This window comes from Agromyces sp. H66 (assembly GCF_004959775.1).
In the GTDB taxonomy this organism is placed as follows: Bacteria; Actinomycetota; Actinomycetes; order Actinomycetales; family Microbacteriaceae; genus Agromyces.
Genome location: NZ_SJZG01000015.1, coordinates 1 through 56,425 on the forward strand (window position 1 = coordinate 1; position 56,425 = coordinate 56,425).

Below are 56,425 nucleotides of genomic sequence, written 5' to 3' on the forward strand. Positions count from 1 at the left end.
TCAGGCTGCGAACGCCATCCTCACAGTCAGCCGAGGAGCCTGCGCAGGGTCCGGAGGTTGCGGTTGGTCGTCGTGGGCTTGTACTCGGCCCTGCCGAGGCGCTTCGCGAAGGGCGTGTCGACCGTGGTGCCCTTCACGGGGTTCCAGTAGACGACGCCGTCGCCGCGGGCGAGCGGATCGACGTCGGGGTCGAACCGCCCGACGTCGTCGAGGAGGTCGTCGAGCACGGCGGCGTCCGACGTGAAGACGACGTACGGCTGCCGGCCCGCGTCACCGGCGTCGAACGGGAACCGCTCGATGGCCCGCTCGAGTTCGTCGTGCGTGATGAGCACGATCCACGCCTGGTATCCGAATCGCGCGGAGAGGGCGCGTTCGATGCGGGACTTGATCGCCGCGGCATCCGGTCCCTCGCCCGTGAACACGACGTTGCCGCTCGCGAGCACGGTGCGCACGTCGCCGAATCCGAGCTCGTCGAACAGCGCGCGGAGGTCCGCCGAGCGGATCGTGATGCCGCCGACGTTCACCCCGCGGAGGAGCGCGACGTACCGGGTCATCCGTTCCGGCTCCGGCTCAGGCTCCGGCTCCGCACCCGGTCGAGGAAGTACTCGTGGAAGCGGTACTCGCCGGTGATCTCGGGGTGGAAGCTCGTGCCGAGCAGGTTGCCCTGCTCGACGGCGACCACGCGTCCGTCGGCGAGGGTCGCGAGCGGCGTGGCACGGGGACCGACCGACTCGACGACCGGGCCGCGGATGAACACCGCGTGCACCGGCTCGGCGCCGAGTGCGGGGATGTCGAGATCGGTCTCGAACGACTGGTTCTGGGAGCCGAACGCGTTGCGGCGAACCACGACGTCGAGGCCGCCGAGCGTCTGCTGGCCGGCGATCGCGTCGAGGATGGTGTCGGCGAGCATGATGAGCCCGGCGCACGTGCCGTACACGGGCATGCCGGCGGCGATGGCGGCCCGCAGCGGCTCGGCGAGGCCGTACGCGCGCGCGAGCTTGTCCATGACGGTCGACTCGCCACCCGGGATGACGAGACCGTCGACCGCCGCGAGCTCCTCGGGCCTGCGCACGAGCGAGACGTGCGCGCCGAGCCTGGCGAGCACGTGGGCGTGCTCGCGGAAGTCGCCCTGGAGCGCCAGGACGCCGACGCGGGGGCCGGCCGAAGCCGCCTCCCCCGCGCCGATCGACTCGCTGCGGAGCGTCGTCACCAGCCGCGCTCGGCGAGCCGGTGCGGAGCGGCGAGGTCGCCGACGTTGATGCCGACCATGGCCTCGCCGAGGCCGCGCGAGACATCCGCGATGACCGACGGGTCGTCGTAGAAGGTGGTCGCCTTGACGATGGCCGCGGCGCGCTGCTCGGGGTTGCCCGACTTGAAGATGCCCGAGCCCACGAAGACGCCGTCGGCGCCGAGCTGCATCATCATCGCGGCATCCGCCGGCGTCGCGACGCCACCGGCCGTGAACAGCACGACCGGGAGCTTGCCGGTCTCGGCGACCTCGAGCACGAGCTCGTACGGCGCCTGCAGCTCCTTGGCGGCCACGTAGATCTCGTCGCGGGTCATCGACTTCAGCTGGTTGATCTCGCCCGTGATCTTGCGGATGTGCTTGGTGGCCTCGGAGACGTCGCCCGTGCCGGCCTCGCCCTTCGAGCGGATCATGGCCGCACCCTCGTTGATGCGGCGCAGCGCCTCGCCGAGGTTGGTGGCGCCGCACACGAAGGGCGTGTTGAACTGCCACTTGTCGATGTGGTTCACGTAGTCGGCGGGCGAGAGCACCTCGGACTCGTCGATGTAGTCGACGTCGAGGGCCTGCAGCACCTGTGCCTCGACGAAGTGGCCGATGCGGGCCTTCGCCATCACGGGGATCGAGACTTCGGCGATGATCGCCTCGATGAGGTCGGGGTCGCTCATCCGGGCGACGCCGCCTTGGGCGCGGATGTCGGCCGGCACGCGCTCGAGCGCCATGACCGCGACGGCGCCGGCGTCCTCGGCGATGCGCGCCTGCTCGGGGGTGACGACGTCCATGATGACGCCGCCCTTCAGCATCTCGGCGAGGCCGCGCTTCACGCGGCTGGAGCCGGTCTGGGCAGTGCTCATCAGGGATTCCCTTCAATGGATGACGCGAACTCGCACAGCTCGTCGCACAACGCGTCGGCTTGGCCTAGGCCAAAACGATAGCATGGACCAGACGCTCCACCGAGAGCAGCCAGGAAGCGTGACATGACCCTCGAGATCACCGGCCGATCGGCCGCCGACATCGCCGCGAGCGTGCGCGCGCTCATCGAACGCGGCGCGCTGCGGCCCGGCGACCCGCTCCCGCCCGTGCGCAACCTCGCCGACGACCTCGGCGTCAACCGCAACACGGCCGTCGCGGCCTATCGGCAGCTCACCGCGGCGGGCATGGTCGTCACCCGCGGACGCGGTGGCACGCACGTGGCCGGCCGGTCCGCCGTCGCGCAGGAGGGGTTCGCCGCCGACAGCGTGCTCCGCGACGTCGCGACCGGGAACCCCGACCCCGACCTCATCCCCGACCCGTCCCGCGCGCTCGCGGGCATGGCCGGCCGGCCGGTGCTGTACGGCGAGCCGGTCATCGATCCCGGCCTCGAGCGTTGGGCCGACGCGTGGATGCGCGCCGATCTCGCGCCGTCGGACCTCCGGCTCACGATCACGAGCGGCGCGGCCGACGCGGTGGAGCGACTCCTCGCGCAGGCGCTCGTCCGCGACGACGCGGTGGCGCTCGAGGATCCGTGCTTCCTGACGAGCATCCACACGGTCCACGTCGGCGGGTACCGGGCCGTTCCGGTCCCGGTCGACGACGAGGGCATGACGGTGGAAGGGCTGCGTTCCGCGCTCGACCAGGGCGTGCGCGCGGTCGTCTGCACGCCGAGGGCGCAGAATCCGACCGGCGCGAGCCTGTCGGAGCGGCGGGCGGAGCAACTGCGCGAGGTGCTGCGAGCGCATCCGTACGTCCTCGTCATCGAGGACGACCACTTCTCGATGCTCTCGCGTCGCCCGTTCCGCTCGCTCATCGGCGCCGACCACCGGCGGTGGGCGCTCGTGCGCTCGGTGTCGAAGTTCCTCGGCCCCGACATGTGCCTCGCGGTCACCGCATCCGATCCCGAGACCGCGGAGCGGCTCGCGATGCGGCTCACGCCCGGCACCACCTGGGTGAGCCACCTCCTGCAGCGCCTCGTGCTCACGCTGGCGACCGACCCCGAGGTCGCCGCGCAGATCGCGGAGGCCGGTGCGCAGTACGCCGCCCGCAACGACGCGTTCGCCGCCCGTCTCTCCGCGCTCGGCGTTCCCGCCGCGGCCGGCGACGGGCTCAACCTCTGGGTCGCGCTGCCGGTGCCGGCGCGCGACGTGTCGGAGCAGTTGATGCGACGCGGCTGGCTCGTCCGCGCGGGCGACGAGTTCGCCCTCGCCGACGCGTCCGACGCGAGCCGCAGGCTGCGACTCACCGTGCACGACCTCGGCGATGCCGACGCCGATCGGCTCGCCGCCGACATCGCCGCCGCCGTGCGGGCCGCCGGCGGGCGCCTCGTCGCTCCCGAGGTGGAATGATCGAGGGGTGAAGGTCCTCTCCATCCAGTCCGCCGTCGCCTACGGCCACGTCGGCAACTCCGCGGCCGTCTTCCCGCTCCAGCGCATCGGCGTCGAGGTCATGCCGGTCTACACCGTCAACTTCTCGAACCACACCGGCTACGGGGCATGGCGCGGCCCCCTGATCAGCCCCGACGACGTGCGCGAGGTGATCGCCGGCGTCGAGGACCGCGGCGTGTTCCCGCAGATCGACGTCGTCCTCTCGGGCTACCAGGGCTCGGAGGGCATCGCCGACGTCATCCTCGACACGGTCGCCCGCGTCAAGGCCGCCAACCCGGCCGCCATCTACTCGTGCGACCCGGTGATGGGCAACGCGAAGAGCGGATGCTTCGTCGCGCCGGCGATCCCCGTGCTGCTGCGCGACCGCGTGGTGCCCGCCGCCGATCTCATCACGCCGAACCAGTTCGAGCTCGGCTACCTCACCGGAACGGAGCCGGGCTCGCTCGAGTCGACGCTCGAGTCGGTCGACCTGGCACGGGCCTCGGGCCCGCGCACCGTGCTCGTCACGAGCGTCGAGCGGCCCGATCGCGAGGACGGCACGATCGAGATGCTCGCCGTCGACGACCGCGGTGCGTGGATCGTGCAGACCCCGCTCCTGCCGCTGAAGGCGAACGGCTCGGGGGATGTCACGGCGGCGCTCTTCACCGCCCACTACCGCCACACGGGCGACGCGGCCGACGCCCTCGCGCGCAGCGCGTCGAGCGTGTTCGACCTGCTCGAGAACACCTTCGAGTCGGGCGAACGCGAGCTGCAGCTCGTCGAGTCGCAGGAGGCGTACGCGCACCCGCGGATGCAGTTCGAGGTGCGTCAGGTCCGCTGAGACGGCGGATGCCCCGACTGCGCGTGCAGCCGGGGCATCCGGAACCCGAGCGTGTCACGGCGCCGCCGCTCAGGCCGGCCAGGCCTCGGCGATCTCGTGCCGCACCTCGCCGAGCAGGCGCGGCAGCGCCTTCGTGCCGGCGATGATCGGGAAGAAGTTCGAGTCGAGCGCCCACCGCGGCACGATGTGCTGGTGCAGGTGCTCGGCGATGCCCGCGCCGGCGATGCGACCCTGGTTCATGCCGATGTTGAAGCCGTCGCACCGCGACACCCGCTTGACGACGCGCATCGCGACCTGCGTGAGCTCGCCGATCTCAGCGACCTCCTCCTCGGACGCCTCGTCGTAGGTCGCGACGTGCCGGTACGGGCACACGAGCAGGTGACCGCTGTTGTATGGATACAGGTTGAGCAGCACGAACGCGTGCGTGCCGCGTGCGACGATCAGCGACTCCTCGTCGGTCAGCTCGGGCGCGCGACAGAACGGGCAGGCGTGCTCGTCGGGCTGCTGGCCGTGCTGGATGTAGACGAGCCGATGCGGCGTCCACAGCCGCTGGAACGCGTCGGGGACCCCGGCGATGGCGGCGGAGGCATCCGTCGGCACGCCCTCGAACTCATCCGGCTGGTAGGCGCTCACGTCAGAGTTCGTCCTTCGTCGTCACCTGGCGTCGGTCGTCGATGGCGGCCCGGATACGCCGGACGGCGTCCGCGATCGGCACGCCGTTCTCCTGGCTGCCGTCGCGGAACCGGAAGCTGACGGTCTCGCCCGCCCGGTCGTTCTCGCCCGCGATGAGCTGGAACGGCACCTTCTGCTGGGTGTGCGTGCGGATCTTCTTCTGCATGCGATCGTCGCTCGTGTCGAGCTCGGCGCGCACCCCGGCCCGGCGGAGCTCCTCGATGATCCCGCCGAGGTACTCGGCGTACTCGTCGGCGACGGGGATGCCGACCACCTGCACCGGCGCGAGCCACACCGGGAAGGCACCGGCGTAGTGCTCGGTGAGCACGCCGAAGAACCGCTCGATCGAGCCGAACTTCGCCGAGTGGATCATGACCGGCTGCTGGTGCGTGCCGTCGGCTGCGGTGTACTCGAGGCCGAAGCCCTCGGGCTGGTTGAAGTCGTACTGGATGGTCGACATCTGCCAGGTCCGGCCGATGGCGTCGCGCGCCTGCACCGAGATCTTGGGCCCATAGAAGGCGGCGCCGCCCGGGTCGGGCACGAGCTCGAGCCCGGAGGCCTCCGCGACCTCGCGAAGGACGTTCGTGGCGACCTCCCACTGCTCGTCGGAGCCCTTGAACTTGTCGGAGTTCTCGTCGCGAGTGGACAGCTCGAGATAGAAGTCCTCGAGTCCGAAGTCTCGCAGCAGGCCGAGCACGAAATCGAGCAGGTGCTTGATCTCCCCCGGCGCCTGTTCGGGCGTGACGTAGCTGTGCGAGTCGTCCTGGGTGAGGCCGCGCACGCGGGTGAGGCCCTGCACGACGCCTGACTTCTCGTAGCGGTAGACCGTTCCGAACTCGAAGAACCGCAGCGGCAACTCGCGATAGGAACGGCCCCGCGACCGGAAGATGAGGTTCTGCATCGGGCAGTTCATCGCCTTGAGGTAGTACTCGCTGTTCTCGAGCTCCATCGGCGGGAACATGGTGTCCTTGTAGTACGGCAGGTGACCCGACAGCTCGAAGACGTGCGCCTTCGTGATGTGCGGGGTCGAGACGTACTGGAACCCCTCCTCGATGTGGCGGCGGCGAACGTAGTCCTCCATCTCGCGCCTGATGACCCCGCCCTTGGGGTGGAACACCGGCAGGCCCGAGCCGATCTCCTCCGGGAACGAGAACAGGTCGAGCTCGGTGCCGAGCTTGCGGTGATCGCGACGCGCCGCCTCCTCGAGGCGGTGCTGGTACGCGCGCAGCTCGTCCTTCGTCGGCCAGGCGGTGCCGTAGATGCGCTGCAACTGCTGGTTCTTCTCCGACCCGCGCCAGTACGCCGCCGCCACGCGCATGAGCGCCCAGCCGTTGCCGATCATGCGCGTGTTCGGGAGGTGCGGACCCCGGCAGAGATCCTTCCATGCGACCTCGCCGGTCTTCGGGTCGACGTTGTCGTAGATCGTGAGCTCGGCCCCGCCGACCTCCACCGACTCGCTCTCCTCGAACTGCTCGGTGCCGCTCGCGTGGCCCTTGAGCCCGATGAGCTCGAGCTTGTAGGGCTCGCTCGCGAGCTCCGCGCGGGCCTCGTCGTCGCTCACGGCGCGTCGTACGAAGCGCTGGCCGGCGCGGATGATGCGGGCCATCTCCTTGTCGAGGGCCTTGAGGTCGTCGGGTGTGAACGGCTCGGCCACGTCGAAGTCGTAGTAGAAGCCGTCGGTGACGGGCGGGCCGATGCCGAGCTTCGCCTCGGGATTGACGTTCTGCACGGCCTGGGCGAGCACGTGCGCGGTGGAGTGGCGCAGGATGCTCAGGCCGTCGGGCGAGTCGATCGTCACCGGCTCGACGACGTCGGCGTCGGTCACCGTCGTGGCGAGGTCCTTGAGCTCGCCGTTGACGCGCATCGCGACAACGGATCGATCGGTGAAGAGCTCGAAGCCATCGGCCACTGTGATCCACTCCTGTCAGTCGAATCGAACCCTTCAACTGTAGTGCGACCGGATCACCTCGCCCGCCGCATCAGGCCACGGGCCCCGCCCTCACGGGCGAACGGACCGGCATCGATGCGCGCAGCGACTCGACCGACACGGTCGGTTCGGTCTCGAGCGGGAAATGGCACGCGACCCGATGGCCCCCGCCGACGTCCACGGGCCGCGGCTCCTCGACGGCGCAGGTGTCCTGCGCCCTGGGGCAGCGCGTGCGGAACCGGCATCCCGACGGCGGGTGCAGGGGCGACGGCGGCTCGCCGCGAAGGGTCACGGGGCGTCGCGCGATGCCGGTCTCGGGATCCAGTCCCGGGATCGAATCGAGGAGCGCCCGGGTGTACGGATGCCGCGGCGATCCGTAGACCCGTTCGGCGGTCCCCACCTCGGCGAGCTGACCGAGATGCATCACGGCGACCACGTCGCTCAGCTGCTTGACCGTGGCGAGATCGTGGGCGATGAACACGTAGGACAGCCCCAGCTCGGCCCGGAGCTTCTCGAACAGGTTCATGATCTGCGCCTGGATGAGGACGTCCAGCGAGGAGATGGCCTCGTCGCAGATGATGAGCGCGGGATTCGTGGCGATCGCTCGCGCGATGGCGACGCGCTGGGCCTGCCCGCCCGAGAGTTCGAGGGGACGCCGCCGCAGGTAGACGTCGGGGTTGAGCCCGACGAGGTCCAGGAGCTCGGTCACCCGAGCGCGCCGCTGCGCCTTGCCCAAGTCGGTGTGCCCGATCAACGGCTCGGCCACGACGTCCTCCACCCGCCACCTCGGGTTCAACGATCCGAAGGGGTCCTGGTAGACCATCTGGATGTCGCGGCGGGCATGCCGCAGCTCCCGCTTGGACAGCTCCACGAGGTTGCGGCCCTTGAACCACACCTCGCCCGACTTCGGCCGTTCCACCTGGATCGTCGCTCGCGCGAGGGTGGACTTCCCGGATCCGGTCTCGCCGACGATGCCCAGCGTCTCGCCGACGCCCAGGTCGAATGAGACATCCGAAACTGCGTGCACGATGCCCGCCTTCACGCCGCCGGGCCCGCGGCTCACGTACTCCTGCACGATGTGCCGCACCGACAGCAGCGGCAGGTCCGCGCCGCCCGCCGTCGCCGAGGTCGCGTCATCCCGCTCGTTCACGACTGACCCTCTCCTTCGGTCACGGCGCCTTCGGGCGGTGTCGCCCGATCGGCGTCGAGGTGAGGGTGCCAGCAGGCGTACCGATGACGCGGCTCGTGCTCGGTCAACTCCGGACGCACCGTGCACTGCTCGTCGGCGCGCGGGCACCTGGGCTCGAACGCGCAGCCGGGCGGCAGTGCCGAGAGGTCGGGGGGCTGGCCGCCGATGACGGCGAGCAGCGAGTGGGAGGGCGTCGACAGCTGCGGGATCGCTCCGAGCAGCGCCTTCGTGTACGGCATCCGCACGTTCCGGAACAGGGCTGCGGTCTCGGCCTGTTCGACGATCCGTCCGGCGTACATCACGAGCACCTCGTCCGCGTAGCTGGCCGCCAGGCCGAGATCGTGACTGATGATGACCACGGCCGTGCCCAGCCGCTGCTGCAGATCCACCAGCAGCTCCATGATCTGCGCCTGGGTGGTGACATCCAGCGCCGTGGTCGCCTCATCGGCGATCAGCACCTTCGGATTCGATGCGAGCGCGATGGCGATCATCACCCGCTGCCGCATGCCCCCGGACAGCTGGTGCGGATACTCGTGGAATCGGCGTTCCGCGGCGGGAAGGCGCACGAGCTTGAGCAGCTCGACCGCTCGATCGGCCGCCGCGGCCTTTCGCACCTCCCTGCGATGGGTGCGGATCGCTTCGACGATCTGCGCGCCGACGCTCATGGTGGGGTTGAGTGATCGCGCCGGATCCTGGAACACCATGGCGATGTCCCGGCCGCGGATCTGCCGCATCGACCGCTCGTCGAGCCCGACCAGCTCGGTCCCGACGAGCCTGGCCGAACCGGTGATGCGGGCGCTGGGCGGGAGCAGGCCCATGAGGGCGCGCACGCTGACCGATTTGCCGGAGCCGGACTCGCCGATGATCGCGAGCATCTGCCCGGCCCTGAGCTGATAGGAGATACCGTTCACCGCGTGGACGGGAGGGCCGCTCCGCGCGAAGGTCACTCGCAGGTCCTCGACGAGCAGCACGGCGTCGGGGTGGATCTCGGCCGTGACGGGCACGGCGGTGTCCTCGAGAGTCTTCATCGACCGCTCATTTCATCTCGTACGTTCTCTCCGAGCATGTTGAAGGAGAGCACGGTGACCAGCAGTGCGAGGCTCGGCCAGAGCACGAGGAGCGGGGTCGCCGACAGCGACTGCTGCCCCTCGAAGATCATGTTCCCCCAGCTCGGAGCGGGAGCCGGGATGCCCATGCCGAGGAAGCTCAGCGCACCCTCGGTGACGATCACGATGCCCATGCCCAGCAGCGCGAAGTTCAGCATCTGCGGGGTGATGTTCGGCACGACGTGCCGCGTGAGGGTGCGCCACGTCGTGCTGCCGCTCAGCTCCGCCGCCTGGATGAACGGCATGTTCGCGATCTTCAGCGTCGCGGAGCGTGCGATGCGCGCGACCGCCGGAACGCTGAACGCCGAGAGCGCCAAGATCGTGTTCGGCACGCTCGGGCCCAGGATCTGGGCGATCGCGATGGTCAGGACGAGGGACGGGAAGGCGATCAGCACGTCCAGGGCGCGCATGATCACGGTGTCCGCCTTGCCGCCCAGGAAGCCCGAGACGGCGCCGATGCCCCCGCCGACGACGAGTCCGATGACGTTCGTCGCGATGGCGATCGTGAGCGAGGCCCTGCCCCCGTAGATGAGTCGCGAGAGCACGTCGTTGCCGTTGACGTCGGTGCCGAGCGGATGTCCCGCGGTGCCCGGCGGAAGGCCGCTGTCCAGCACGCTCCCGCCGATCGGCGAGGGCAGCGGGAGGACGAACGGTCCCACGAAGCAGAGGAGCAGCAGGAACGTCACGGAGCCGGCCGGCACCCACACCACGAGCCGGCGGCGAATCCTCGCCCAGCGTTCGTTGCGGGATACCGCGTCGCTCGGGACGAGAGCGGCACCGATGGAGGCGTCAGCGATGGCCATAGCGAATCCTCGGATCGAGCACGGCGTACATCACGTCGACGACCAGGTTCGCGAGGACCGCGACGGCCGCGAAGATGAAGACGCAGATCTGGACGACGGCGGTGTCGCGGCTCATCACGCCCTGCAGCATCAGCACGCCCAGGCCGGGCATGGAGAAGATCTGCTCGACGATGACGGTGCCGCCGACGAGCCCGCCGATGTTGAGGCCGACCAGCGTGAGCAGGCCGAAGGACGAGTTGCGGAAGGCGTGGCCCCAGAGCACCTTCCACGGCGTGACGCCCTTCGCGCGGGCCGTCTCGACGTAGTCCGCGGAGTTCATCTGCTCGACGAGGTCGCCGCGCAGGAACCTCGCGTAGAAGCACGCGAGGGGGATCGCGAGGGCGAGCACGGGAAGGGTGACCGATCGGAGGTTGGCCAGCAGTCCGTCGTCGAGGGACACGTAGCCGATCGCGGGGAGCGACCGCAGCGTCACGGCGAACACGAGCACGAGCAGCAGTGCCATCACGTAGTTCGGCACGGCCAGCAGCGTCATCGAGATGACCATCACCACGCGATCGAACACCCCGCCGGGCTTGCGAGCCGCCAGCAGCGCGACCGGGATCGCGATCGCCAGGGAGACGAGGAACGCGAGCGCGACGAGTTCGATCGTGACCGGCATCCGTTCGGCCAGGAGCGACGTGACCGGCTGCTCGCTCACCGAGGACCTTCCGAGGTTTCCGGTGACGAACCCGCCGAGCCACGTGAGGTATCGCTCGACGGCGGGGCGATCCAGTCCCATCTGCTTGCGGACCGCCTCGACCTGCTCCTCGGTCGCATCCATGCCCGCCTGGTTGCGAGCAGGGTCGCCGGGGATGGCCTCGAGCATCGCGAACACGAGGATGCTGATGGCGAGCAACAGCGGAGTCGCGATGAGGATGCGCCGCGCGATCAGCCTGGCCAGAGGGGAGCCGAGCACCCGGCCGAGGAGGCTCGCGCGCTCCTCGGTCCGGATGCTCGTCGTGGCCACCGTCGTGGTCACTGGCCGCTCGCCACCCAGACCCGGTCGTACAGGACGCCCTGATTGACCGACAGCGCGGGAATCGGGTCGTCGAGACCCGGTCCGTGCACGCCCTTGCGGATGACCTGCGCCGGCGAGAACGCCATGCCGAACGGGGCATACGCCTGGTCGGAGATGTACGTGGCGATCTCCAGGTACTTGGCCTTCCGCTCGTCCTCGTCGTTGGTCGCCACGGCCTCATTGAGGAGGACGTCCAGCTCCGTCTGCAATCCGTTCTGCAACGCCTCCTGGGCGGAGGCGGCGCCCTCCGGAAGCGGGGTGCCGCTGAACGGCGACGTGGAGCCGAATCGCACGCCGACGCCGATGCCGACGGACGGATCCCATGCGCCCGCGGTCTGCAGGAGCGACTGCCAGTCGCCGTTGATGAACCGGGTGATCACGTCGCCGAGCGGCTCGGCGTTGATGGTCACGTCGATGCCGGCCTCCGCCCACTGCGTCTGCAGCGCGGTGATCACCGATCGTGCGGTGACGATGTCGGTCGTGCCGAGGGTCACCGTCAGGCCTCCGAGCTCCTCGACGAGCGCCTTCGCCTTGTCGAGATCGTAGGTGCGGTAGCCGTCGACCTCCGGCTCGTAGAACAGCCCGCCGGAGGCGGTGAACGTCTGGCTCATCTCGCCTTCGCCCTTGAACAGGCCTTCGTTGATCGCCTCGAAGTCGGTGGCGTAGTAGATCGCCTCGCGCGCCCGGATGTCGTCGAACGGCGCGACCCGCGTGTTCAGCTGCACGACGTACGGCGAGGTCGGTGCGCCGAGGTGCACCTCCACGTCGGGGTTGTTCGTGGCCTCGGTGATCAGCGGAACCGAGCTGAGACCCTCGATCACGTCGCCCTGTCCGGCCAGCAGCGTCTGGTAGGCCACCTGGTCACCGGCCACCGACTGGAAGTTGATCGCGTCGAGGTACGGCAGCCCCGGCTTGAAGTAGTCGGGGTTCTTCGTGAGTTCGAGGCGCTCGCTCATCTTGTTCGACTCGACGACGAAGGGGCCGGCACCCACGGGGTTGAGGCTGAACTCCTCGGGCGTGGTCGCCGCGTATGCGGTCGGCGACGCGATCAGGTTGAAGCTCGAGGTCGGGAAGCCGTTGATGAGGGCTCCGTTGACGGCCGTCAGAGTCATGGTGACGGTGAGTTCGTCGGTGGCCTGGATGGCGCCGAGATGCCGTTCGACGGCCTCCCGGTCGACGTCGGCCGGGAGCGCCTCCCACAGGCTCGTCATGAACTCGTCGCCGAGGTCGGGAGCGGGGATGGTCTCGTCCAGCTGCAGCCGCGGCGTCCCCGTGCTGCCGGAGTTCAGCGCTCGGATCCAGTTCCACACGACGGCCTCGGCGTTCAGCGGCGTCCCGTCGGTGAACGTGATGCCGTCCCGGAGGGTGATCGTCAGCGTCAGGCCGTCGTCCGACCAGCTGTACGCCTCGGCCTGGTTCGGCACGATCTCGCCGCCGCCGTCGCCGTCGGGCTCGAGCGTGAACAGGCCGCCGAAGATGGCGGAATTCTGCGCGAGGTTCGCGCCCGTGGTGTTGCTCGTCGCTGGGTCCAGGCCCGTGGCCCATCCTCCGGCGAACCCGGAGTCCAGCAGCACCGTCAGTTCGCCGCCGGGCGTCGGGTCGCCGGCCGCACCGGAACTGCCGCCGTCGCCACCTCCGCTCACGCATCCGGTGGCCGCCATGGCCAGTCCGCTTACGACGGCGAGCGTGCCGATCAGCCGCTTCGCTGATCGCCCGCCCTTCGCACTTCTCGTCATGTGATCTTCCCTTGGTATGGGGCAGCGACACCAGTCGCGTCCGCGGTCGTCATTGAGCCGGAACCGATTCCACCGGAAGTCTCGTCCAGGCCGGGAGAGCGATCTATGGCACTTCCATCCGACGGCAGAGACCGCACGTCGCGGCCGAGCCAGCGCAGGGCGTTCCGCCAGCTGATGTCCTGCCAGGCGTCGTCGGGAAGCTCCATCGACCTGAGCGTCCGGGCCACCGGATCCTCGCGGAGCATCGCCGGGAAGTCCGAACCGACCAGGAGGCGATCCGCGCCCAGCAGGTCGACCAGGTACCGGATGGCACGGTGGTCGAAGACCATCGAGTCGTAGTAGAAGCGACGGGCGATCTCGAGGGGCGACGGCCCGTCGTCGGGCATGACGGCCCGGTCGAGGTTCCTGGGCTCCTCGTTCCACGCACCGCCCCAGAAGTAGTTGGCGCGCGGCAGCATCATCGCCAGCCCGCCGGCGGCATGGCTGAACGAGATCCGAAGGTCGGGACAGGCATGGGCCGTCCCGCCGAGGATCATGGATGCCGCGGCGAACGTCCCCTCGATGCCCACCACGTACGTCCCCATCGCCGACATCGGGAGCCGGTCCATCGGCGACGGCATCGCATGGACGAACACGGAGATGCCCAGCTTCTCGGCCTCCTGGAAGAACGGCAGGAACTTCTCGTCGCCGATCGAGCTCCCGAGGATGTTCGAGGCGATCTCGACGCCGGCCAGTCCCAGCTCCGCGATGGCGGCGAGTTCGGCGGTCGCGGCATCCGGATCCTGCATCGGCACCATGCCGAGGCCGATCAGCCGGTCAGGCGCGTGGGAACCGAGCTCGGCCGTGAACTCGTTGACGTGGCGGGCGAGGGCGAGTCCGTCGCGCGCGGGCAGGTCGTACCGCAGCAGGGGCGGCATGGGGCTGAGGACCTCTGCGTCGACCCCCGAGGCATCCTGGGCTTCGAGGCGTCGCTCGGCCTCGAAGAACACCTCCTTCGCCGGGAAGCGCATCGGCCCGAACACCAGGAGGCGATCGGTGCTCCCCTCTATCGGCTCCATGTGCGGGAAGCACTCCGGGGCGTCGTCGGGATAGTCCTTCGGGAGCAGGTGGGCGTGGGCGTCGATGATCACGGTGACCCCTCGTCGCGTCAGGCGAAGCTCGGGTGCACCGAGACGTGGATGGCGGACGTGTCGTCGGTCTCCCCCGCGAGGGTCTCGATCGCCAGCCCGACGTCGTCCAGGCCGAAGGTGTGCGTGTGCAGCTTCTCGAGGGGGAACCGCCCCGACTCGAGCAGCGCGATCGCTCGCCGGTTCGCGCTCGCGTCGACACCGAAGGCGCCCTTCACGGTGAGCCCCCGATTGATGATCACGTCGGTGGCGATGGGGAGCTCGCGATTGCCCTTCAGCCCGGCGAGCACCACCCGCCCGCCGTGGCGTACCGAGCGGAAGGCATCCATGACGGGCCCGCCGGCCATCGGCGTCAGGTCCAGTGCGACGTCGGCCATGCGGCCTCCGGTGATCTCCGTGACCGCCTCGACGACGTCTCGTCCGTCGTCGCCGTCCACGACGAGGACGTGATCCGCGCCGAGCTCCGTGGCGACGGCGAGCTTGTGGGCGTCGGCGGCGAGACCCGTGACGATGACGGTGCCCGCACCCACGGACTTGGCGGCGATGACGGCGGCGAGACCGCGCTGGCCGGCGCCGAGCACGACCAGCGTGTCGCCGAGTCCCACCTCGCCGAGGTCGACGGCCCACCGCACGCCCGCCCCGAGCGGGTTGTACATCGCCGCGATCTCCGCGGGCAGTGTCTTGTCGATCTTGTGCAGCACCGAGTTCGGCGAGATGTAGAGGTACTCGGCGAATCCGCCCCACAGGCTCGGCGACACCTCGATCCCCGTGACGCCGTGCCCGTACTTGCGGAACCGGCAGGCCTGATAGCGCCCGAGGAGACAGTCCTCGCAGGCCCGGCACGGCACGATCACCTCGAGCGCGACGCGGTCGCCCACCTGCACGCCCCAGCGCTCGGCCGCGCGGTCGCCGAGCTCTTCGATGATGCCCATCGGCTCGTGTCCGGGGATGAACGGGTTCGGGTTCATCCCCATGTGGCCGCGGTAGATCTCGACATCGCTGCCGCAGATCCCGTTGGCCTCGACCCGCAGCAGTCCGTCGTCGGGTCCGATCACCGGACGCGGGAACTCGCGCATCTCGATCTGGCGGGGTCCGGTCTGGACGGCGGCACGCACCATGTCTGTCATCTGGGTCTCACATCTCTCGTGGCGATCGGGTCAGGGTCGGGAACTCGCGGCCGCGCCGTCGGCACGGACGTGATCGGGGGTCAGGTTGGCACGTACGCGGGCGGGCCGCCGTCGACCGCGAGGATCCGGCCGGTGATCCAGCGCGCGGTCACTCATGCGACGCCTCCCGTCGGATCGCGACCGGCGTTCCCGACCAGTCGGCGAAGTAGCGCACGACCATCGAGATCCCCGCATTGCGCGCGCCCGCCACCGCGATCAGCATCGTGGGCTCTGCCCCCGGAGCGACGGTGCGCTGGAACCCGTCCGGCTCCGCGTCCGTCCCGGGAAAGCGCACGCCCGCCTCGGTGGAGTGGTCCTTGCCCGCCCGTGCCAGTTCTCGCGTGGTGCGGCCGGCATGCTCGGCGAGCCACGCCGCGACATCCGCACGGCCGAACCCGGCGCCGGCGAGGAGCTGCGCATGCTCGGGACTGAACACGACGCCCGCCATGGCATGCCGGAAGATCCACGCGCCCGAGCGTCCGATCGTGTCGGCGAAGTCCGCGAGCAACTGCTCGGGATCGGTGGTGTGGCGGTTGTCGACATACTCGCACGTGCGCAGCAGCGTTGCCGAGACGGCGTCGCCGGTCACGCCGCGTTCCTCGGCGAGCGGCGCCCACGGGCTCTCCTCCTCGTTCTCGGCGATGCAGAGCGACCAGCGGCCCGGCAGGCCCTGGGTCGCCTGTTCGAGCTCGTGGGGACGGACGCCGAAGACGTTGCGCACGATGAGTCCGATCGCGCGCGCCACCGTCGCATTCGCCCGGAAGCCGGGACCGAAGACGCCACCGGCACCGTTGAACCCGAGTTCCCCGCGGATCGGGCCGTTCACGATGATCAGGGGTGCGGGGCCGCTCGTCGACTGCCATCCGCCGCCCTTCGTCGCGCGCTCGTTCATGAGCGCCTCCCATGCCGCGAGCACGACCGGGAAGTACTCGGGCTTGCAGCCCGCCATCGCCGCGTTGATCGCGGCGAGTTCGACCGTGACCGTGCGATCGAGCTGCGGCATGTGGCCGATCACGTCGTCCGCGCTCCGGCCGCCGGCGGCGAGGAACCGGTCGACGAGCGGCTGTGTCGCGGGAACGAGCGGGAGACCGTCGGACCATCCCTGTTCATAGCAGTGCTCGACGGCGAGCTGTGCGGCATCGGCGTCGAGGGCGACGTCGCTCACGAGGCCACCCGCGCAAGGGTGTCGACGATCTGCGTCATGAGCCCTGCCGCGCGTTCCCGCACCTCGTCGGGGCTCAGCGATGCCATCGGATGCTCCGTGGTGATCCACTCGAAGTCGGGTGCGCCGTGCACCTCTGCCATCGTCCGGCCCGTCACGGTGAACGCGTCGGTCAGCACCACCGCGGCCGGGATCCCGGCGCGCTCGAAGTTGATGCCGTCGGCGACCGCGGCCGCGCTGCACGAGCCGCAGTCGCCCACGCCGGTGATCACGACGTCGCATGCCTGCCGGAACCGGGACACGATCGTCTCGTCGATGGGTACCGAGAAGTTCGCCTTGGTCTCGACGATGCTCACCGACGCCGCGCCATGCCGGGAGACGAGGAGTTCGCCCACCTCCTCGAGGAACAGCAGCGCGTTGTGCTTCGTGTTGTCCAGCAGCCCGACCCGGAGCCCCGCGAGGTCGCCATGGCGCTCGGCGCGTCCCCCGCGGGGTGAAGTGACGCTCCCGGCGCCCCGCCCCGTGGGATCCAGAATGGCATTGGGCATGACGGTGTTCCTCCCTCTTCGCGAGCGATCTCGGATCGCGTCAGCCGTCGTGGACGATGACGCCGCGGATGTTCTTGCCGTCGTTCAGGTCTCGGTACGCCTCGTTGACCTCGTCCAGCGCGTAGGTGCGCGTGACGAGCTCGTCGAGCTTGAGGTCACCGGCCCGGTAGAGGCCCAGCAGCTTCGGGATGTCGTACAGGGGGTTGCAGTCGCCGAAGAGCGCACCGCGGATCTGGCGCTGGTAGCCGATCAACATCCCGGCGTGCACGTGGACGGCCTTCTCCGCCAGATGGCCGACCGCCGTGATGGTCACCTTGCCGCCCTTGCCCGTCATCATGACGGCCCGGTTGACCATCTCCTCGGTCACGACGCCGGGCGTGAGGATCGCATGATCGGCAAGCTGGCCCCACGTGGTCGCGTTGACGAAGTCGTGCGCTTCCGCGGCGTCGGCGAACGTGTGGGTCGCCCCGAACCTCATGGCGTTCTCGCGCTTGAACTCGACGGGGTCGATCACGACGACGTTCTTGGCACCCGCGTAGCGGGCTCCCTGCACGGCGTTGCTGCCGACACCCCCGGCTCCGAAGATCACGGCCGTGTCGCCCGGCTTGACGCCGGCCGCATAGACCGCGGATCCCCAGCCGGTGGGGACGCCGCAGCCGACCAGCGAGGCGATCTCGAAGGGGATGTCGTCGGCCAGGGGCACCACGGCCCACTCCGAGACGACCGCGTACTGCGAGAACGTGCCCAGCGAGCAGAAGCCGCCGAAGTCCTCGCCGTCCTTGTGGAACCGGTACGTGCCGTCCAGGAACATGCCGCTGCCGGCGTTGAGCCCCTTCACGCACATGTTCTGGTGCCCGGTGGAACACGGTCGGCACGCACCGCACGCCGGGATGTAGGAGCAGACCACGCGGTCGCCCGCCTTGACCCGGGTGACGTTCGGGCCGACCGATTCGACGATGCCGGCGCCCTCGTGGCCGCCGACGATCGGGAAGCGCACGGGAGCATCGCCGGCCGTGATGTGATCATCGGAATGGCACAGGCCGGACGCCGCGAACTTGACGCGGACCTCGTGCTCCTTGGGGTCGTCGAGCTCGAGATCGGTCAGTTCCCAGCCGAGGTGCGGGCCGCGCGCGATCGCGGCGTGTGTCGTGATGGTCGCCATGTCTGTTCGTCAACCTCTCATCGACCGAGCGATGCGGCTTCGCGCATCGAGACGGTCTTCACCTGGGTCCAGTCGAGCACCGAGTCGGCGCCCATCGTCCGGCCGAAGCCGCTGTTCTTGTAGCCGCCGAACGGCGCGCCGATCGCCGGTGCCCCGAGCGCGGTGTTCACGGCGACCTGTCCGGCCTGCAACGCCCGGCTCATCCGCACCGCGGTGCCGAGATCCCGCGTCCACACCGAAGCGACCAGGCCGTAGTCGGTGCCGTTGGCGACGCGGATCGCCTCCTGCTCGTCGTCGACCGGGATCACCGAGAGCACCGGACCGAAGATCTCCTCCTGGGCGATGCGCATGTCGGGGTCGACCTTGTCGAACAGCGTCGGCGCGACGAAGAATCCGTCGCCGAATCGGTCGCCGGTCGGGGCCACGCCGCCCGTCACGACCTCCGCGCCCGCCTCCTTGCCCAGCTCGATGTAGCCGAGCACGCGCGCATGCTGCTTCGCGTTGATGAGCGGCCCCATGTTCACGGGCTCGTGCCACGGCCCGACGGTCACCGTCTGCATCTGGGCGGCCAGTCGATCGACGACCTCCGCGTGGATGCGCCGGTCGACGACGACCCTCGACCCCGCCGCGCAGATCTGACCCGTGTTGAGCGTGATGCCGGCGACGATGGCGGGAACGGCCGCATCGAGATCGGCGTCCGAGAAGATGACCTGCGGCGACTTGCCGCCCAGTTCGAGGTGAAGGGGGGTGAGGTTGCGGGCACACGCCTCCATGACCAGGGCGCCCGTCTGCGGGGAGCCGGTGAACCCCATCCGGCGGATGCGGGGGTGGGCGGGCAGCGCGGCACCCGCTTCGGTGCCGTAGCCGGTGACCACGTTGATCACGCCCGGCGGGATCCCCGCCTCGAGCGCGAGCTTCGCCATCGCGAGCGGAGTCAGCGGGGCATCCTCCGCGGGCTTCATGACCATCGTGTTCCCCGCGGCGATCGCCGCTCCGACCTCCGTGACGAACATCGGCCCCGGAGCGTTCCACGGGATGATCCCGCCGACGACGCCGTACGGCTCCCGCAGCGTGAACCCGAGCGTGTCGGGCGAGTACGTCGGCAGCGAGACGCCCTGCACCTTGTCCGCCTGGCCGGCGATGAACCGCAGCTGCCGTGGCGTTCCCAGCGGGCCCCAGCTCGGGCGGCCGACCTCCTGTCGTTCGAGTTCGTCGAGCGCCTCCGCGTTCTGTTCGATCAGGTCGGCCCAGCGGAACAGCAGGCGTCCGCGCTCGGTCGCATTCAGGTCGCGCCACGCCGGGAATGCCTGCTCCGCCGCCTGCACCGCCGCCTCGACATCGTCGGCGGTTCCTCGCGGTACCCGGGCGATCAGCTGCCGGTTCGCCGGATTGATCACGTCGATCGTCTCGCCGGCGGCGGCGGACACCCAGTCGCCGCCGATGAGGTGGACGCCGTCGACGACGAGGTCGCTGTCGATGGTCGTCCGGTCGTTGGAGATGATGGTCATGACGATGCCCTCGCTTCAGTGTTCGATTCGGATGACGCCGCGGATGTTCTTGCCGTCATTCATGTCCTGGTAGCCCTGATTGACGTCCTCGAGGCGGTACGTCCTCGTGACGAGTTCGTCGAGTTTCAGATCGCCCGACTGGTAGAGGCTGAGGAGCCGCGGCACGTCGAACAGCGGGTTGCAGGCGCCGAAGATGGCGCCCTGGATGCGTCGCTGGAACCCGATCAGCATCCCCGGGTTCTCGTCGATCCACCCGTTGCCCACCGCGGTGATCGTCACCTGTCCGGTCTTGCCGACGATGTTGACGGCGTCGTGGATGACCTTGTCGTGCAGCACCCCGACCGTGATGATGGCGTGGTCGGCGAGCTCTCCCCAGGTCGACTGGATGACGAACTCGGTCGCCTCCTCGGCGGTGGCGAAGGTGTGGGTGGCGCCGAAGACCTTCGCCATGTCGCGCTTGAACTCGACCGGATCGACGACCACCACGCGCTGGGCGCCGGCGAGCGCGGCGCCCTGCACCGCGTTGCTGCCCACGCCGCCGGCGCCGAAGATCACGACCGTCTGCCCGGCCTGGACGCCCGCCGCATGCACTGCCGAGCCCCACCCGGTCGGCACGGCGCATCCCACGAGCGCCGCCACCTCGAAGGGGATCTCCTTCGGGATGGGGATGACGGAGTACTCCGAGACGACGGCGTACTCCGAGAACGTGCCCAGCACGCACAGGCCGCCGAAGTCGGCGCCATCCTGGTGGAACCGGAACGAACCGTCCGCGAACTCGCCGGTCGACGCATTCTTGCCTTCGTCGCACAGGTTCTGGCGACCGGTCGAACAGTACCGGCACTTCCCGCACGCGGGGATGAACGAGCAGACGACGTGATCGCCCACCTTCACTCGGGTCACGCCCGCGCCGACCGCGTCGACGACGCCCGCGCCTTCGTGCCCGCCCACCACGGGCATCCGCATGGGCGCGTCGCCCTTCTGGATGTGGTCGTCCGAGTGGCACAGGCCTGCGGCGTGGATCTTGATGCGAACTTCGTTCGCACGGGGATCGTCGAGTTCGAGTTCCGTGATCTCCCAGGGCGATCCCGGCTCGCGGCAGACGGCCGCACGTGTGGTCATGCTCATGTGACCCCTCTCCTCATGTCCTGCAGATGTGACGGGCCGCGAACCATCGGAGGTCGACGTCGTCGTCGGCTGGCCGCTGCAGCGCGACCTCCTCCACCGTGGGCCGTCGCCCGCACCCCCGGATAGGCGACTTTCGCCTCACGGAAGAACTCGTTGCGAATCGCCGTCGCCGATCCCACGGGTCGATCCGGCCTGCCGATTCGGGCCGGACTTCTGCTCGACGGAAGACGCGATGGCAACCCGCGCGGCACTCGCTTGACTGACCTCTACGACGACGAGGCGGAAGAGGGACCGGCGTGATCGACAAGTACCGAGAGGACGTGATGGCTGCGCTGGACGTCGTGCCGTCCGGCTCCTCGATCGCCGTGGGCGGCTTCGGCAGCTCGGGCCGACCCGACGCGCTGCTCAACGCGCTCTGCGATCTCGACCGACGCGACCTTCACCTGATCGTCAACAACGTCGGCGACGACTTCACGGGCGTCGGCCGGCTCCTCGTCGAGGGGCGCGTGCGTCGCTTCACCGGATCCTTTCCGATCCTTCCCGCCTTCTACGAGGCGTACTTCGCCGGAAGGGTCGAACTGGAGTTGATCCCCCAGGGCACGCTCGCCGAGCGGATGCGGGCCGGGGGTGCGGGAATCGCGGCGTTCTTCACCCCATCTGCGGCGGACACGATGCTCTCCGACGGAACGTTCCCGATCAGGTACGCCGACGGACGCGGAGCGGCCCATTTCGCCCCCGAGGAGACACGCGAGTTCGACGGTCGGCTGCACGTGCTCGAGCACGGCATCGCCGCGGACTTCGGGCTCGTCAAGGCGCAGAAGGGCGATCGGAAGGGCAACCTGCGGTTCCATCTGTCGGCGCGCAACTTCAACCCGCTCGCGGCGATGAGCGGACGCACGACGTTCGCAGAGGTCGAGCGACTCGTGCCGGTGGATGAGATCGGACCGGACGACATCCATCTCCCTGGCGTGTTCGTCCACCACGTCGTGATGACGGCGGAGCCGGTGCCGGCCGGTCCCGAATACACCTCCGCGGCGGAAGGAGCAGCATGACCACGATCGACGTCCGCACCCCGGTGCTCGTCGGACGCACGCGCGACGAGATCGCGCAGCGCCTCGCCGCCGACCTCGTCGACGGCTACACCGTCAACCTCGGGGTCGGCATTCCCCTGGCCGTGCCGAGGTTCATCCCCGACGGCATCGCGGACGGACGACTCCGGCTCACGGAGTGCGCCCCGGGCATCACGCCCGAGCAGGTCCGCCAGCGGACCGCGGCCGCCTACACCGAGGAGCTCGACTCATGAGCGGACGACCGGCACTCGCGGATCTCGTCGCCATCGACGTGCATGCCCACGTCCACCGAGGCGTCGCCGGCGACGAACACGGACCGGGCGGCGCCGAGGCGATGGGCGAGTACTTCGGGATCGGGACGATGCCGCGGTACACCGTCCCGGAACTCGCGGCGTACTACCGGGAACGCAGCATGATGGCGGTGGTCTTCACGGTCGACAGCGCCTCGCAGAGCGGCGCGGAGCCCGAGCCCTCGAACGAGGAGATCGCCCGCCTCGCCGCCGAGAACTCCGACGTTCTCATCCCGTTCGCGAGCATCGACCCCGCACGCGGCCGTGTCGGCGTCGAGCAGGCGAGGCGCCTGATCACCGAGTTCGGCGTCCGCGGATTCAAGTTCCACCCGAGCGCCCAAGGGTTCTATCCCAACGATCGCTCGGCGTATCCGCTGTTCGAGGTGATCGAGGAGCACGGGCTGATCGCCCTGTTCCACTCGGGACAGACGGGGGTGGGCGCCGGGCAGCGTGGCGGCGGCGGCATCCGTCTCAAGTACGCGAATCCGCTGTTCATCGACGACGTGGCCGCCGACTTCGCCGACATGGACATCATCTTGGCCCACCCGTCCTTCCCATGGCAGGACGAGGCGCTGTCGGTGGCGACGCACAAGCCGCGCGTCTACATCGACCTGTCGGGGTGGTCGCCCAAGTACTTCCCCCCGCAGCTTGTGCAGTACGCCAACACGCTGCTCAAGCACAAGATGCTGTTCGGATCGGACTTCCCCGTCCTCACGCCGGAGCGATGGATGCGCGACTTCGAAGAGCTGCCCATCAAGGACGAGGTCCGCCCGCTCATCCTGAAGGAGAACGCGGCACGCCTGCTGGGATTCGACACCTGACCCGCGTGCACCGTCGCGTGCCCGCGTACCCGTCGCCGGGGCATCCGCCTCGACCGAGAACGAGGAGACCTGATCCATGGAGAACGTGAGCGGCAAAGTCGCCGTCATCACCGGCGGTTCGAGCGGAATCGGCCGCGGCATCGCGACCGCCCTCGCCCGCGCCGGCGCCCGCACCGTCGTGACCGGCCGCCGCCGGGAGGCCCTCGATGCGACGGCCTCCGCGTTCGCGGAGGAGGGCCTCGAGGTGCACACGATCCGTGCCGACGTCACCGACCTCGACGCGATGCGCGCGGCGGCCGACGAGGTGGAGTCCCGTTTCGGCCGCGTCGACATCCTCGTGAACAACGCGGGCATCGGGCTGACCGGTCGCGTGGTCGATGCGACGCCGGACGATTGGAACTGGGTGATCGACGTCAACATCCGGGGCGTCGGCAACGGCATCCAGGCGTTCCTTCCCAAGATCCGCGCGCACGGCGACGGCGGCCAGATCGTGAACACCGCATCGATGGCGGCGCTCATGCCGATCGTCGCCGGCCTGTACTCGATGACCAAGGGCGCCATCGTCGCGCTGTCCGAGGCGATGCACATCGAGCTGCGGGACGAGAACATCGGCGTGTCCGCCTACTGTCCCGGTCCGGTGCACAGCGACATCGCCACGAACGTCGCGAACCGCCCCGCCAGGTACGCGGCATCGGGCTACGCCCCGCCCGACCCCGCGTTCGCAGCGGCGTCGAAGCTGCAGCCCTACATGACGGCCGAGGAGGCCGGCGAGCGCGTGCTGCGGGGAATCCTGCGCGGGGACATGTTCATCCTCACGCATCCCGAGTTCAAGGCCGGCGTCGTCGCCCGGCATCGGGCGATCGAGGACGCGTTCCCCGACGAGCCGCTCGACGAGGCGCGGGCTGCGGCGATCCCGTTCCTCACCTCGTCGCCGGCCTACGCGCCGGAGAACCGCCTCCCGTCCCCCACGTCGCCGGCGGGGGCCGTCTGAGCACTCGCATCCGTTCCGACGGAACGGCGAAAATTCTTTCAGCTAGCCTGATATAGCAAGTACCGTGTCTGCAACGCCTCTCGCACGAAGAAGGGTCGACGATGACCATCAGCCAGATCCGTTCGGCTCGATCCGGGCCGATGACCGCGGCGCAACGCGCACTCGCCATCCTGGAATGCTTCGATCAGGACCATCTGCTGCTCACGCTGAGCGAGATCAGCAGACGCTCCACCCTGAGCCTGAGCACGACGCATCGCCTCGTCGGCGAATTGCGTGAGTGGGGTGCCCTCGAACGCGTCCCCGACGGCCGGTACGCAATCGGAATGCGCATCCTCGAACTCGGCTCGCTCGAGCCGCAGGGCATGCGCCTGCGCGAGGTCGCCCTGCCCTTCCTGGGCGACCTGCAGGCCGCGACGAACGCGAACGTGCATCTCTCCGTCCGCGACGGACACGACGTCGTCTACGTGGAGTCGCTCCACGCCCGGGGCGGCGCCGACGTGCTCTCCCGCCTCGGTGGCCGGTGGCCGCTCCATGCCACGGCCACGGGACTCGTCCTGCTCGCGTTCGCGCCGCACGAGTTCCGCGAGGAGGTGCTCTCGAGCCCGCTGAAGCAGTTCACCCCCCGCACGGTGACGTGCCCCGACCGACTCCGCCACGTGCTCGCCGACGTGCGACGCACCGGCGTCGGGATGGTGGAGGACTCGATCACGCCCAACTGCGTCTCGGTCGGCGTGCCGGTGCGCGGCCCCCGCGATCAGATCGTGGGCGCCGTCGCCGTGACCGTGCCCGCGACGAAGTCCTCCCCGCACGCGCTCCTGCCCGCACTGTCGGCGACCGCGCGGGCGATCTCGCGCGGTCTCGGCGCCCCCTCGGCGAAGGGACGCCCGAACACAGCCGCCTGAGCGCGGGGCGGGATCATCCCCCGCGGATGGGGTTCTCGCTTCTCCGGAAATGGAACGAGCCCCGGCAATGCCGGGGCTCGGATGGTGGGCGATACTGGGATCGAACCAGTGACCTCTTCCGTGTCAGGGAAGCGCGCTACCGCTGCGCCAATCGCCCAAGTCGAGCGCGAGGACTCGGCTTGGAGGTGGATACGGGATTCGAACCCGTGTATACGGCTTTGCAGGCCGCTGCCTCGCCTCTCGGCCAATCCACCGTTGCTTGGGTTCACCACCAACGAACAAACCGGCTTGCGCCGGCTTGATCAGAGCGGATGACGAGACTCGAACTCGCGACCCTCACCTTGGCAAGGTGATGCGCTACCAACTGCGCCACATCCGCGTTGCCCGCTGTTTTGCGTGCAGAGAGACTCTAACGGATTCGGTGAACGAATGACAAACCGAGCCGGTCGCCTGGCTCGTTCAGCCCGGTCATCGTGCCAATCCGTCCCGGCATCCCGGGCGTGTCTCCAGTTCTCGACCGCCGGCGGCACCCGGCCGATGTGCATTCGCGTGTCCGCGTCGGCTAGTATCGAATCCGCGGTCGCGACGAGTTCGGACCGCACCTGATGGGCGATTGGCGCAGCTGGTAGCGCGCTTCCTTCACACGGAAGAGGTCGTCGGTTCGAGCCCGGCATCGCCCACGAACGCCCCCACTCCACTGGGGGCGTTCTTCGTGCCCGGCGTTCCTGCCGCACCGAACGTGCAGTCGCCGCCCATCTCAGGGCGCGGACCGCACACTCGGCGCAGGCGCCCACCCGGTGCCCCGCCCGACGCGCCGCAGCGCGCCGACGAGCGGCTCAGTGCCAGCCGTACCGCTCGCGAAGGGCCGACGCGAGTCGTGCGTACCGCTGCGCGTCGAGCGACGCCGCCTCGCGACGCATGCCGCCCGTGCGCACCCGGAAGACGCGATCCAGGCGCGCCCAGCTCGGCCGGCCCTCGGCGTCCCAGGCGCCGACGCCGAGCGCCACGTGGTCGCGATCACCGTCGCGCGGCCTGCTCGTGAGCTGCACCGCGAGGAAGTCACCAGAGCCGGATGCCGCGACGATCACGACCGGGCGATCCTTGCCGCGCCCGTCGTTCTCGACGTACGGCACCCAGGTCCACACGATCTCGCCCGGGTCGGGCTCGCCGTCCCGCGAGGGCGCGTAGTCGAGCCGCACGCGGCGGATGGCGCGTGGATCGAGCTCGATCGTGGCGTCGGGCCCGGCCTGCCCCGGCGAGAGCACGCCCGTCGCCGTCGACGCCCGGCCCGGGGCATCCGCCGCTCCCCCGGCACCACCCCTCGAGAGCGACCGGATGACGCGACCGAGGGCGGTGAGGAAGCGGCTGGTGTCTGGCACACCGGCACACTACCCCACCGCCCTCGCGGCCCTTCGACTGGCTCAGGGACCGAAGACCCGCACGTCTAGACGGTCTCGAGCTTGTAGCCCTCCTCGCCGTGGACGATGGTGTCGATGCCGGCGATCTCGTCCTCGTTCTTCACGCGGAAGCCGATGGTCTTCTCGATCGCGAACCCGAGCACGAAGGCCACGACGAACGAGTAGATCATGACGCCGAACGCCGCGATCGACTGCACGGCCAGCTGGCCGAGGTCGCCGCCGGTGAAGAGGCCGGTGCCGATCGCGAAGAAGCCGAGGTAGAGCGTGCCGATGACGCCGCCGACGAGGTGGATGCCCACGACGTCGAGCGAGTCGTCGAAGCCGAGCTTGAACTTCAGTTCGATCGCGAGCGCGCAGACCGCACCGGCGATGGCGCCGAGGAGAAGGGCCCAGCCGGGCTCGAGGTTCGCACAGGCAGGGGTGATCGCGACGAGACCGGCGACGGCGCCCGACCCGGCTCCCACCGACGTGGGCTTGCCGTCCTTGATCTTCTCGACGATGAGCCAGCCGAGGATCGCCGCTGCGGTCGCGCCGAGCGTGTTGAGCACGATGAGGCCGGTGTTGGCGAGCTCGTTGAGGAACTCGGCGCCCGCGTTGAAACCGAACCAGCCGAACCACAGCACGGCCGCGCCGAGCAGCGTGAGGGGCACGTTGTGGGGCTTGTCCATGCCCTTCTGGAAGCCGACGCGCTTGCCGAGCACGAGCGCGAGGGCGAGGGCCGCCGCTCCGGCGTTGATGTGCACCGCGGTACCGCCGGCGTAGTCGATGACGGCGGGAAGGCCGAGGATGTCGCCGAGGTTGAGGATCCAGCCGCCGCCCCACACCCACGCCGCGACCGGGAAGTAGACGAGGGTCGCCCAGACGCCCGCGAAGATCATCCACGAACCGAACTTCGCCCGGTCCGCGATCGCACCCGAGATCAGGGCGACCGTGATGATCGCGAACGTCGCGCCGAACGCCACGCCGATGAGGTCGGTGTTGGCCGTCTCACCCGTGGCGAGCCCGCCGAGCGCGAAGTCCGAGAACGGGTTGCCCGAGAAGTCCCAGACGCCTCCGACCGCGCTCATGTTGAAGCCGTACAGCACCCAGAGCACGCTCACGAGCCCGAGGGCCCCGAAGCTCATCATCATCATGCTGACGACGCTCTTGGCCTTGACGAGGCCGCCGTAGAAGAAGGCGACACCCGGCGTCATGAACAGCACGAGTGCCGTGGCCGTGATCGCCCACGCAATGCTTCCCGTATCCATTGGTTTTCCTCACACCTCGTAGATCTGCAGGGGACGTACCGCGAGGGGTCGAGACGTGGTCCGGACTCGGGTACGGCTTCAGAATGGTGTCGGGACGTTTCGGCGAACGGCCACCGCACGTTTCGTATCGGTTACGAGATCGACGGTTGTGTAACGAAGATGTTTCGGAGCGCCGAAGGTGTGCTCACAGATCGCGCGCAGGACTGGCGCTCGACGGCCGGAACGGTCGCGGCATCCGTCCGGCATCCGGTGCGGGATGCCACGACGCGCACGTCAGTCGTGGGGCGGAAGTTCGCCCGTGGTGAGCGCGATCATGCGGCTCATCGAGCGGAGGTACTTCTTGCGGTACCCGCCCGCCATCATCTCGTCATCGAAGACCCGGTCGATCGGCAGTCCGCTCGCCACGATGGGCACCTCGGCGTCGTACACGCGGTCGATGAACGCGACGAGCCGGAGGGCGGCGTTCTGGTCGTTCAACTCGTGCACGTCCTGCAGGGCGATGATCTCGATCCCGTCGATGAGCTTGATGTACTTCGACGGGTGCACGGTGGCCAGATGCGCGATGAGGTCGTCGAAGCGGTCGAGCGACACGCGGTGCCCGCGCCCCGCGAGCGCGTCGGCCGCGTGGGCGACGGCCGCGTCGTCGGGGAGCGTCTCGGCGTTGCCCTCGGTGTCGCGGCGCCGGTAGTCGAGCCCGTCGATGCGGAGGGTCTCGAAGTTCGCGGAGAGCGCGTGGATCTCGCGCAGGAAGTCGGCCGCGGCGAAACGCCCCTCGCCGAGCGCATTCGGCGGCGTGTTGCTCGTGGCGGCGACCCGAGTGCCGCCGGCCATGAGCTCGCCCAGGAGGCGCGTCATGAGCATGGTGTCGCCCGGGTCGTCGAGCTCGAACTCGTCGATGCAGATCAGGCGGGCGCCGCGAAGCAGTTCCACCGCCTGCGCGTATCCCAGCGCGCCCACGAGCGCCGTGTACTCGATGAAGGTGCCGAAGTACTTCGGCCCGTGCGCGACGTGCCAGAGCGCGGCGAGGAGGTGGGTCTTGCCGACGCCGAAGCCGCCGTCGAGGTACACGCCGGGAAGCTCGATGCGCGCCGGGCGGCGGCGCGAGAAGAAGCCGCCCGGACGCTGCGCGGCTCGCCAGGCGCCGGCGAACTCCTTGAGACGATCGAGGGCGGCCTGCTGCGACGGGTGGTCGGGGTCGGGCCGGTACGACTCGAACGACGCGTGCTCGAACTGGGGCGGCGGGACGAGCTCCGACGCGATCTCGGCCGCGGAGATCGAGGGGTTCCGCTCGACGAGTCGGACGAGGGCATGGCTCGAGGCCGTGGTCATCTGGAGGGGCTCCCCTGTTGCACCGGATGTCGCGCATGCTGACTTCCACCCGCATGCCGCGTAGATTCGAGGTGGACAGGTCACCAGCCTAGTCCGCTCCCCGCACACCCCCGTCCGACCGGACGATCCCTGGAGGTTCCATGCCCGCCGAGTTCGACTCCGCTGCCAAGTTCGCCGAGTACGCCCACCCCGAGCGCCTCGTGAGCACCGACTGGCTCGCCGAACACCTCGGGCGACCGGGCCTCGTCGTCGTCGAGTCCGACGAGGACGTGCTGCTCTACGAGACCGGGCACATCCCCGGCGCCGTGAAGGTCGACTGGCACACCGAGCTCAACGACCCGGTCGTGCGCGACTACGTGAACGGCGAGCAGTTCGCCGCCCTCGTCGGCTCGAAGGGCATCGGCCGCGACACCACCGTGGTGATCTACGGCGACAAGAACAACTGGTGGGCGGCCTACGCCCTGTGGGTGTTCACGCTGTTCGGCCACGAGGACGTGCGCCTGCTCGACGGCGGCCGCGACCTCTGGATCGCCGAGGGCCGCCCGATCACGACCGAGGCCCCGGTGGTCAGGCCCGTCGAGTACCCGGTGGTCGAACGCGACGACTCCCGCGTGCGCGCCTTCAGGGAGGACGTGCTCGACAATCTCGGCAAGCTGCCGCTCATCGACGTCCGCTCCCCCGAGGAGTACACGGGCGAGCGAACCCACATGCCGGCGTACCCCGATGAGGGCGCGCTGCGCGGCGGGCACATCCCGACCGCGGCATCCGTGCCCTGGGCTCGCGCAGCCGCCTCCGACGGCACCTTCAAGGCGCGCGAGGAGCTCGACGCCATCTACCGCGACGAGGTCGGCCTCGCCGAGGGCGACGACGTGATCGCGTACTGCCGCATCGGCGAGCGATCGAGCCACACCTGGTTCGTGCTCACCCACCTGCTGGGCTTCGAGAACGTGCGCAACTACGACGGTTCGTGGACCGAGTGGGGCAGCGCGGTGCGCGTGCCCATCGTCACCGGTCCCGAGCGGGGCGAGGCACCCGGCCGTTGACGCCCGGCGCCGGTCGGGCGGGCCGGGCCCGGATCGGTGGGAGAATGGACCGGATGGATGCCACGACCCTGCCCGCCCGACTGGCCGAGACCCGCGAGGACTTCCTCGACCTCGGCGTGAAGGACCGCCTGCAGCTGCTGCTCGAGTTCTCGAACGAGCTGCCCGAGCTGCCCGCGCGCTACGCCGACCACCCCGACCTGCTCGAGCGCGTACTGGAGTGCCAGTCGCCGGTCTACATCTTCGTCGAGCTCGACGACGAGGGACGCGTGCACATGCACGCCACCGCCCCCGCCGAGTCGCCGACCACTCGGGGTTTCGCGTCGATCCTCGCGCAGGGGCTCGAGGGACTCACCGCCGACGAGGTGTTCGGCATCCCCGACGACTACCCGCAGTCGCTCGGCCTCGGCGAGGCGGTATCGCCGCTCCGCGTCCGCGGCATGACCGGCATGCTCGCGCGCGCCAAGCGGCAGCTCCGGGAGCGCGTCGCCGCCTAGCCGGCGATCTCGGCCTCCTCGCCGATGCGCGCCGGCGACTCCGAGCTGCGCTCGAGCCACCCGCGCACCAGACCGGTCCACCGCTCGGGGTCGTGGTTCCACAGCTTGGTGTGCCGGGCGCCCTCGAACTCCTCGAACTCGATGAGGTCGGGTCGCGCCTCGGCGAAGCGCCGCGACCCGTCGATGGGCACGAATCCGTCGTCGACGCTGTGCATGAGGAGCATCGGCACGTCGAACTCCTCGGCTCGCGCCACGGGGTCGAGGTCGGTGACGTCGATGGGCGCCGCGAGTCCGGTGAGCCCGCCGCTCCACGGCCCGCCGATGAGCCGCGAGACGACGTCGCCGAGACCGCGCGGGAAACCGAGCGCCTCACCTTGGAAGCGCAGGATGTCGATCCAGTCGATCGCCGGCGAATCGAGCACGACGCCCACGAGGCGCTCCCTCGCCGCGGGCGAGCGGAGCACCGACTGCAACACGATGGCCCCGCCCATCGACCAGCCCATGAGCACGATGCGTTCGGCGCCGTGATCGATCGCGTAGTGGACGGCGGCGACCACGTCGGCCCATTCGGTGCCGCCGAGCCCGTACCGCCGATCCTCGCTCTCGGGGGCCTCGCCGTCGTTGCGGTACGAGATGAGGAGCGACGTCCATCCGGCCTCGTGCGCCGGCGGCACGGCACGCAGGCCCTCCTGCCGCTTCGCGCCGCGACCGTGCACCTGGATCACCCAACGGTTCGATCCGCCCTCGGCCGGCACGACCCAGGCCGGCGCCGGACCGAGCGGCGTCTCGACCACGGCGTTCTCGTACGGCAGGCCGAGCTCCCATGGTCCGAGGTGGTAGAAGCCGTTGATGCGGCCTCGCTCGGCGCGCTCGAGGCGCCCGAAGTCGACCCGCTCGACGTGGCGGCGCACCTGCCGGGCGTCTTCGTCGATGACGTCGCCGAGGCGGGCGTGTCCCGACTCGCGCTCGAACCAGAGCCCGTACCGCCCGCGCATCCGGGATTCGTCGGATGCCGCGAGCACGATCTCCCCGCTCGGCAGGTCGACCGCGGTGATCCGCACGTCCTCCTCCCGCACGGCGGGCGGGATGACGACCTTCCGCGCGAACCGCACCACGATGAACGCGCCGACCGCGGCCAGGCCTGCCGCGAGCAATCCGGTCGCGGCGGCGGCCACGGCGACGGTATCGCGGGCTCCCGTGCGACGACTCATCCGCACCCCTTCCTGCGAAGCGATCCCTGTGGACGACGGTGCGCGGCGTGCCGCCGACATCCGCCCCATCCGAGACTCTAGTCTGCACTCGTGCCCGAGTCCGCGACGCGTCTGCCAGCCGAGTTCGGGGCCGCGCTCGAATCGCTGCGAGCGGCCTCGCCACGGCCGGAGCTGCGCGTGTCGGAGATCCCCGCGCCCGGGTCGCTCGCGCCGTATGCGGTGGCGTTGTCGGCGGATGTCTCGCCCAGCCGTCACGGCGACGATTCCGATCTCGGAACGGGGCGATTCGTGCTGCTGTACGACCCGAGCGAGCCCGAGGCCTGGGGCGGCCGCTTCCGCGTCGTCTGCTTCGCGCAGGCGCCGCTCGAGACCGACATCGGCCTCGACCCGTTCCTCGCGGATGTCGCGTGGTCGTGGCTCGTCGATGCGCTCGATGCCCGTGGAGCGCGCTACGTCGCGGCATCCGGCACCGCGACCAAGATCCTCTCGACCGGATTCGGCGAGTTGGCGCGTCAGGGCGACGGCGCCCAGATCGAGTTGCGTGCCTCCTGGACCCCGCTCGACGCCGACATCGGCCCCCATGTGGAAGGCTGGGGTGAGTTGTTGTGCATGCTCGCGGGGCTGCCGCCCCGATCAGAGGGGGTGACCGCCCTGCCCCGACGGAGGACCAAGCGTGGATGAGTTCCGGGTGATCGCCTCGCCCGCCGAGTTCGACGAGGCCGTGCGACGGCTCGCCGGCGGCGAGGGACCGGTCGCCGTCGACGCCGAACGGGCGAGCGGCTTCCGCTACTCGCAACGGGCCTACCTCATCCAGCTGTTCCGCCGCGGAGCGGGCACGTTCCTCATCGACCCGCCCGAGATCCCCGACTTCTCCGAGCTGCAGGCCGTGCTCCGACCCGAGGAATGGGTGCTGCACGCCGCGAGCCAGGACCTCGCATGCCTCCGCGAGGTCGGCCTCGACCCCGAGCGCATCTTCGACACCGAGCTCGCGGCACGCCTGCTCGGGATGCCGCGGGTCGGACTGGCCTCGGTCGTCGAGGAGCTGCTCGGCATCCGGCTCGCCAAGGAGCACTCCGCGTCGGACTGGTCCACGCGCCCGCTCCCGCAGTCGTGGCTGCAGTACGCGGCGCTCGATGTCGAGCTGCTCGTGGACGTGCGCGACCGGCTGGTCGAGCGACTCGACGAGACCGACAAGGCCGAGCTCGCGCGCCAGGAGTTCGAAGCCGTGCTGCACCGCGAGGCCAAGCCGCCGGCGGCCGAACCCTGGCGTCGCCTCTCGGGGATCCACGGCATGCGCGGCCAGCGCAACCTCGCCGTCGCCAGGGAACTCTGGCTCGCGCGCGACGCGCGAGCCGCCGAGCTCGACATCGCGCCGGGCCGCATGGTGCCCGACGCGGCGATCCTCGCCGTGGCGAAGGCGTTGCCGCAGAGCCGGCGCGCCCTCGCCGACCTCCGCGAGTTCACCGGACGCGCCAGCCGCACGGAGCTCGACCGCTGGTGGGCCGCCGTCGAACGCGGGCTCGCCACCACCGACCTGCCGGCCGTGCGGGTCCCGAGCGATGCGCCCCCGCCGCCCCGCGCCTGGGCGATGCGCAACCCCGAGGCCGACGCGCGGCTCCGGCTCGCGAAGCAGGCCGTCGCCGAGATCGCCGATCGACTGGAGATGCCGGTCGAGAACGTGCTGACCCCCGACCACCTTCGCCGCGTCGCATGGTGGCCGCCGGCCGAGGCGACCGCCGACGCGATCGCCGCGGCACTCGCCCACCTCGGCGCGCGACCGTGGCAGGTTGAGGCAACCTCACAGAGGATCGCCGAAGCCTTTGTCGACGCGGCACAATCCCTCGAGGATGCCGTCCACGGGGCTTCGTAGGTTCCGTCAAGCGATTCCGCCCCCTCCGACGGCCTTCATAGGATCGAGGCATCCTGACCGACATGAGGGAGCTGCAGCGTGGCTGAACGAACTGAAGTCGTCTTCGTCGACGGGGTCCGCACCCCGTTCGGGCGAGCCGGCGAGAAGGGCATGTACTGGAACACGAGGGCGGACGACCTCGTGGTGAAGGCGATCGTCGGATTGCTCGAACGCAACCCCAGCGTGCCGAAGGATCGCATCGACGACGTCGCGATCGCCGCCACCACGCAGACGGGCGACCAAGGCCTCACGATCGGCCGTTCGGCCTCGATCCTCGCGGGCATCCCCAAGTCAGTCCCCGGGTTCGCGATCGACCGGATGTGCGCCGGCGCCATGACGGCCGCGGCCATGATGTCGAGTTCGATCGGCTTCGGCATGTACGACCTCGCCATCGCCGGCGGCGTGGAGCACATGGGCCACCACCCCATGGGATCGGGAGCCGATCCGAACCCGCGATTCGTGAGCGAGAAGCTCGTCGCCGAGGATGCACTCGTGATGGGCGCGACCGCCGAACGGATCCACGACCGGTTCCCGCGGCTCACCAAGGAGCGCAGCGATCGGTACGCGCTCGGGAGCCAGCAGAAGACCGCCGCCGCGTACGAGGCCGGCAAGATCCAGCAGGACCTGATCCCGGTCGCCATCCGGAGCCACCAGGGCTGGGGCCTCGCGACCCGCGACGAGGTGATGCGTCCCGAGACGACGCTCGAGGGCCTCGCCGGGCTGAAGACCCCGTTCCGTCCGCACGGCCGCGTGACCGCCGGCAACGCATCAGGGCTCAACGACGGCGCCACCGCCGCGATCATCGCGTCGGGCGCCCTCGCGAAGGAACTCGGCATCGCGCCCAAGATGAAGCTCCTGAGCTTCGCCTTCGCCGGCGTCGACCCCGAGATCATGGGCATCGGTCCGATCCCCGCGACCGAGAAGGCACTCCGCAAGGCGGGCCTGAAGATCGAGGACATCGGCCTCTTCGAGATCAACGAGGCGTTCGCCGTGCAGGTGCTCTCGTTCCTCGACCACTACGGCATCGACGACGACGACCCGCGCGTCAACCCGTGGGGCGGCGCCATCGCGGTCGGTCACCCGCTCGCCTCCTCGGGCGTCCGTCTCATGAATCAGCTCGCGAGCCAGTTCGCCGAGCGCCCCGACGTGCGCTACGGCATGACGACCATGTGCGTCGGCCTCGGACAGGGCGGCACGATGATCTGGGAGAACCCGAACTACTCGCGCAAGGCAGCGAAGAAGGCCTGAGGACGACACGATGACCGACTACACCACGATCGACTTCGAGCCGCTCACCGCCCTGTCCGAGGACGAGGTCGTCACGCACTCGTACGTGCGCGACATCCCCCTCTCGGGCGGCAAGACGCTCGCCCTCGTGACGCTCGACAACGGTCGCGACCACACGCGGCCGAACACCCTCGGCCCGGTCTCGCTGCTCGAGTACGCGACAACGCTCGACGCCCTGAAGGACCGCGCCGCGGCGGGCGAGATCCACGCCGTCGCGGTGACGGGCAAGCCCTTCATCCTCGCGGCGGGCGCCGACCTCTCCAAGGTCGCCGAGATCCCGAGCCGCGAGGTCGCGCTGCGGATGGGGCAGCTCGGTCACTACGCGCTCGGCAAGGCGTCGGAGCTCGGCGTGCCGTCGTTCGCGTTCATCAACGGCCTCGCCCTCGGCGGCGGACTCGAGATCGCGCTCAATGCCGACTACCGCACGGTGGATGCCTCGGTGCCGGCCGTCGCGCTTCCCGAGGTGTTCCTCGGCCTCATCCCGGGCTGGGGCGGCGCATACCTGCTGCCGAACCTCATCGGCATCGAGAACGCCCTCAAGGTCGTGATCGAGAACCCGCTCAAGCAGAACCGCACGCTCAAGGCCGGCGACGTGCTGGAGCTCGGCATCGCCGACGCGCTCTTCCCGTCGGTGACGTTCCTCGAGAGCTCCATCCGCTGGGCCGACGATGTCGTCTCGGGCCGTGTGAAGGTGAAGCGCCCCAACGAGCCCGGCAAGGTCGAGCGACTCGTCAAGTGGGATGCCGCCATCGGTATCGCCACGAAGATGCTGAAGAGCCGCATCGGCACCGTGCCGAAGTCCCCGTACGCCGCGCTCGAGCTCCTGAAGGCCGCGAAGAGCGGAACGAAGGCCGAGGGCTTCGAGCGCGAGGACGAGGTGCTCGCCGACCTCATCGCAGGCGACCAGCTCCAGGCATCCGTCTACGCCTTCAACCTCGTGCAGAAGCGAGCGAAGCGCCCCGCCGGCGCCCCCGACAAGGCCCTCGCGAAGCCTGTCACGAAGGTCGGCGTGCTCGGCGCGGGGTACATGGCGAGCCAGCTCGCGCTGCTGTTCGTGCGCCGTCTGCGAGTGCCCGTCGTCATCACCGACATCGACCAGGAGCGTGTCGACAAGGGCGTGGGCTACATCGCGGCCGAGATCGACAAGCTGCTCGACAAGGAGCGCATCTCGCCCGACGAGGCGAACCGCCTGAAGGCGCTCGTCACCGGCACCACCGACAAGGCCGAATTCGCCGACTGCGACTGGGTCATCGAGGCCGTCTTCGAGGAGCTCGAGATCAAGCAGCAGGTGTTCGCGGAGGTCGAGCAGTTCGTCTCCGCTGAGGCCGTGCTGGCCACGAACACGTCGTCGCTCTCGGTCGAGCAGATCGGTGCGAAGCTGGCGCATCCCGAGCGGGTCGTGGGCTTCCACTTCTTCACGCCGGTGGCCGTGATGCCCCTCATCGAGGTCGTGAAGACCCCGGCGACGGACGACGCCACGCTGTCGACCGCGATGGTCATCGCGTCGAAGCTCAAGAAGAACGCCGTGATCACGGCCGACACCCCCGGGTTCGTCGTGAACCGCCTGCTCGCGGTGCTGCTCGGCGAGGCCATGCGTGCGGTCGACGAGGGCACGTCCTTCGCGACGGTCGATGAGGCCATCGCACCGCTCGGCCTGCCCATGCCACCCTCGCAGCTCCTCGATCTCGTGGGGCTCAAGGTCGGCGCGCACGTGCTCGACACGCACCACGCCGCGTTCCCCGACCGGTTCTACCGCTCGGAGAACCTCCACCGGCTGGCCGACCACGGCACGCTGCTCGACAAGGACGACAAGGGCAAGGTCAAGGGCTTCGACAAGGGCGCACTCAAGCTCGTGGCGGGCGGGACGAACCCCTCGACGCCCGAGGATATCCTCACCCGGCTGCAGGACGGCCTCGCTCGCGAGGCGAAGCTCATGCTCGACGACGGCGTCGTCGCCGCGGCTGAAGACCTCGACCTCTGCATGATCCTCGGAGCGGGCTTCCCGTTCCAGATGGGCGGGCTCACGCCGTACCTCGACCGGGTGGGTGCGTCGGAGCGGGTCTTCGGCGACACGTTCCACAACCCGCCGATCCGGGGTGTCGACGCCTGACGTCGAACACGAAGCGGCCCCCGGCGACCTCGTTGTCGCCGGGGGCCGCTCTGTCGTTGCCGACGCGTCAGCGGGGCCGCGTCACACCCGGGGTTGCGGTCGAGTGTCGCTCGACACGGTATCGAGCCCGGCGCCCCGGGCGTGCGGCAGCTTCGATCCGAGGACCATGGCCGTGACGTCGCGGGCGATGTGCTGCGGGGTGAGCCCGACGCGCTCGAGGATGTCGCTGCGCGAACCGTGCTCGAGGAACTCGTCGGGCAGGCCGATCTCGGTGACCGCGGTGTCGACACCCGCCTCGCGGAGATCCTGGCGGATCCGCGTGCCGATGCCGCCGACCCGGATGCCGTCTTCGAGGCTCACGACGATGCGGTGCTCGCGGGCGAGGTCGACGACGCTCGCCGGCACCGGGACGACCCAGCGCGGATCCACGACGGTGGCGCCGATGCCCTGGGCCTCGAGGCGCTCGGCGACCTCGAGGCCGATCCCGGCCATGGGGCCGACCGTGACGAGCAACACGTCCCGGCGTCCCGACTCGGCGAGCACGTCGACGCCGTCTCGCGTGCGACGGACGGCCTCGTAGTCGACGCCCACGGTGCCCTTCGGGAATCGCAGCACGGTCGGGCCGTCCTCGACGACCACGGCTTCGGCGAGCTCCTCCGCGAGCCGCACGGAGTCGCGCGGCGCGGCGATGCGGATGCCGGGCACGACCTGGAGGATCGACAGGTCCCACACGCCGTGGTGGCTCGGTCCGTCGGGGCCCGTGACGCCGGCCCGGTCGAGCACGAACGTGACGCCGGCCTTGTGCAGCGCGACATCCATGAGCACCTGATCGAAGGCTCGGTTGATGAAGGTGGCGTACACGGCGACGACCGGATGGAGACCGCCGAACGCGAGGCCGGCCGCGGACGTGGCGGCGTGCTGCTCGGCGATGCCGACGTCGAAGACCCGACCCGGGAACCGCTCCGCCATGCGGTGCAGCCCCGTGGGGCGGAGCATCGCCGCCGTGATGCCGACGAGGCGCTCGTTGTGCTCGGCGAGGCGCACGAGCTCATCGGCGAACACGCTCGTCCACGACGGGGCCGACGTGGACTCGAGCGACTCCCCCGTCTCTGGATCGATCTGGCCGACCGCGTGGAACTGGTCGGCGATGTCGTTGCGAGCGGGCTCGTAGCCGCGGCCCTTGTCGGTGATGGCGTGCACGATGACGGGCGCGCCGTAGTCCTTGGCCTGCCGGAGCGCCTCCTCCATGGCGCGCTCGTCGTGTCCGTCGATCGGGCCGATGTACTTGATGTCGAGGTTGGAGTACAGCGCCTCGTTGTTGGTGAACCGGCTGAGGAACCCGTGCAATCCGCCGCGGACGCCGCGGTAGAAGGCGCGCGCGGGCCCGCCCATCCGGTCGAACGCGCGACGGCTCGAGAGGTGCAGCGCGCGATAGGTCTGCTTCGTGCGCACGGAGTTCAGGAACCTGGCCATGCCGCCGATGGTGGGCGCGTACGATCGGCCGTTGTCGTTCACGACCACGACGAGACGGCGGGTGTTGTCGTCGGAGATGTTGTTGAGCGCCTCCCACGTCATGCCGCCCGTCAAGGCACCGTCGCCGACCACGGCGACGACGTGCCGGTCGTCCTGGCCGGTCATCTCGAACGCCTTCGAGATGCCGTCGGCCCACGAGAGCGAACTGGAGGCGTGCGAGCTCTCGACGATGTCGTGCTCGGACTCGGAGCGCTGCGGGTAGCCCGCGAGCCCGCCGGTCTGGCGCAGGGTCGAGAGGTCCCTGCGGCCCGTCAGCAGCTTGTGCACGTACGACTGGTGACCCGTGTCGAACACGATGGCGTCGCGCGGCGAATCGAAGACCCGGTGGATGGCGATCGTCAGCTCCACGACGCCGAGGTTCGGGCCGAGGTGACCGCCCGTCTTCGAGACGGATGCCACGAGGTATTCGCGCACCTCGCGGGCCAGCTGCTCGAGCTGCTCCTGGTCCAGCGAATCGAGATCGCGTGGTCCTGAGATCGTCTCGAGAAGGGTCATGGGTGGCGCCTCCGGGTGCTCGCGGCGGGTGCCGCGGATCGAATCGAGTCTACGCCGGGCATGCTGGGAGGCCGGGCAGAGTTCGGGGCGATCGGCGAAGTGCCGACCGCCCCGATTCGCGAGCTGCGACGCTACACGAGCGAACGCAGCACGTACTGCAGGATGCCGCCGTTGCGGTAGTAATCCGCCTCACCGGGCGTGTCGATGCGTACGACGGCGTCGAACTCGACGACCTGCTTGCCGGCGGGCGAATGCTCGCTCGGCGCGGCGACCACGTGCACGGTGCGCGGCGTGACCCCCTCGTTGAGCTGCTCGAGGCCCGTGATCGAGATGATCTCGGTGCCGTCGAGCCCCAGCGAGTCGGCCGACTCGCCGGCCGGGAACTGCAGCGGCACGACGCCCATGCCGATGAGGTTGGAGCGGTGGATGCGCTCGAAGCTCTCGGTGATGACGGCCTTGACACCCAGGAGGCTCGTGCCCTTCGCCGCCCAGTCGCGCGACGAACCGGAGCCGTATTCCTTGCCGCCGAAGATCACCAGCGGGGTTCCGGCGGCCTGGTAGTTCCGGCTCGCGTCGTAGATCGACGACTGCGGGGCGTCGGCCTTCGTGAAGTCGCGCGTGAACCCGCCTTCGACGCCGTCGAGGAGCTGGTTCTTCAGGCGGATGTTCGCGAACGTGCCTCGGATCATGACCTCGTGGTTGCCGCGGCGCGAGCCGTACGAGTTGAAGTCCTTGCGGTCGACGCCGTGCTCGGTGAGGTACCGGCCCGCGGGGCTGTCGGCCTTGATCGAGCCGGCCGGCGAGATGTGGTCGGTCGTGACCGAGTCGCCGAGCTTCGCGAGCACACGTGCACCCACGATGTCGGTCACGGGCGTCGTCTCCATGGTCATGCCGTCGAAGTACGGGGGCTTGCGCACATAGGTCGACTCGGCGTCCCACTCGAACGTCGCACCCGTCGGCGTCTCGAGCCCGCGCCAGCGCTCGTCACCCTCGAACACGCTCGCGTACTGGTGCGTGAACATGTCCTTGTTGATGGACGAGTCGATCGTGTCCTGCACCTCGGCGGCAGCGGGCCAGATGTCCTTCAGGAACACGTCGTTGCCGTCGCGGTCCTTGCCGAGTGCGTCGACCTCGAAGTCGAAGTTCATCGAACCCGCGAGGGCGTACGCGATGACGAGCGGCGGGCTCGCGAGGTAGTTCATCTTCACGTCGGGATTGATGCGCCCCTCGAAGTTGCGGTTGCCCGAGAGCACGGCGGTGACCGCGAGGTCGTTCTGCTGCACCGCGGCCGAGACCTCCTCGATGAGCGGACCCGAGTTGCCGATGCACGTCGTGCAGCCGTAGCCGACGGTGTAGAAGCCGAGCGCCTCGAGGTCGTCGTTGAGGCCGGCCTTCTCGTAGTACTCGGTGACCACCTTCGAGCCGGGCGCGAGGGTGGTCTTCACCCACGGCTTGACCTTGAGGCCCTTCTGCACCGCGTTGCGTGCCAGGAGGCCCGCGGCGAGCATGACCGACGGATTCGACGTGTTGGTGCACGAGGTGATCGCGGCGATCGTGACGGCGCCGTGGTCGAGCGTGTAGCCGGCGCCGTCGGCGGTCGTCACCGGCGTGGGCTTGGACACGGTCCGCGGCGCGTGCGAACGGTGATGCTCGACGTGGTGGTAGTGGCTGTGCTCGTCCTCCGGCGTGTTGCTGGGCGGGTCGGACGCCGGGAACGACTCGATCGACTCGAGATCGACGAGGTCGTGCGAGACCTCCGCGTAGTCGGTGACGTCCCGCTCGAACTGCTCTTTCGCGTCGGTCAGCTCGATACGGTCCTGCGGCCGCTTCGGGCCGGCGATCGAGGGCACGACCGTGCCGAGGTCGAGCTCGAGGTACTCGCTGAAGACGGGCTCGTCGGCGGCGTCGTGCCAGAGCTTCTGCACCTTCGAATAGGCCTCGACGAGCGCGACCTGCTCCTCGCTGCGTCCGGTGAGGCGCAGGTAGTCGAGCGTCACGTCGTCGATGGGGAAGATCGCGGCGGTCGAGCCGAATTCGGGACTCATGTTGCCGATGGTCGCCCGGTTGGCGAGCGGCACGGAAGCCACGCCTGAGCCGTAGAACTCGACGAACTTGCCGACCACGCCGTGATCGCGCAGCATGTCGGTGATGGTGAGCACCACGTCCGTCGCGGTGACGCCCGCCGGAATCTCGCCCGAGAGCTTGAAGCCGACGACCTTCGGGATGAGCATCGAGACGGGCTGGCCGAGCATGGCCGCCTCGGCCTCGATGCCGCCGACGCCCCAGCCGAGCACGCCCAGGCCGTTGACCATCGTGGTGTGCGAGTCCGTGCCGACGCAGGTGTCGGGGTAGGCGCGCAGGACGCCGTCGACCTCGCGGGTGAAGGTGACCTTCGCGAGATGCTCGATGTTCACCTGGTGCACGATGCCGGTGCCGGGCGGCACGACCTTGAAGTCGTCGAAGGCGGTCTGGCCCCAGCGGAGGAACTGGTAGCGCTCGCCGTTGCGCTCGTACTCGATCTCGACGTTGCGCTCGAGGGCGTTCTCGGTGCCGAAGAGGTCGGCGATGACGGAGTGGTCGATGACCATCTCTGCCGGGGCGAGCGGGTTGATCTTGTTGGGGTCGCCGCCGAGCGATTCGACCGCCTCGCGCATGGTCGCGAGGTCGACGATGCAGGGCACGCCGGTGAAGTCCTGCATGACCACGCGGGCCGGCGTGAACTGGATCTCGGTGTCGGGCTCGGCGGTCGGGACCCAGGAGCCCAGCGCCTCGATCTGCTCCTTCGTGACGTTGGCACCGTCCTCGGTGCGAAGCAGGTTCTCGAGGAGGACCTTCAGGCTGAACGGCAGCTTCTCGTGGCCGGGCACGGTGTCGAGTCGGAAGATCTCGTAGGACTTCTCACCGACGCGGAGCGTGTCCTTCGCCCCGAAACTGTTCACTGCAGACACGATGTCCTCTCCTTCGCGGATGACGCGTATTTATCTTGACGTCGAGATAACTCTATCACTCGGGCGCACGAGGCGCCGACGGGTACACTGCCCGCACCACCAGCCACGTGAACACCAGCACGAGTGCGTACAACGGCACGCCCATGAGCAGGCGCGTGGCCCCGAGCGCCTCCACGTTCCCGGCGAAGTAGAACGGCACCTGCACGACGAGTCGCGCCGTGAAGAGTCCGAGCCAGATGAGCGTGAGGAACTGCATGGCCCGGAGCTTTCGCCGTTCCGTGCGCCACGAGGTGCCGTCACCGAGGAGGAAGCCGACGATGAGGCCGATGAGCGGCCATCCCACGAGGAGCGAGACCAGGAGCGCGACGGCGTAGGCGGCGTTCGTGTAGAAGCCGAGCACGTAGTTGTCCTCGGCTCGCCCGGTCCACAGGGCGAGGGCGGCGGATGCCCCGACCCCGATGAGTCCCGCGATGGCCTGCGTCGGCCCGCTCCGGCGCACGAGCCGCACGACCGTGAAGATCACGGCGAGGCCGAGGGATGCCGCGAGCGCGGGGACGAGCTCTTTGGTGAATGTGTAGACGACGAGGAACACGAGGCCGGGCAGGATCGCCTCGGCGAGACCGCGCACGCCGCCGAGGGCGCCGAGCAGGTCGCGACCCGTCAAGGTCTCCTCGCGGGCGATGCCGCCGAGTCCGGAGCGCTCGGCCGCGGCCGCGAGCTGTCGGCCGAACTCGTTCGCACCGTCCTGCTCGGGGCCCGCGGCATCCGCTCGCTGGTCGTCGGGCTCGCGCCGGGCGTCGGGATCGGCCATCGGGCTACGCGGTGGGCGCGCCGGCGGCCGGCATGCGCAACGGGATCAGGTCGCGGGGCGGCATGGGCGTGGTTCCGCGCACGACGACGATGGACCGGAAGAGGTCTTCGACCTGGGCCGCGGCGGTCGGGTCGACCGCCGCCTCGCCGGCGATGACGCCGCGCAGGAACCATCGCGGGCCGTCCACGCCGATGAAGCGCGCGAGGCGCATGTGGCCGGCCTGGCCCTCGCCCGCGGCGACGGGGATCTGGGCGAGCAGTTCGGGGCCGAAGGTTCCCTCGCGGACGGTGGTCGTGCCGCCCTGGCGCGCGATCTGCTCGGCGATCTGCGCGCGGATCTCGTGCCACAGCCCGCTCGACCGCGGCGCCGCGAACGGCTGCACCTGCAGGGTGGAGTTGGCGTAGTCGAGGCCGACGGCCACGACGCGCTTCGTGCCCTCCTCCACCTCGAGCCGGAGGTGGAGGCCCTCACGGGGCAGCACCTTCACGCCGCCGAGGTCGACGTAGGGCCGTACCGGATTCGCCTCCGCCTCGTCGAACGGGCCGGCCACCTCACGGTCGTCGGGCGCCGACTTGGGCTGGTCGACGGGGATGTCGTCGATGTTCTCGATGTCGCTCACGCGTTCACTCCTGACTTGTGCTCCCCGAATCCCGTCGATCCGAATCCACCCTCGCCGCGCAGGCTTCCGGGAAGCCGCTCGACCTCGACGAACCGAGCGCGGCTGACCGGCATCACGACGAGCTGGGCGATGCGATCGCCCGCCTCGATCGAATACGACTCGCTCGCGTCGGTGTTGAGCAGGGCCACCTTGATCTCGCCCCGATACCCGGCATCGACGGTACCGGGTGCATTCACGATCGTGATGCCGTGCTTGAAGGCGAGGCCGGACCGCGGCACGACGAAGGCGACATACCCGTCGGGCAGCGCGATCGCGACGCCGGTGCCCACCGTCGCACGCGCGCCAGGCGCGAGCACGACGGACTCGGCAGCGTGCAGATCGGCCCCCGCATCGCCGGGATGGGCGTAGGTCGGGAGGCGGTCGGCCGTGATCAGCACATCGACGGAATCGGTCACTGTTCGAGGGTAGTGCAGAAGTCTGATCGAATAGAGCCATGCCCGACTACCACGAGAAACTGTGGCCGACGCCCTGGATCTACCTCGCGACCCTGCTGCTCGTTCCCGCGAGCATCCTGGTGCTCGCGCCCGTCTCGATGCCCGCCGGCATCGCGACGGGGGTGATCCTCTACCTCGCCGTGGTCGGGTCGCTCACGATCACCTCGCCGGTCGTCGAGGTGCAGGAGGGGATGCTCCGCGCCGGTCGCGCCGAGATCTCGCTCGCGCACACGGGCGAGGCGATCCCCTCCTTCGATGCGGACGCCCGGGTCGAACGCGGCACCGGCCTCGATGCGCGGGCCTTCCTCGTCATCCGCGGATGGGTGCGGCCCGTCGTTCGGGTGCCGATCACCGACCCGGCCGACCCCACGCCGTACTGGCTGATCTCGACCCGCCGACCGAACGAACTGGCCGCCGCGATCAACGGATCGCGGCGGCCGGGCGGTGCGGAGCGCGACGTCTAGGACGCGCACTCCAGGCAGATCGGGCCGAGCTTGGTCTCGTGGTCGATCTGCGAGCGATGCTTCACGAGGAAGCAGTTCACGCACGTGAACTCGTCAGCCTGGGGCGGAAGCACGACGACGTCGAGCTCGACGTCGGAGAGATCGGCACCGGGCAGGTCGAAGCCTCCTGGGTTGTCGGCGTCATCGACATCCACCACTCCCGACATCTTGTCGGGGACGCGCTCCTTGAGGGCCTCGATCGACTCGGAGTCGTCCTCGGTCTTCCGCGGTGCGTCGTAATCCGTTGCCATTCCCATCCATTTCTTCGGTGCCGATGATTCGGCGGGCATAGTCTGCATCAATTCGGGTGCGTAAGCAAACCACTTGCGGCCACCCTGCAACCTGCTACGTGCTCAACTTCCGGCGCGCCCGTGCTATTCCCGGCGGCGCCTTCCACGGCATGGCATCCTTGGGCGGAGACGATGGCACGGAAGGGCTTTGTCGCGATGCAGGAACTCAAGGTAATCGGAGTCGAGAACGGCGCGTTGCTCGCCGCGTCCGACGATGGAGCGCGCTTCCGGATCGAGATCGACGAGGTGCTGCAGTCCCGGATCCGGCAGGCGCAGCCCGAGACTCACACGGGGCCCAAACCCTCGCCCCGCGAGGTGCAGTCCCTCATCCGCTCCGGCCTGTCGGCCGAGGACGTCGCGCAGGTCACCGGCGCGTCGATCGACTACATCCGTCGATTCGAGGGCCCCGTGCTCGCCGAGCGCGAGCACATCGTGACCTCCGCCCTGGCCGTGCCCGTGCACGTCGCGGCCGAGGTCGACCCCGCCGACGACCCGGCCACGTTCGGCAGCGTCATCCGCGAGCGCCTCGCGAAGCTGGGCGTGCACGGCGAACGCTGGGCCAGCTGGAAGGACGAGGAACGCGGCTGGATCGTCAAGCTCGAGTTCACGGCCGACACCATCGACCACGACGCCCGCTGGGGTTTCGAGCCGCGCACGCAGGCGCTGCATCCACTGAACTCCGAGGCCACCACGCTCTCGCAGCAGGGCGAACTGAAGGGCGGACTGATTCCGCGGCTGCGCGCGGTCGCGCCCGACGCCGCTGAGCCGACCCGCTTCGACAGCGGGGCGTTCACGTTCGAGGAGACCGATCAGGGCGAGTTCGACACCGCGCCGCACCTCGAGCCCCTGCCGTATGCGCGCACGACGCCCGCGGCGTCGAGCCCCGCGGTGGCGCGTGCGGCGATCAAGCGGGCCGACGAGCCGAAGCCGACGCTCGGCGAGACGGCGGACCTGCTCGAGGCGCTCCGCCGGCGGCGCGGCGAACGCGAGGCCGCCGGAGCCGACGCCGAGCGGCCGGCCGCACCCGTACCGGAGCCTGCGGCGCCGGCCGCCGAGACACCGGCGGTGCCCGAGGCCAAGCCGGCGAGCGACGACAAGCCCGGAACGGGTGCCCGCACGCTCTGGGGCGGCAAGCCGGCCGGCGCCCCGGCCACTCGTCCGGCGAAGAAGGGGCGCGCCTCGATGCCGAGCTGGGACGAGATCGTCTTCGGCGCGCGCAGCGACGACGACCTGGCCTGATCGCCGGCGTTCGAGGCATCCGCCCGCCCGGGCCTGCGACGAACGCATCGCTCCCGCGTCAGAAATGGCGGATATACGATCCGACGCGCCGTGAGATCCGGCCTCGCCTCGGCGTGCCGGATCGTATATCCGCAGGAAGGTGCACCGGCGTGTGGGCCGCCCGCCAGTCCGGATGCCACGACCACTCGTGAGCCACGGTGCGCGGTGCTACCATTCGAACATACATTCGAACGGGTGGAGGTCGGCATGCCACGGGTGCAGGAGGCCGTCGAGGTCTGGACGAGCGCCGCTGGTGAGCCCGAGCGGCTCGTGTGGCGAGCACGCCGGTACCGCGTCACCGACATGCCGACCGCGCTGGTGGGCCCGTGCGACTGGTGGGGTCCCTTCTCGGGCCACGACGTCTCCCCCGGCCGCGTGCCGCTCTCCATCTCGGGCTGGCGGTTCCAGGCGAGCGCCGACGACGGCGAGACGCACGTGTTCGACGTCGAGCACGACGGCGCGCACTGGCAGCTCGTGCGGGTGTACGACTGAGCTAGGCGGACTTCTCCGCGCGGCGGGGCTTGTGCGGCACTATGGTCGGCGCGGCGTTGTCGAGCACCGCGGCCTTCGTGACGACGACTCGCGCGACGCCGGTGGACGACGGCACCTCGAACATGATCGGTCCGAGCACCTCCTCCATGATGGCGCGCAGGCCCCGGGCCCCGGTCTGACGCAGCACCGCGAGGTCGGCGATGGCCTCGAGGGCGGCCTGCTCGAAGTCGAGTTCGACGCCGTCGAGCTCGAACATGCGCTGGTACTGGCGCACGAGCGCGTTGCGCGGCACCGTGAGGATCTCCATGAGCGCATCGCGATCGAGCGGCATCACGGTGGCGACCACGGGCAGCCGGCCGATGAACTCGGGGATGAGGCCGTACTTGTGCAGGTCTTCGGGCAGCACCTCGCTGAAGATGTCGGCCTCGTCCTCCTTGCTGTGCAGGGGGGCGCCGAAGCCGATGCCGCGCTTGCCGGCCCGCGACGAGATGATGTCTTCCAGACCCGCGAATGCGCCCGCCACGATGAACAGCACGTTCGTCGTGTCGATCTGGATGAACTCCTGGTGCGGGTGCTTGCGTCCGCCCTGCGGCGGCACGGATGCCACGGTGCCCTCGAGGATCTTCAGCAACGCCTGCTGCACGCCCTCGCCCGAGACATCCCTCGTGATCGACGGGTTCTCGGCCTTGCGGGCGATCTTGTCGATCTCGTCGATGTAGATGATGCCGGTCTCGGCTCGCTTGACGTCGTAGTCGGCGGCCTGGATGAGCTTGAGGAGGATGTTCTCGACATCCTCGCCGACGTACCCGGCCTCGGTGAGGGCCGTGGCATCGGCGACGGCGAAGGGCACGTTGAGCTGCTTCGCCAAGGTCTGCGCGAGGTAGGTCTTGCCGCAGCCCGTCGGGCCGATGAGCAGGATGTTCGACTTCGCGATCTCGACGTCGTCGTGCGCGCGGTCGGCCGAGGTGAGGGTCGTGCGGGCGCGCACGCGCTTGTAGTGGTTGTAGACCGCGACGGCGAGCGCCTTCTTCGCGGCCTCCTGCCCGATGACGTACTCCTCGAGGAAGGCGAAGATCTCCTTGGGCTTCGGCAGCTCGAACTCGCCGGACTCGGTCTCGCCCGCCTCGGCGAGTCGCTCCTCGATGATCTCGTTGCAGAGCTCGACGCACTCGTCGCAGATGTAGACCCCGGGTCCGGCGATGAGCTGCTGGACCTGCTTCTGACTCTTTCCGCAGAAGGAGCACTTGAGCAGATCGGCGCTCTCCCCGATGCGTGCCATCGAACCCTCCCTGTCGACGAGTCTGATTCGAGCCTAGCCCGAGAACCGGGGCATGCGGCATGACGCGCCCGGATTGGCAGGCGCGAGTGGTTCGCGGTCCGCGAACCGTCGAGGCGCGCACCGGATCCGCGCACCGACGGGGCATCCGACCCACGGAGCCGACATGCGACGAGGCGGGTGACCCGTCCCGTGGGACCGGTCACCCGCCTCGGGTCGGCGCGTCGGCTAGCGCGTGAGCGCGGGAACGCTCTTGCGCGACGAGAGCACCTGGTCGATGAGGCCGTACTCGAGCGACTCCTCGGCCGACAGGATCTTGTCGCGGTCGATGTCGTTGTTCACCTGCTCCTTGGTGCGGTTCGAGTGCCGCGAGAGCGTCTCCTCGAGCCAGGTGCGCATGCGCATGATCTCGGCCGCCTGGATCTCGATGTCGGATGCCTGGCCGTGACCGGCCTCGCCCATGGCCGGCTGGTGGATGAGCACCCGGGCGTTCGGCAGCGCGAGGCGCTTGCCGGGCGTGCCGGCCGCCGCGATGACGGCCGCCGCCGACGCGGCCTGGCCGAGCACGACGGTCTGGATCTCGGGACGGATGTACTGCATCGTGTCGTAGATCGCGGTCATGGCCGTGAACGAACCGCCCGGCGAGTTGATGTAGAGGATGATGTCGCGGTCGGGATCCATCGACTCGAGCACCAGGAGCTGGGCCATGATGTCGTCGGCCGATGCGTCGTCGACCTGCACGCCGAGGAAGATGATGCGGTCCTCGAAGAGCTTCGCGTACGGGTCCTGGCGCTTGTAGCCGTAGGCCGTGCGCTCCTCGAAGCTCGGCAGGATGTAGCGCGAACCCGGCGCCTGCATGCCGCTGAATGCGGTGCCGCCGAAGGCAGGGCCACTAGAAGTAGGTACTGACATTCGCTCGTTCTCTCTTCTCTGGATGCTTACGCCTGGTCGGTTCCGCCGCCGCCGGACACGTCGAGGGCCGACTCGCGGATGTGGTCGACGAAGCCGTATTCGAGCGCTTCCTGCGCGTTGAACCAGCGGTCGCGGTCGCCGTCGGCGTTGATCTGCTCGACGGTCTTGCCGGTCTGCGCGGCGGTGATCTCGGCGAGACGGCGCTTCATGTCGAGGATGAGCTGCGCCTGGGTCTGGATGTCGCTCGCCGTGCCGCCGAAGCCGCCGTGCGGCTGGTGCAGCAGCACGCGCGCGTTGGGCGTGATGTAGCGCTTGCCCTTGGTGCCCGCGGTGAGCAGGAGCTGGCCCATCGACGCCGCCATGCCGATGCCGACGGTGACGATGTCGTTCGGCACGAACTGCATGGTGTCGTAGATCGCCATGCCGGCCGTGATCGACCCGCCGGGCGAGTTGACGTAGAGGTAGATGTCCTTCTTGGGGTCCTCGGCGGCCAGGAGCAGCAGCTTCGCCGCGATCTCGTTGGCGTTCTCGTCACGAACCTCGGAACCCAGCCAGATGATGCGGTCCTTCAGCAGTCGATCGAAAACACCGGGGCTGGGTGTCACTTCGGCCATGTGTCGCTCCGTTTCGGTTGTCGCGTTCACTCGAATCTATCCGGTGCAACACGCGCCGACGGGGCTGTTCGCCCTAGGCGGATGCCCCGAGCTCCGTCGCGTATGCCGCGAGCGACACGCGGTAGCGCGGAAGGTGCGCCGCGAGTGCGAGGAGCGCCTCGGATGCCGCGCGGCGGGGGTCGCCCGCGTCGACCCGGGCCAGCGCTCGAAATGCGACGACGGCGTCGTGGAGGTCGCCGGCGTCGGCCTCGACGGCGTCGAGGAGTGCGATCGACTCGGTGGGCCGACCGAGGTTGCGGATCGTCGACGCGAGCTGGATATGCGCCTGCACGCGCTCGGAGCCGTCGAGTCCCCGGTCGAGCGCCTCCCGGTAGAGGGTCTCGGCCTCCGCCTCGAGGCCGGCCGAATCGCGGGCTCCCGCGCGTTCGAACAACGCGATCGGGTCGCCGGCGGACCGCTCGGCGGCGAGCGCGTCGATGCGGCGGATCACCTCGTCGTCGCCGAGTTCGTCCGCGGCCGACCACACGGCGTCCACACGGTGCTGCCAGTCGTCCATCGGACTCCTCTCTCGGCGGATGGTGGTTCGACCGTATCGCCCGGCGACGACGGAGGGCCGGATGCCCCGTGGCATCCGGCCCTCGCGTGCGATGGCGACTACTCGGCGTCGGCCTTCTTGGCCGCACGCTTGCGTGCCGGCTTCTTCTTCTCCTCCGCGGGAGCCTCGGCGGGCTCCTCCGCGGCGTTCTCGGGCTGCTCGCCTTCGGCCTCGGCTTCGGCTTCGGCTTCGGCGGCGTCGTCGGACTCGGCCACGGCCGTGAACTCGGAGAGGTCGACGGCGTTGCCCGCGGCATCCGTGACCTTGACCTTGCCGAGCGCGATCGCGAGCGCTTTGTTGCGCGCGACCTCGCCGACCATGGCGGGGATCTGGCCGTTCTGGCTGAGGACCTGCACGAACTCGTTGGGGTCCATGCCGTACTGGGCGGCGCCCTGCACGAGGTACTGGGTGAGCTCGTCCTGGCTCACCTGCACCTGCTCGGCCTCGGCGATCTTGTCGAGCACGATCTGCGTCTTGAACGCCTTGGTGCTGGACTCGGTGACCTCAGCGCGGTGCTCGTCGTCTTCGAGGCGACCCTCGGACTCGAGGTGGCGGTGCACCTCGTCCTCGATGACGCTGTCGGCGACGGGCACGTCGACGAGTTCGAGGAGCTTCTCGACGAGGAGGTCGCGGGCCTGGGTGCCCTGCCCGAACGACTTGTTGCGCGCGACCTGCTGCTTCAGGCTCTCGGTGAGCTCGTCGAGCGTGTCGAACTCGCTCGCGATCTGCGCGAAGTCGTCGTCGGCGGCGGGCAGCTCGCGCTCCTTGACGGCGCCGATGGTGACGGTGATCTCGGCGGTCTCGCCCTCGTGGTCGCCGCCCAGGAGCTTCGACTCGAACGTGGTGGTCTCACCGGCGGTGAGCGACTCGAGCGCCTCGTCGATGCCCTCGAGCAGTTCGCCCGAGCCGAGCTCGTAGGAGATGCCGCTGGCGGTGTCGACCTCGGTGCCGTCGATGGTGGCGACGAGGTCGAGGGTCACGAAGTCGCCCGTGGTCGCGGGGCGGTCGACCGTGATGAGGGTGCCGAAGCGGCTGCGGAGGCGCTCGAGCTCGGCCTCGACCTCGTCGTCGCCCACCTCGACCGAGTCGACCGTGAGCTCGAGGCCCGCGTAGTCGGGGAGCTCCACGTCGGGGCGCACGTCGACCTCGATGGCCAGCAGCAGGTCGCCCGTGAAGTCCTTCTCGCTCGGCCATTCGACGATGTCGGCCTCGGGTCGGCCGAGCGGGCGGAGCTCGTGCTCGGTGACCGCGGCGCGGTAGAAGCCGTCGAGGCCCTCGTTCACCGCGTGCTCGAGCACGGCGGCCTTGCCGACCCGCTGGTCGATGATGGGCGGCGGCACCTTGCCCTTGCGGAAGCCGGGCACGTTGATCTGCTCGGCGATGTGCTCGTAGGCGTGGGTGATGCTGGGCTTCAGCTCCTCGGGCGTCACCGAGATGGTGAGCTTGGCGCGCGTGGGGCTCAGCTTCTCAACCGAAGTGGTCGGCATGTGGAAGATCTCCTGTTGTGTGGAAGTTCGTGTCGAGCCGCTGGCGACTCGTCGGGGCGACAGGATTCGAACCTGCGACCTCCCGCTCCCAAAGCGGGCGCTCTACCAAGCTGAGCTACGCCCCGAGTCGCTGACTCAACTCGTCGAACCATCCGCACGGGCACGCCGAAGCACGCCGAGGCACGGATGGACCCACGAAAGTCTACTGCACGGGCGACCCCGCCGGCGCGGGCGGGAGCCGACCTCGGCGGTGACCCCCGAACGGGCGCTGTGGATGATCCGACGATGCGGCGCCCGCGCGTGGGAGAGTGTGCGCATGACCGACCGTCTCCCCCGCGACGGGGCCGGGGATCTCCGTCGCTGGCCGTCCGATCCGGCCCTCCTCATCGACACCACGCGTTGCCCCGCGTGCTTCGCGGGGCTCTTCTCCTCCCGCTGCCTCGAGTGCGGGCTCGACCTCGCCGTGCCCGAGTCGGCCGAGGTGCTGGCCGCGGGCACGAGGGTCTACGAGGCGGAGGCGGCGCGGCAACGGCTCATCACGGGCATGCGCGAGGCGCAGGCGGGGCGGGAGTCGCGCCAGGCACGTGCGGCGCGGGCTCCCGTCGCCGCCCCGGTTTCCGCTCCCACGACTGTTCCGACGGCTCCGTCGCCGACCGCCGCGCCGGCTCCCGCGGCCGCCCCGGCTCCCGTCGCCGCACCGACTCCGCCTTCGGACGCGCTCCCGACGCCGCCGGCACGACGCCGCTCGGGCGTGCAGGTCTTCCTCCTCACGCTCGGCGTGGTGCTCATCTCGGTGGCGGCGATCGTGTTCCTCTTCGTCGCCTACCTCGTCGCGAGCCTCGAGGTGCGGTCGGCGATCATCGCCGGGGCCAGCGTGCTGGTGCTCGGCGTCGCGTGGCTCCTGCGCGCCCGCCGCCTCCCCGGTACAGCCGAGGGCGTGGCATCCGTCGCCGTCGTGCTGCTCCTGCTCGACGTGTGGATCGTGCGCGCGAACCGGCTCTTCGGCACCGAGGCGCTCGACGCCGCGGCCTATACCGGCCTGGCGTTCGCGATCGTCGCCGCCGTGCTGGCCGCGACGCGTGCAGCGAGCGGCATCCGCGTCCCGGGCCTCGCCGCAGCGGCGCTCGCGCCGACCGCCGCGTTCCTGCTGGGCTACGCGATCGACCCCGAGACCGCGACGGGCGTGTGGCTCGGCGGGCTGGCGGCGGTGGTCGTCGGCGCGGCGGCGATCGCCATGGCACCGCGGTCGCTCGAGCGCACGATCATGGCATCAGCCGGATTCGCGGGCGGGGTGGCCTCTGCCGGGGCCGCATTCTGGGCGCTTCCCGAGGTGCGATGGGGAGAATCCTGGACGTTCGTCGCGGTCGCGGCGGGAGGTGTTCTGGTGATCGTCGCGACGCGCCTCGCCCGAGCGGAGGTCGCATCCGGATGGGCGGCCGCCGCGGCGATCGGTGTCGGGATCACCGCGACACTCGCCCCGGCGGTCGGCATCGCGGCGGAACTCGACCAAGGGGTCGCCATCTGGCTCGCTCCCGCCGCATCCGGCGTGATCGCGGCGGTTGCGGCGGGCGCGGTGCGTCGTCCCGCCTCGCTCCGCGCCGAAGTAGCCCGCGCCGCGTTCATCTCGTCGGCGGCGGTGGCGGCCGTCACGGCGGCGCCGGGGCTGCTGGCCGGCCTCGCCTCGCTCGGCTGGCGCGCGATGGCGAGCTCCCCCGCCTGGCAGGTGGAGCCGGATGCTCGCGTGACGAGGTTGCCCGCGGAGCTCGACCTCGGCGCGATGCTGGTGCCCTTCGTCGCCGCGGCGGGCGCGACCGTGGTGCTCCTCGTCCTCGGTTCGCTGCGCCGATTCGCCGCCGTTCCGATCGCCGCCGTCCTGACGGGGTTGCTCGTGATCGGGGCGACGCTGCCCGGCGCGGCGGCGCCGGCCGCGATCTTCGCGGCCGTCGCGGCGGCCTGTCTCATCGCCGCATCGACCCGGTTCGAAGAACTGGTGCCGAGCTCGGTGCCGACCCTCGCCGTGTTCGGCCTCGGCGGGGCAGGCCTGACGGTGCTGGCCGCGTACTCGAACGCGATGGTCTGGCCGTGGGCGATCGCCGCGGTCCTCGCGACCGCGGTCGCCGGCCGCCTGCTCGCGCCGCGCGCCTGGCCGGTCGGCGCGGCTCGCGGCGTCGGGGTGGCGCACCTCGTCGTGGCGATGCTCCTGGTCGCCGCGGCCGCGCTCACCCTGCCGAGCTGGTTCGACGCATCGGGAACGCCGATCGCGCCGCCGTGGGACTCGCCGTGGATGTGGCTCGGCACGGTCGGCGCGGCGCTGCTCGCGGTCCCACTGTTCGCCCCGCGCATCACCGATGCGGATCGCATCGGGCTGTTCCTGCCGGCCCTGGTCGCAACGATGACCGGTGCGGTCGTGACGGCGCTCGTCGGGTCCGATCCGCTGCGGTGGCTGCCCGCCGCCGCCGCGGCCGTGGTCGTCCTGCCCGCGCTGCGCCGGGCCCTCCCCACGCTCGTCCGCGTGCTGTCGGCCGCGGCCGGTCCGATCCTGCTCGTGTTCGCGCTGGAACGCATCGTCGCCGACATCCCGGACGCCCCGCCCTCGATCCTCGGTGCGGCGGCCGCCGTGCTGCTCGCCGCCGCCATCACCCCGGTCGTGATCGGCCGCGGTGAGCGCGCCGCGCGACTCGCGTGGTGCACCGCCCTCGGCATCGGCGGTCTCATCACCCTCGTGTCGGGTCCCGCCGCCGGCGACCAGGCGTGGCTGCTCCTCCTGCTGCTCACCCCGGTGCCGTTGCTCGTCGCGGCACTCGACGGCGACCCGGTGGGCGGTTCGTCGCCCAGCCGGCACCTCTCCTGGCTGAGCCTGGCCCTCGCGATCGCGACCGTCTGGACGCGGCTCGCGGGCGACGGCGTGGACGAGATCGAGGCCTACTCGCTGCCCCTTGCGGCGGCGCTCGCCGTCGCGGCCGCGCTCATCACCTGGCGCCGCGCCGCATCGGCGCCGACGGCCGGTGGCCGCACCGCACTCGTCGCGGCCGCCGCCGCCGTCGCCGTGCTCCCGAGCGTCGGCTCGAGCGCCGACTCGGAACTCCGCACGCTCGTGCTCGTGGCGGCGGGATCGGTGATCGCGATCGCGTCGGCCTTCCTCCCCGAGGCGGCGCGCGGCGTGCCCATCCGCGTCCTCGGCGTGGCGACCGGCTGGGTGGCGTTCACCGGGGCCGCGATGGTGCGCGGGTCGGCCGTCGCGGCAGGCGAGCGCAGCGCGCTGCCCATCGAGTTCTGGCCGGTGCTCGCGCTCGCAGCGGGAGTCGCGGCCGCCGTGGCGTGGGCTCGGACCGGGTCGCGGCCCGCCGTCGTCGCGGAGACCATGCTCGCGGCATCCGTCGTCTCGGTCTCGATCCCCACGACCATCGCGATCGTCCTCGGCGAGGAGCCGACGCTGCGCGCCGCGGTGCTCTTCCCGTTGCTGGCGGCCGTGCACGTGGCTGCGGTGGCGCTTCGCGTGCGGCCGATCGCCGGGCCGATCCTCGAGTGGAGCGCCCTCGGCGTGCTCGTGCTCGGCGGCATCATCGTGCTCGTGGCGAGCAGCGTCGACCCGTTCGACGTCGTCACCGTGCCGGTCGCTGCAGCCCTCATCGGCGCCGGAGCGTTCCGGATGCTGCGGTCCCCGACACTGCGGAGTTGGCCTGCGCTGGGCCCCGGTCTCGCGGTGCTCCTCCTGCCCGCCCTCATCGCGGACTTCACCGATCCGGTGCTGTGGCGGATCATCGCGCTCGGGATCGTCGCCGCGGCGGCCGTGGTGGTGGGTGCGGTACGCCGGCTGCAGGCGCCGCTGCTCGTCGGCGGCGGCGTGCTCCTCGTGCACGCGGTCGACCAGCTGTGGCCGTGGATCACGGAGCTCTACGAGGCGGTCTGGTGGTGGTTGTGGCTCGGGATCGCCGGCGTCATCCTCGTGGCGCTCGCGGCGACCTACGAGCGACAGCTGCGCCTGGTGCGCAGGGTCGCCCACTCGATCGCGGAGCTGCGATAGCGCAGGCCGCGCGACCGCCTCGCGGCCTCGATCACATGCGCTCGACCCACCGGGCCCGCCAGTCGGGCGCCGGGAAGGGCTGCGTCCAGTACGCGGTCTCCTTCGCGATCTTCCCGTCGCGCAGCTCGAAGATGAACACCGTCTGGTAGACGGCGCCGTCGCCGTAGTCGAGGTCCGCCTCGGCGACCCAGAGGTCGCCCTCCCCGGTCAGTCGACGCGGCGTGATCTTCGGCAGCCGCGGGAAGGCGTGGTAGACGCCTCGCCGGTTGTCGCCGCCGACGATGCGCTCGCCCGACTGGGGCCATTCCATGACGGCGTCCTCGTGGAAGACGGCATCCATGCCGTCGACGTTCCCGGCGTTCAGCGTCGCGATCAGCGCCTCGACCGTCTCGCGCCCGTTCATCTTCCTGCTCCTTCGAACGGATGCCGCGTGCGCTCCGTGAGAAGAGGAACACCTGCCGTGTACTACGATGATCCAGTGCCCGAACGCGGGCGCGCGCGGATGTAGCTCAATGGTAGAGCCTCAGTCTTCCAAACTGATTACGCGGGTTCGATTCCCGTCATCCGCTCCACCGCCACCCGCCCCGTGCCCGATCGGGCCTCGCCGGCGAGCACCGGGGCGTGCGTTCCCGGTCCGAGATCGCTACCGTGCAGGTGTGACCTCATCCGTGAGCAGCACTGCGAACGTGTTCACCGAACTCGCCGCTGCCGGCCCGCATCCCGAACACCACGCGGCGGTCATGCAGTTCGGCCGGTTCGTGGGCGTCTGGGACATGACGGTCCAGTTCATCGACCCGCATGGCGATGTCGTGTTCGACGGCGTCGGGCGTTGGGAGTTCACCTGGATCCTCGACGGACTGGGCGTGCAGGACGTGCTCGTTTACGCGCTCCCCGACCGATTTTCCGAACCGCGCGGGAACCGTGGTATCGGAACGACGGTTCGCGCGTACCTGCCCGCCGAACGGCGGTGGCGTCAGGTGTGGGCTGCGCCGCGGGCCGGCAACTTCATCGTCATGGAATCGGAATCCACGGTCGGCGACATCAGGATCACGGGGCTCGACATGGACGGCAGCCACCTCGAATGGGCCTTCACCGACATCACGGCCGACTCGTTCACCTGGACGGGCCGAACGTCGACCGACGGCGTGTCGAACTGGCGGGTCGAACAGCGGATGCATGGCCGGCGCCGGCGCATCCCCGAGCCCGGCGCCTGAGGCATCC

At 70.0% G+C, this 56,425-nt stretch carries 51 protein-coding genes and 6 tRNA genes; 20 read left to right on the forward strand and 37 right to left on the reverse strand.

The window, feature by feature from the left end; all coding sequences use genetic code 11:
- Window positions 1–26: 26 nt before the first annotated feature.
- The 3 genes from EZM51_RS18315 to pdxS are packed head-to-tail and all read right to left on the reverse strand — an operon-like array spanning window position 27 to window position 2,097.
- On the reverse strand, window positions 27–554 hold the full coding sequence (locus EZM51_RS18315; protein WP_136709757.1) for a DUF1697 domain-containing protein: 528 nt from the start codon (window positions 552–554) through the stop codon (window positions 27–29).
- Window positions 551–1,186, reverse strand: a complete 636-nt coding sequence (pdxT, locus tag EZM51_RS18320) for a pyridoxal 5'-phosphate synthase glutaminase subunit PdxT (protein WP_136709830.1) — start codon at window positions 1,184–1,186, stop codon at window positions 551–553. Before pdxT ends, EZM51_RS18315 begins: the two co-directional genes overlap by 4 nt.
- A 20-nt stretch (window positions 1,187–1,206) precedes the next feature.
- Complete coding sequence (gene pdxS, locus EZM51_RS18325) at window positions 1,207–2,097, reverse strand: pyridoxal 5'-phosphate synthase lyase subunit PdxS (RefSeq protein WP_136709758.1); 891 nt, start codon at window positions 2,095–2,097, stop codon at window positions 1,207–1,209.
- A 123-nt stretch (window positions 2,098–2,220) separates the two neighbouring features.
- Between pdxS and EZM51_RS18330 the strand changes: the two genes are divergently transcribed.
- Both EZM51_RS18330 and pdxY read left to right on the forward strand, forming a co-directional pair.
- Window positions 2,221–3,564: an aminotransferase class I/II-fold pyridoxal phosphate-dependent enzyme gene (locus EZM51_RS18330; protein WP_136709759.1), complete on the forward strand. Its 1,344-nt coding sequence runs from the start codon at window positions 2,221–2,223 to the stop codon at window positions 3,562–3,564.
- Window positions 3,565–3,571: 7 nt separating this feature from the next.
- Window positions 3,572–4,423, forward strand: coding sequence for a pyridoxal kinase PdxY (pdxY, locus tag EZM51_RS18335; protein ID WP_136709760.1), 852 nt, complete (start codon window positions 3,572–3,574; stop codon window positions 4,421–4,423).
- A gap of 69 nt (window positions 4,424–4,492) precedes the next feature.
- On the opposite strand, the gene EZM51_RS18340 is transcribed toward pdxY, so the two are convergent.
- The 14 genes from EZM51_RS18340 to EZM51_RS18405 all read right to left on the reverse strand — a co-directional run bounded on the left by EZM51_RS18340 (window position 4,493) and on the right by EZM51_RS18405 (window position 20,711).
- Window positions 4,493–5,056 (reverse strand): HIT domain-containing protein, encoded by a 564-nt coding sequence (locus tag EZM51_RS18340; protein ID WP_136709761.1) that lies wholly within the window; start codon window positions 5,054–5,056, stop codon window positions 4,493–4,495.
- Between the two features lies 1 nt (window position 5,057).
- Window positions 5,058–6,959: a threonine--tRNA ligase gene (thrS, locus tag EZM51_RS18345; protein WP_248305738.1), complete on the reverse strand. Its 1,902-nt coding sequence runs from the start codon at window positions 6,957–6,959 to the stop codon at window positions 5,058–5,060.
- 115 nt (window positions 6,960–7,074) lie between these two features.
- A complete protein-coding gene (locus EZM51_RS18350) occupies window positions 7,075–8,172 on the reverse strand; it encodes an oligopeptide/dipeptide ABC transporter ATP-binding protein (protein ID WP_136709763.1) in 1,098 nt (365 codons plus the stop codon).
- Window positions 8,169–9,239: an ABC transporter ATP-binding protein gene (locus EZM51_RS18355; RefSeq protein WP_136709764.1), complete on the reverse strand. Its 1,071-nt coding sequence runs from the start codon at window positions 9,237–9,239 to the stop codon at window positions 8,169–8,171. Before EZM51_RS18355 ends, EZM51_RS18350 begins: the two co-directional genes overlap by 4 nt.
- Window positions 9,236–10,120 (reverse strand): ABC transporter permease, encoded by an 885-nt coding sequence (locus tag EZM51_RS18360; protein WP_136709765.1) that lies wholly within the window; start codon window positions 10,118–10,120, stop codon window positions 9,236–9,238. The genes EZM51_RS18355 and EZM51_RS18360 overlap by 4 nt, the downstream gene beginning before the upstream one ends.
- A complete protein-coding gene (locus EZM51_RS18365) occupies window positions 10,107–11,138 on the reverse strand; it encodes an ABC transporter permease (RefSeq protein WP_211195980.1) in 1,032 nt (343 codons plus the stop codon). The genes EZM51_RS18360 and EZM51_RS18365 overlap by 14 nt, the downstream gene beginning before the upstream one ends.
- A complete protein-coding gene (locus EZM51_RS18370) occupies window positions 11,135–12,913 on the reverse strand; it encodes an ABC transporter substrate-binding protein (protein ID WP_136709766.1) in 1,779 nt (592 codons plus the stop codon). Before EZM51_RS18370 ends, EZM51_RS18365 begins: the two co-directional genes overlap by 4 nt.
- Window positions 12,910–14,043: an amidohydrolase family protein gene (locus EZM51_RS18375; RefSeq protein WP_136709767.1), complete on the reverse strand. Its 1,134-nt coding sequence runs from the start codon at window positions 14,041–14,043 to the stop codon at window positions 12,910–12,912. The genes EZM51_RS18370 and EZM51_RS18375 overlap by 4 nt, the downstream gene beginning before the upstream one ends.
- 17 nt (window positions 14,044–14,060) lie before the next feature.
- Entirely contained in the window at window positions 14,061–15,167 is a 1,107-nt protein-coding gene (locus EZM51_RS18380; RefSeq protein WP_136709768.1) for a zinc-binding dehydrogenase, read from the reverse strand.
- 148 nt (window positions 15,168–15,315) lie between these two features.
- On the reverse strand, window positions 15,316–16,371 hold the full coding sequence (locus EZM51_RS18385) for a hypothetical protein (protein ID WP_136709769.1): 1,056 nt from the start codon (window positions 16,369–16,371) through the stop codon (window positions 15,316–15,318).
- Window positions 16,368–16,916: a UGSC family (seleno)protein gene (locus EZM51_RS18390; protein ID WP_136709770.1), complete on the reverse strand. Its 549-nt coding sequence runs from the start codon at window positions 16,914–16,916 to the stop codon at window positions 16,368–16,370. Before EZM51_RS18390 ends, EZM51_RS18385 begins: the two co-directional genes overlap by 4 nt.
- A gap of 40 nt (window positions 16,917–16,956) precedes the next feature.
- A complete protein-coding gene (locus EZM51_RS18395; protein ID WP_136709771.1) occupies window positions 16,957–18,078 on the reverse strand; it encodes an NDMA-dependent alcohol dehydrogenase in 1,122 nt (373 codons plus the stop codon).
- Window positions 18,079–18,095: 17 nt separating this feature from the next.
- Window positions 18,096–19,586, reverse strand: coding sequence for an aldehyde dehydrogenase family protein (locus EZM51_RS18400; RefSeq protein WP_136709772.1), 1,491 nt, complete (start codon window positions 19,584–19,586; stop codon window positions 18,096–18,098).
- A 15-nt stretch (window positions 19,587–19,601) separates the two neighbouring features.
- A complete protein-coding gene (locus EZM51_RS18405) occupies window positions 19,602–20,711 on the reverse strand; it encodes an NDMA-dependent alcohol dehydrogenase (protein ID WP_136709773.1) in 1,110 nt (369 codons plus the stop codon).
- Between the two features lie 296 nt (window positions 20,712–21,007).
- On the opposite strand from EZM51_RS18405, the gene EZM51_RS18410 reads away from it, so the two are divergent.
- From EZM51_RS18410 to EZM51_RS18430, 5 genes are all read left to right on the forward strand, one after another.
- Window positions 21,008–21,763, forward strand: coding sequence for a 3-oxoacid CoA-transferase subunit A (locus EZM51_RS18410; RefSeq protein WP_136709774.1), 756 nt, complete (start codon window positions 21,008–21,010; stop codon window positions 21,761–21,763).
- The gene (locus tag EZM51_RS18415) at window positions 21,760–22,014 is read left to right on the forward strand and encodes a hypothetical protein (RefSeq protein WP_136709775.1); all 255 of its coding nucleotides are present in this window, start codon (window positions 21,760–21,762) and stop codon (window positions 22,012–22,014) included. Before EZM51_RS18410 ends, EZM51_RS18415 begins: the two co-directional genes overlap by 4 nt.
- Window positions 22,011–22,892 (forward strand): amidohydrolase family protein, encoded by an 882-nt coding sequence (locus EZM51_RS18420; RefSeq protein ID WP_136709776.1) that lies wholly within the window; start codon window positions 22,011–22,013, stop codon window positions 22,890–22,892. Before EZM51_RS18415 ends, EZM51_RS18420 begins: the two co-directional genes overlap by 4 nt.
- 76 nt (window positions 22,893–22,968) lie before the next feature.
- Window positions 22,969–23,883 carry an SDR family NAD(P)-dependent oxidoreductase gene (locus EZM51_RS18425; protein ID WP_136709777.1) on the forward strand — a complete coding sequence of 305 codons (915 nt, stop codon included), beginning with the start codon at window positions 22,969–22,971 and terminating at the stop codon, window positions 23,881–23,883.
- A gap of 101 nt (window positions 23,884–23,984) precedes the next feature.
- Entirely contained in the window at window positions 23,985–24,785 is an 801-nt protein-coding gene (locus EZM51_RS18430; protein WP_211195981.1) for an IclR family transcriptional regulator, read from the forward strand.
- Between the two features lie 82 nt (window positions 24,786–24,867).
- Here EZM51_RS18430 and EZM51_RS18435 read toward each other — a convergent pair.
- The 3 genes from EZM51_RS18435 to EZM51_RS18445 form a co-directional block, all read right to left on the reverse strand.
- Window positions 24,868–24,942, reverse strand: a tRNA-Val gene (locus tag EZM51_RS18435).
- Window positions 24,943–24,965: 23 nt separating this feature from the next.
- Window positions 24,966–25,039, reverse strand: a tRNA-Cys gene (locus EZM51_RS18440).
- A 52-nt stretch (window positions 25,040–25,091) separates the two neighbouring features.
- Window positions 25,092–25,164 (reverse strand) — tRNA-Gly (locus EZM51_RS18445).
- Window positions 25,165–25,392: 228 nt separating this feature from the next.
- Between EZM51_RS18445 and EZM51_RS18450 the strand changes: the two genes are divergently transcribed.
- Window positions 25,393–25,465: transfer RNA gene (locus EZM51_RS18450), tRNA-Val, on the forward strand.
- A 156-nt stretch (window positions 25,466–25,621) separates the two neighbouring features.
- Here EZM51_RS18450 and EZM51_RS18455 read toward each other — a convergent pair.
- From EZM51_RS18455 to zapE, 3 genes are all read right to left on the reverse strand, one after another.
- The gene (locus EZM51_RS18455) at window positions 25,622–26,164 is read right to left on the reverse strand and encodes a type II toxin-antitoxin system PemK/MazF family toxin (protein WP_211195982.1); all 543 of its coding nucleotides are present in this window, start codon (window positions 26,162–26,164) and stop codon (window positions 25,622–25,624) included.
- A 65-nt stretch (window positions 26,165–26,229) separates the two neighbouring features.
- Window positions 26,230–27,450 (reverse strand): ammonium transporter, encoded by a 1,221-nt coding sequence (locus EZM51_RS18460; RefSeq protein ID WP_136709778.1) that lies wholly within the window; start codon window positions 27,448–27,450, stop codon window positions 26,230–26,232.
- A gap of 273 nt (window positions 27,451–27,723) precedes the next feature.
- Window positions 27,724–28,779, reverse strand: coding sequence for a cell division protein ZapE (zapE, locus tag EZM51_RS18465; protein ID WP_136709779.1), 1,056 nt, complete (start codon window positions 28,777–28,779; stop codon window positions 27,724–27,726).
- 140 nt (window positions 28,780–28,919) lie between these two features.
- On the opposite strand from zapE, the gene EZM51_RS18470 reads away from it, so the two are divergent.
- Together EZM51_RS18470 and EZM51_RS18475 are read left to right on the forward strand one after the other, a co-directional pair.
- Window positions 28,920–29,822, forward strand: coding sequence for a sulfurtransferase (locus tag EZM51_RS18470; protein ID WP_136709780.1), 903 nt, complete (start codon window positions 28,920–28,922; stop codon window positions 29,820–29,822).
- Window positions 29,823–29,875: 53 nt separating this feature from the next.
- Window positions 29,876–30,316 carry a SufE family protein gene (locus EZM51_RS18475; protein WP_136709781.1) on the forward strand — a complete coding sequence of 147 codons (441 nt, stop codon included), beginning with the start codon at window positions 29,876–29,878 and terminating at the stop codon, window positions 30,314–30,316.
- Here the strand turns inward: EZM51_RS18475 and EZM51_RS18480 are convergent.
- Window positions 30,313–31,527, reverse strand: coding sequence for an alpha/beta fold hydrolase (locus tag EZM51_RS18480; protein ID WP_169053985.1), 1,215 nt, complete (start codon window positions 31,525–31,527; stop codon window positions 30,313–30,315). The genes EZM51_RS18475 and EZM51_RS18480 overlap by 4 nt on opposite strands.
- 90 nt (window positions 31,528–31,617) lie before the next feature.
- Between EZM51_RS18480 and EZM51_RS18485 the strand changes: the two genes are divergently transcribed.
- The 4 genes from EZM51_RS18485 to EZM51_RS18500 all read left to right on the forward strand — a co-directional run bounded on the left by EZM51_RS18485 (window position 31,618) and on the right by EZM51_RS18500 (window position 36,833).
- Window positions 31,618–32,208 carry a DUF3000 domain-containing protein gene (locus tag EZM51_RS18485; RefSeq protein WP_136709783.1) on the forward strand — a complete coding sequence of 197 codons (591 nt, stop codon included), beginning with the start codon at window positions 31,618–31,620 and terminating at the stop codon, window positions 32,206–32,208.
- Complete coding sequence (locus EZM51_RS18490) at window positions 32,201–33,397, forward strand: ribonuclease D (RefSeq protein ID WP_136709784.1); 1,197 nt, start codon at window positions 32,201–32,203, stop codon at window positions 33,395–33,397. Before EZM51_RS18485 ends, EZM51_RS18490 begins: the two co-directional genes overlap by 8 nt.
- A 78-nt stretch (window positions 33,398–33,475) precedes the next feature.
- A complete protein-coding gene (locus EZM51_RS18495; protein WP_136709785.1) occupies window positions 33,476–34,684 on the forward strand; it encodes an acetyl-CoA C-acyltransferase in 1,209 nt (402 codons plus the stop codon).
- A gap of 10 nt (window positions 34,685–34,694) precedes the next feature.
- Window positions 34,695–36,833, forward strand: coding sequence for a 3-hydroxyacyl-CoA dehydrogenase NAD-binding domain-containing protein (locus tag EZM51_RS18500; protein ID WP_136709786.1), 2,139 nt, complete (start codon window positions 34,695–34,697; stop codon window positions 36,831–36,833).
- A gap of 81 nt (window positions 36,834–36,914) precedes the next feature.
- Here the strand turns inward: EZM51_RS18500 and dxs are convergent, their stop codons facing one another.
- The 5 genes from dxs to dut all read right to left on the reverse strand — a co-directional run bounded on the left by dxs (window position 36,915) and on the right by dut (window position 43,694).
- Window positions 36,915–38,861, reverse strand: coding sequence for a 1-deoxy-D-xylulose-5-phosphate synthase (gene dxs, locus EZM51_RS18505; protein WP_136709787.1), 1,947 nt, complete (start codon window positions 38,859–38,861; stop codon window positions 36,915–36,917).
- 131 nt (window positions 38,862–38,992) lie between these two features.
- Window positions 38,993–41,809 (reverse strand): aconitate hydratase AcnA, encoded by a 2,817-nt coding sequence (gene acnA, locus EZM51_RS18510; protein ID WP_136709788.1) that lies wholly within the window; start codon window positions 41,807–41,809, stop codon window positions 38,993–38,995.
- A 55-nt stretch (window positions 41,810–41,864) separates the two neighbouring features.
- The gene (locus EZM51_RS18515; protein WP_136709789.1) at window positions 41,865–42,620 is read right to left on the reverse strand and encodes a DUF3159 domain-containing protein; all 756 of its coding nucleotides are present in this window, start codon (window positions 42,618–42,620) and stop codon (window positions 41,865–41,867) included.
- A gap of 4 nt (window positions 42,621–42,624) precedes the next feature.
- The gene (locus EZM51_RS18520) at window positions 42,625–43,239 is read right to left on the reverse strand and encodes a DUF3710 domain-containing protein (protein WP_136709790.1); all 615 of its coding nucleotides are present in this window, start codon (window positions 43,237–43,239) and stop codon (window positions 42,625–42,627) included.
- Entirely contained in the window at window positions 43,236–43,694 is a 459-nt protein-coding gene (gene dut, locus EZM51_RS18525) for a dUTP diphosphatase (RefSeq protein ID WP_136709791.1), read from the reverse strand. Before dut ends, EZM51_RS18520 begins: the two co-directional genes overlap by 4 nt.
- 38 nt (window positions 43,695–43,732) lie before the next feature.
- On the opposite strand from dut, the gene EZM51_RS18530 reads away from it, so the two are divergent.
- A complete protein-coding gene (locus EZM51_RS18530) occupies window positions 43,733–44,197 on the forward strand; it encodes a DUF3093 domain-containing protein (protein ID WP_136709792.1) in 465 nt (154 codons plus the stop codon).
- Here the strand turns inward: EZM51_RS18530 and EZM51_RS18535 are convergent.
- Complete coding sequence (locus tag EZM51_RS18535) at window positions 44,194–44,487, reverse strand: DUF4193 domain-containing protein (RefSeq protein ID WP_056729312.1); 294 nt, start codon at window positions 44,485–44,487, stop codon at window positions 44,194–44,196. The two genes, EZM51_RS18530 and EZM51_RS18535, sit on opposite strands and share 4 nt — an antisense overlap.
- A 195-nt stretch (window positions 44,488–44,682) precedes the next feature.
- On the opposite strand from EZM51_RS18535, the gene sepH reads away from it, so the two are divergent.
- Together sepH and EZM51_RS18545 are read left to right on the forward strand one after the other, a co-directional pair.
- A complete protein-coding gene (gene sepH, locus EZM51_RS18540) occupies window positions 44,683–45,765 on the forward strand; it encodes a septation protein SepH (protein WP_136709793.1) in 1,083 nt (360 codons plus the stop codon).
- A 246-nt stretch (window positions 45,766–46,011) separates the two neighbouring features.
- The gene (locus EZM51_RS18545) at window positions 46,012–46,296 is read left to right on the forward strand and encodes a hypothetical protein (RefSeq protein ID WP_136709794.1); all 285 of its coding nucleotides are present in this window, start codon (window positions 46,012–46,014) and stop codon (window positions 46,294–46,296) included.
- 1 nt (window position 46,297) lies between these two features.
- Here EZM51_RS18545 and clpX read toward each other — a convergent pair whose 3' ends face one another.
- The 6 genes from clpX to EZM51_RS18575 form a co-directional block, all read right to left on the reverse strand.
- A complete protein-coding gene (gene clpX, locus EZM51_RS18550; RefSeq protein WP_136709795.1) occupies window positions 46,298–47,575 on the reverse strand; it encodes an ATP-dependent Clp protease ATP-binding subunit ClpX in 1,278 nt (425 codons plus the stop codon).
- Window positions 47,576–47,800: 225 nt separating this feature from the next.
- The gene (locus EZM51_RS18555; protein ID WP_136709796.1) at window positions 47,801–48,484 is read right to left on the reverse strand and encodes an ATP-dependent Clp protease proteolytic subunit; all 684 of its coding nucleotides are present in this window, start codon (window positions 48,482–48,484) and stop codon (window positions 47,801–47,803) included.
- Window positions 48,485–48,510: 26 nt separating this feature from the next.
- Window positions 48,511–49,098, reverse strand: a complete 588-nt coding sequence (locus EZM51_RS18560; RefSeq protein ID WP_136709797.1) for an ATP-dependent Clp protease proteolytic subunit — start codon at window positions 49,096–49,098, stop codon at window positions 48,511–48,513.
- A gap of 73 nt (window positions 49,099–49,171) precedes the next feature.
- On the reverse strand, window positions 49,172–49,654 hold the full coding sequence (locus EZM51_RS18565; protein WP_136709798.1) for a tetratricopeptide repeat protein: 483 nt from the start codon (window positions 49,652–49,654) through the stop codon (window positions 49,172–49,174).
- Between the two features lie 98 nt (window positions 49,655–49,752).
- On the reverse strand, window positions 49,753–51,180 hold the full coding sequence (gene tig / locus EZM51_RS18570) for a trigger factor (RefSeq protein WP_136709799.1): 1,428 nt from the start codon (window positions 51,178–51,180) through the stop codon (window positions 49,753–49,755).
- 51 nt (window positions 51,181–51,231) lie between these two features.
- Window positions 51,232–51,305 (reverse strand) — tRNA-Pro (locus EZM51_RS18575).
- Between the two features lie 191 nt (window positions 51,306–51,496).
- Between EZM51_RS18575 and EZM51_RS18585 the strand changes: the two genes are divergently transcribed.
- Window positions 51,497–55,204, forward strand: coding sequence for a hypothetical protein (locus EZM51_RS18585; protein ID WP_169053986.1), 3,708 nt, complete (start codon window positions 51,497–51,499; stop codon window positions 55,202–55,204).
- Between the two features lie 31 nt (window positions 55,205–55,235).
- Here EZM51_RS18585 and EZM51_RS18590 read toward each other — a convergent pair whose 3' ends face one another.
- Window positions 55,236–55,607 carry a nuclear transport factor 2 family protein gene (locus EZM51_RS18590; RefSeq protein ID WP_136709802.1) on the reverse strand — a complete coding sequence of 124 codons (372 nt, stop codon included), beginning with the start codon at window positions 55,605–55,607 and terminating at the stop codon, window positions 55,236–55,238.
- A gap of 95 nt (window positions 55,608–55,702) precedes the next feature.
- Here EZM51_RS18590 and EZM51_RS18595 point away from each other — a divergent pair.
- Window positions 55,703–55,776: transfer RNA gene (locus tag EZM51_RS18595), tRNA-Gly, on the forward strand.
- An 84-nt stretch (window positions 55,777–55,860) separates the two neighbouring features.
- Window positions 55,861–56,418: an outer membrane lipoprotein-sorting protein gene (locus EZM51_RS18600; RefSeq protein WP_136709803.1), complete on the forward strand. Its 558-nt coding sequence runs from the start codon at window positions 55,861–55,863 to the stop codon at window positions 56,416–56,418.
- Window positions 56,419–56,425 lie beyond the last annotated feature (7 nt).

Excerpts from the sequence above, each read along its gene's own strand:
- EZM51_RS18315 (WP_136709757.1), bottom strand. The coding sequence starts at position 554 with ATGACCCGGTACGTCGCGCTCCTCCGCGGGGTGAACGTCGGCGGCATC.
- pdxS (WP_136709758.1), bottom strand. The coding sequence starts at position 2,097 with ATGAGCACTGCCCAGACCGGCTCCAGCCGCGTGAAGCGCGGCCTCGCC.
- EZM51_RS18330 (WP_136709759.1), top strand. The coding sequence starts at position 2,221 with ATGACCCTCGAGATCACCGGCCGATCGGCCGCCGACATCGCCGCGAGC.
- thrS (WP_248305738.1), bottom strand. The coding sequence starts at position 6,959 with ATGCGCGTCAACGGCGAGCTCAAGGACCTCGCCACGACGGTGACCGAC.
- EZM51_RS18355 (WP_136709764.1), bottom strand. The coding sequence starts at position 9,239 with ATGAAGACTCTCGAGGACACCGCCGTGCCCGTCACGGCCGAGATCCAC.
- EZM51_RS18360 (WP_136709765.1), bottom strand. The coding sequence starts at position 10,120 with ATGGCCATCGCTGACGCCTCCATCGGTGCCGCTCTCGTCCCGAGCGAC.
- EZM51_RS18370 (WP_136709766.1), bottom strand. The coding sequence starts at position 12,913 with ATGACGAGAAGTGCGAAGGGCGGGCGATCAGCGAAGCGGCTGATCGGC.
- EZM51_RS18380 (WP_136709768.1), bottom strand. The coding sequence starts at position 15,167 with ATGACAGACATGGTGCGTGCCGCCGTCCAGACCGGACCCCGCCAGATC.
- EZM51_RS18390 (WP_136709770.1), bottom strand. The coding sequence starts at position 16,916 with ATGCCCAATGCCATTCTGGATCCCACGGGGCGGGGCGCCGGGAGCGTC.
- EZM51_RS18395 (WP_136709771.1), bottom strand. The coding sequence starts at position 18,078 with ATGGCGACCATCACGACACACGCCGCGATCGCGCGCGGCCCGCACCTC.
- EZM51_RS18400 (WP_136709772.1), bottom strand. The coding sequence starts at position 19,586 with ATGACCATCATCTCCAACGACCGGACGACCATCGACAGCGACCTCGTC.
- EZM51_RS18405 (WP_136709773.1), bottom strand. The coding sequence starts at position 20,711 with ATGAGCATGACCACACGTGCGGCCGTCTGCCGCGAGCCGGGATCGCCC.
- EZM51_RS18415 (WP_136709775.1), top strand. The coding sequence starts at position 21,760 with ATGACCACGATCGACGTCCGCACCCCGGTGCTCGTCGGACGCACGCGC.
- EZM51_RS18420 (WP_136709776.1), top strand. The coding sequence starts at position 22,011 with ATGAGCGGACGACCGGCACTCGCGGATCTCGTCGCCATCGACGTGCAT.
- EZM51_RS18425 (WP_136709777.1), top strand. The coding sequence starts at position 22,969 with ATGGAGAACGTGAGCGGCAAAGTCGCCGTCATCACCGGCGGTTCGAGC.
- EZM51_RS18430 (WP_211195981.1), top strand. The coding sequence starts at position 23,985 with ATGACCATCAGCCAGATCCGTTCGGCTCGATCCGGGCCGATGACCGCG.
- EZM51_RS18460 (WP_136709778.1), bottom strand. The coding sequence starts at position 27,450 with ATGGATACGGGAAGCATTGCGTGGGCGATCACGGCCACGGCACTCGTG.
- zapE (WP_136709779.1), bottom strand. The coding sequence starts at position 28,779 with ATGACCACGGCCTCGAGCCATGCCCTCGTCCGACTCGTCGAGCGGAAC.
- EZM51_RS18470 (WP_136709780.1), top strand. The coding sequence starts at position 28,920 with ATGCCCGCCGAGTTCGACTCCGCTGCCAAGTTCGCCGAGTACGCCCAC.
- EZM51_RS18475 (WP_136709781.1), top strand. The coding sequence starts at position 29,876 with ATGGATGCCACGACCCTGCCCGCCCGACTGGCCGAGACCCGCGAGGAC.
- EZM51_RS18480 (WP_169053985.1), bottom strand. The coding sequence starts at position 31,527 with ATGAGTCGTCGCACGGGAGCCCGCGATACCGTCGCCGTGGCCGCCGCC.
- EZM51_RS18500 (WP_136709786.1), top strand. The coding sequence starts at position 34,695 with ATGACCGACTACACCACGATCGACTTCGAGCCGCTCACCGCCCTGTCC.
- dxs (WP_136709787.1), bottom strand. The coding sequence starts at position 38,861 with ATGACCCTTCTCGAGACGATCTCAGGACCACGCGATCTCGATTCGCTG.
- EZM51_RS18515 (WP_136709789.1), bottom strand. The coding sequence starts at position 42,620 with ATGGCCGATCCCGACGCCCGGCGCGAGCCCGACGACCAGCGAGCGGAT.
- EZM51_RS18530 (WP_136709792.1), top strand. The coding sequence starts at position 43,733 with ATGCCCGACTACCACGAGAAACTGTGGCCGACGCCCTGGATCTACCTC.
- EZM51_RS18535 (WP_056729312.1), bottom strand. The coding sequence starts at position 44,487 with ATGGCAACGGATTACGACGCACCGCGGAAGACCGAGGACGACTCCGAG.
- sepH (WP_136709793.1), top strand. The coding sequence starts at position 44,683 with ATGCAGGAACTCAAGGTAATCGGAGTCGAGAACGGCGCGTTGCTCGCC.
- EZM51_RS18545 (WP_136709794.1), top strand. The coding sequence starts at position 46,012 with ATGCCACGGGTGCAGGAGGCCGTCGAGGTCTGGACGAGCGCCGCTGGT.
- clpX (WP_136709795.1), bottom strand. The coding sequence starts at position 47,575 with ATGGCACGCATCGGGGAGAGCGCCGATCTGCTCAAGTGCTCCTTCTGC.
- EZM51_RS18555 (WP_136709796.1), bottom strand. The coding sequence starts at position 48,484 with ATGTCAGTACCTACTTCTAGTGGCCCTGCCTTCGGCGGCACCGCATTC.
- EZM51_RS18560 (WP_136709797.1), bottom strand. The coding sequence starts at position 49,098 with ATGGCCGAAGTGACACCCAGCCCCGGTGTTTTCGATCGACTGCTGAAG.
- EZM51_RS18565 (WP_136709798.1), bottom strand. The coding sequence starts at position 49,654 with ATGGACGACTGGCAGCACCGTGTGGACGCCGTGTGGTCGGCCGCGGAC.
- tig (WP_136709799.1), bottom strand. The coding sequence starts at position 51,180 with ATGCCGACCACTTCGGTTGAGAAGCTGAGCCCCACGCGCGCCAAGCTC.
- EZM51_RS18585 (WP_169053986.1), top strand. The coding sequence starts at position 51,497 with ATGACCGACCGTCTCCCCCGCGACGGGGCCGGGGATCTCCGTCGCTGG.
- EZM51_RS18590 (WP_136709802.1), bottom strand. The coding sequence starts at position 55,607 with ATGAACGGGCGCGAGACGGTCGAGGCGCTGATCGCGACGCTGAACGCC.